This window comes from Streptomyces sp. NPDC006314 (assembly GCF_040613075.1).
In the GTDB taxonomy this organism is placed as follows: domain Bacteria; phylum Actinomycetota; class Actinomycetes; order Streptomycetales; family Streptomycetaceae; genus Streptomyces.
On sequence record NZ_JBEXRL010000028.1, the window covers coordinates 1 to 55,805 of the forward strand.

Genomic DNA, 55,805 nt, shown 5'->3' on the forward strand with positions numbered 1-55,805 from the left:
ATCAACCACAACCCACAACTGCCGTGGTCCTTCCTCGCCCACACCGGACTCACCATCCACCCACCCCACCCACCGAACTTACGAAAAGATCAGTAGGGCGTGTATCGAAAGCGGATCTCGAGCTGTGGATGATCACGGTTCATGGGGCGGGGTGATCTCACGGATGAGCAGTGGGCGGTGTTGGAGCCGTTGTTGCCGAAGGGAGTGAAGGCGGGGCGGCCGCCCGTCTGGTCCCGACGGCTGCTGATCGACGGCATACGGTTTCAGGTCCGGACCGGTGTGCCGTGGCGGGACGTGCCCGTCGAGTACGGTCCGTGGGGCCGAATCTACGACCTGTTCCGCCGATGGCAGCGCGACGGCACTTGGCAGCGGATCCTCACCCGACTCCAGTCCCTGGCCGACGCGAAGGGTTTGATCGCGTGGGATCTGAGCGTCGACTCAACCGTGTGCCGCGCCCATCAGCATGCGGCCGGGGCTCGCAAGCAGGGTGACCTGCAGAAGGAACCACCGGGCGGTGTCTTCGCCGAGCCCGGCGATCACGGACTGGGACGCTCGCGCGGCGGGTTCCCCACCAAGCTGCACCTGGCCGTCGAGCAAGGCCAGAAGCCCATGTCGATCGTGATCACGGCAGGGCAGCGCGGGGACTCGCCGCAGTTCGAACCCGTACTGGAGAAAGTCCGCGTGCCCCGCCTCGGACCGGGCCACGCGTCCGCCCCCATCGGGTCAGTGCGGACAAGGCGTACGCCTCCCGCAGGAACCGCGCCTACCTGCGCCGCCGCGGAATCCGCTGCACTATCCCGGACAAGGCCGACCAGGCACGCAACCGCCAAAAGCTCGGCTCCCGCGGCGGCCGCCCACCGTATTTCCGACCCGGGCGACTACCGCCAGCGTCACGCGGTCGAGTGCGGAATCAATCGCCTCAAGAGGCACCGCGCTGTTGCCCGCGGTATGACAAGCTCGCGGTCCGCTACGAGGCGACTGTCCTCGTCGCTGCCATCAACGAGTGGCTGTGACCCTCGGCCGTCACGCGGTGGGATCCACGTTCCACGCCTCCGGCAGATCGCTGCCGCAGAAGACGCAGACGAAGTCGTCCTCGCGCACGATGTTGCGCTCCTGGCAGTCAGGGCACCGCCGGAACACCACCTCGTGGGTGAAGCCGGAGGGCCGCCCGAGCCCTACACGGTCCAGAGCACGGGCGACTGCTGGCCAGGAGGTCACGTCCGGGCAGTAACCGGTGGACTGGTTGCTGACCTCGCCCACGGCCCACCAGTCCGCCTCCCGCACGAAGCCGATCTCGCCAGCACTCAGAACCATGCCACCGCCCGCACAGGCCACGTGCTCGCTTCGCCGCGGCGCCAGCCGAAGCACACCATCCATACCGACCACGAAGGTAAACGGTTCGGCCAGCTCCGCCGCCGATTGCTCCACGATCCAGCCACCGAAGTCAGCCGCCGAGCCGATCCGACGCCCGCCGTCACCAGGCCGGACCGCAGCCTTCAGCTCGACCGGTCCAACGTATCGATAACTCCGCCCCCGCCCACTCACGTCAGCCAACCTAGAGCACTTCCGACACACGCCCTAGCCCGGGCTGCCCGGCGCTCAGGGACGGCGAGGGAGGGGCGTTCCGTGCGGGGTCGGCTGCCTCGCGGCTCAGTCCTCCGGATGTACGACCTTCACGCCGCGTGCCTGCATCGTCTCGACCACCGGATTGTCCGGCGACGCGTCCGTGACGACCAGTGCGATCTCCTCCAGCGAGCAAATACGGCTGAGCGCCGTCCGGCCCAGCTTCTCGGCGGTGGCCACCAGGATGACGCGCTGCGCGGACTCGACGGCCGCCCGCTTCACCTGGACGTCGTCGAGGTTGTAGGCCGTGGCTCCCCGGGCGGGGTCCACCCCGCAACAGCCCAGCACGAACGTGTCGAAGCACAGGTCTTTGAACGTCTGGACGGGGGTCTGGCCGTAGAAGGAGAGCTCTTCCGGGCGGACTTGGCCGCCGGGCATCAGCAGCTGGACACCGGGGAACGAGGAGAGAACGAAGGCCGCGTGCAGCGACAGCGGGGTGACCGTGAACTGCCGGTTCTGCATGGCCTTGGCGATCGCCACCGACGTCGTACCCGTGTCCAGCGCAATCGTCTCGCCGTCCGTGAGCAGCGTCAGCACCGTCCGGGCGAGCCGCTCCTTGGCCTCCGCACCCGACATGGCGCGGATCGCGTAGGGCGGTTCGACCCCGCCCGGCAGGTTGCTCACCGCGCCACCACGCACCCGGCGCAGCGCGCCGCGCGACTCCAGGACCTCCAGGTCGCGGCGGATCGTCATTTCGGAGGCCCCGGTCGCGCGTGCGAGGTCGGCGACGGTCGCGCGGTTCTCGCGCATGAGCAGCTCGATCACGAAGTTGTGTCTGTCCATCACGTTCATGCCCCTACTGAAGCGCATCTTGCGGGCTGGGAGAACTCCGGGTGGCAAACAAGCCACCTGTTCAAATGAACACAGTACATGAGAATATCCTCGGGACGTCTGTGCGATCCGCGCAGCTTCACGCATGTTCCATGCGCAGTCAGCCATCACCCTGAGGAGTCCGATGTCCGCAACAAGCCGGCCCGAACCATCCAGAGCCCCGGGTCCGCTGTTCACGACCGCGGCGATCGTCGCTTCCTGCGCCGGGTTCGTGGTGATCGGAGCCTTCCAGGCCCTGTACGGGCCCGCGATCCCCGCGCTGCGAGGCAAGTACGACATCAGTCCGGCTGTCGCAGGGCTCAGCCTGAGCGCGCACTTCATCGGCGCCCTGGTCGGTGTGCTCGTCTACCACCTGCTGCGCGAGCGGCTGAGCCAGCGCACTCTGCTAGGCGCCTCCTACCTGCTCATGGCGCTGGGGGCGGTGGCGTTCGCCTTTTCGCCGAACTGGACCCTCGCCCTGGCCGGCTCCTTCATCACCGGTCTCGGCTTCGGCGGTGTCGACTACGGCCTCAACCAGTTGTTCGCCGTCGGCTTCGGCCGACGCAGCACCGCGATGCTCAATCTGCTCAATGGCCACTTCGGTGTCGGCGCGATCGCGGGACCTGCCCTGATCGGCTGGTTCGGCGCCGACAACTACCCGGTGATATTCGTGGGCTCCGGCGTCGTCTGTCTGCTCATCCTGCTGACCCTGGGCGGCGTGGCCGCTCGGGTTCCCGGGCCCGACACCGAGACCGCGGCGGTCGCCGCCAGCCCGCGCGTCCTGCCGATCATCGCCGCGTTCATCGGCGTCTACGTGCTGCACGTGGCCATCGAAACCGGCGTCGGCGGCTGGGAGCCCACCCATCTCGAGACCGTCGGCTTCGCCGCAGCGACCGCCGCCACCGCCACATCGGCGTACTGGGCCGCCATGACCATCGGGCGCTTCGTCGTCGTCCCGCTCAGCCTGCGCTTCTCGGCACCGTCGATCCTCACGGTCTGCTGCGCGGGCATGGCGGGTTTCCTCCTGCTGGCGACCGTGCCCGCGGCGGCTCCGTACGCCTACTTCGGGGTCGGCCTGGCCATCGCGCCGATCTTCCCAACCTGTCTGCCCTGGCTGAACCGGGCAGTCCCGAGCATCAGCGCCGCCGGCGCCTACGTCATCGCCGCGTCGATGATCGGCGGCGTCACCTTCCCGCCGCTACTCGGTGTCGTCATCGACGGTCTGGACGTCAAGGCGCTGCCGACCGTGCTCTTCGGGCTCGCGGTCGCGTGCATGCTGCTGAGCTTCTGGCTGCGCCAGAACGCCCCCGACCACAGTGGGGAACTGCCTTCACTCACCGACGCCGCCCCCAAGACGGCCGCATCCCCGGGAGTCCAGACATGAAAGCTATGCTGCACGTGAGTGCACTCGACATCGCCATTACTCTCTGGGTGATCCAATCGCGTGCTCAGAGGCAGGAACTGGCGCGTTGGGCGCACACTGGGGTGGATCATGAACGCCCGCCGCAGCGCAGGCGGCTACGAGCACCTCCCGCAGCACTCCGAGGCTCACCTCCTCTGAGGTAGTCGTCCACGGCAGCGAGATTCCATCCGAACCCCGCATGGCCCGCATCTACCTGTGCGGTGAGGCAGCAGCGGTGCACTGGGTCCCGCAGGGGGTGTCTTCGCCAGGGGGATTCTCATGGCACGGTGGACCCTGGCGGTCTCCGCTCTGGGGCTGGTGGCACTGCTGGGGACCGCGGCCTGCGGGAACGATCAGGGCCCGTCCGACGCTCGTCCCGCCGCATGCCGAACCTCCCAGCTGGGCTGGAAGATGACGCGTCTGCCCGGCAAGCAGTCAGAACACGCCGGCGGCCACGCTCAGCGCCGAGAACAAGGGATCGAAGTCCTGCGCCTTCGACGGCTACCCGGACATCGACGTGTACATCGGCAAGGGGCCGTCGGCCGGCGGGAAGCCGAAGAAGGGGGCCACACCGGTCCATCTGGAGCTGAACCCCGGCCACACCGTCGAGTTCCCGCTCTTCTACGGGGCGACGGCCGCCCCGGGCGACGGTTGCGAGGTTCCGGCCGAGTACGACCCCAGCATCACCGTGGTGCCCCCGCACACCAAGGACGGTTCCTTCGTCAAGATGACGGATGCGAAGGGGCGTCATGTGCGGGCGCAGGTCTGCGGCGTCGACATCGAGCTGGGCCCGCCCCAACTGCGATGAGGACCATGTGCATTGATGAGGAACACGTGAATCATCGTGTGCACGCGTGCGGCGGCCGTGTGATCACGGCCGCTGCGACCGCTGGCCACTGTTCCGCCAGTGTTGGGCGCAGCGGGGGGCGCAACCTGATCCTCACCGCCGGGCACTGTGTCAGCGTGAAGTCCATGTTCGTGCCCATGTACGACCACACCGGGATCTTTGCGGTCGACAAGTGCTTCCGTGACAGGCGGTACGCCTCGGACAAGAGCAAGAACCCCGACATGGACTACGCCTTCGCGAGCCTGAAGCCCAACGTCCGCAACAACGTCCGGGACGTCATGGCCGCCAAAACGCCCTCGCCCGTACGCCCGGCTATGCCAACAGGGTGACCGTCACCGGCTACCTGGAGGTTGCGCACAACGCGCAGGACCAGGCGGTCCGCTGCCCCAACGTCTCCCCAACCGCGCTGTCCGGCTACTACCAGATGCAGATCGACTGCGCGGGCATATGGGGCGGGGGTCTCCGACGGGCCGTGGTTCTCCAAGCTCGACGCCTCCGGCAACACCGGCACGCTCTTACCGGGTGACGTACCGGATGGTGCGCCGGAGCCGCGGAAGGAGATATCTCCGCGGCCCACCTCGCTGTGCGGTCGCCGACCGCAGGGTCCGGCTACAACGCTGCCGGCTGCGGGGTGCTCGGAAACGGCGCTGAGGCGGGGTGCGCCTCAACCGGAGTCCGGAAGCCTTTGGCGAGCATGAAGAGGGCGAGGCAGATCTCCCAGGCGAACACTGGGATGGCCGCGAGCGCGGCCCAGAGTGAGATCTGGTCGATGAGGCCGAACATCTGGGCAGCGCCCGAGGTGAACACCAGAGGACCACCGATGAGTCCCAGCACGGGGATGAACCGGGGCACGAGCCGGGACCGGTACAACAGGTAGGCCAGGAGCACAGTGTTGGTCCCGCACACCAGGCTCGGGCCCACCAGGAAGGTCCAGTTGTGGAGGGCGACCATCGCCTCTCCGAGAGGGACAGCGCCGGACCGGACGGCCAGATCGTGACGCAGGGTCACCACGGCGAGCAGCGGGACGACTCCGACAGCGATGACGGCGGCTTCCAGGGTACGCAGCCCGACATAGCCCAGCGCCACCGCTTCGTTCGTGCGCTTGACGACGGGGAACAGCGCGACGGACGTGCCGACGATCGACAGCGCCAGGACCACCTCGAGCAAGGCCCCGAGGACCACCTGCGCTTCGGGGCCCGAGCCGGTGATGAAGTGGGCGTCGCTGAGGAGCGGCCGGTACAGGGCCAGCGCGGTCACCGACGTGACGTGTGTGACCAGGTACAGAGCACCGGCTATGACGGCGGTTCTGCGGGTGGATGCCATGGTGACCTCTCGGATCGCAGGGGCGTACGGCGTACACCTTTGAGGGAGCTCGACCGTAGGTGTACTCTGTACACCGTGTCAAGTGCCCGATCTCCACGCCCCACGCCGGTGCAGCCAGACCCCACCGCCGGGACCGGCCGGCCGGCCACCCGAGCGCGGCTCAATCGGAACCGTGTCCTGTGCGCCGCGGTCGCACTTGCCGACAGGTCCGGCATCGACGCGGTGAGCATGCGCCACCTCGCCCAGGAGCTGGGAGTGGTGCCGATGGCGCTTTACAAGCACGTGGCGAACAAGGAAGAGCTGCTCGACGGCATGGTCGACGTCGTCATCGGCGAGATCGAACCGCCTGCTGGAGATCCGAACTGGAAGCAGGCAGTCCGACGACGCGTCCTCTCCGCGCGACAGGCCCTGCTCCGTCACCCGTGGGCGACGCAGGTCATCGAGTCCAGGGCTCAGGCCTCCCCAGTGGTCCTGGACCACATGAACGCCCTGATCGGCACCTTCCGCGCCGGCGGACTCTCGGCCGACCTCACCCACCACGCGATGCACGCCCTCGGCAGCAGGATGTGGGGCTTCACCCAGGAGGTGTTCCCCACCTCCCCGCCTCCCGCCGACCCGGAACTGCGCGAGCGCATGTTCCGCGACGTCGCCCTGCGGTACCCGCATATCGTCGAGGTCGCCACCGCCGGCGCCCACGACCCCGATTCCGCCGTCGGCAGCACCTGCGACGACCAGTTCGAGTTCGAGTTCGCCCTCGACCTCATCCTCGACGGAATCGATCGACTCCACCAGGCGTCCTGGACCTCTGCACCTGCCGGCGGCCGCGACCGCTGATCTATGAGCAGGCGGAGGCCGAGCAGCAGACTCGACCGCCTTCAACCTCAGGCGCCGGCTCCGTTTACGCGTCCTTCCCGAACCGACCGATGGCCGCTGACACACGAGCCCAGTCGGCAAGGTCCCTCGCTTCACAGCTGGCCAACCCCATGCCGAGCAGAGGCGGTACCAGCGCGATGAGATACCACGCCATGTCTGCGCATACTGCTGCTTCACCCATAGGCCCGTGAGACGTACGAGGCGATCGTCGGCGCGGTCACGGATCTCTGCGGGCACCCCGGACGCTGCTGCTGGCCGCCACGACACCGAACGGCGCCTGCAGTACGCCGGCCGCACCACGACGCCGGCTCTAGTCCGCCGCCCGGGAGGTCACCGGCCTGCTGGCACCCGCCCGAGGCGAGCAGCCGTGGAAGGGCTGAACGTTCTCCGTCGGGTGAGGCAGCAAGGTAAGGCTGAACGTCACCTGTGCGCCGCGAAGTGGTCGTGGAAGTCGACACAGACGTCACCCGCGACAGCGCCGGCCGCTGGAGGCACCCCGCACCTTGGCACCGCCCGCGGCCCGGTCTCTCCCCCGGCGACGTACCCCTGTTCACCCGCCCGGGATAGGCCGGGGGGCCGGTGAGCGCCGTCATGAGCTGTCGCCGGACTGGCCTGGCGCCGGGGCCGGCGGTCGGGTTCGGGCACGGTGATCCGGCGGCCGCGGCGCGCCAAGGCCTGGTCGGCGATGTGGGCGTCCAGGCCGGGCGGGAACGCTCGTCCGCGCGGGCGACGGCACCGCCTTCGCCGTCCAAGCGGCGCTCGCTGGGCGACGGTTCCACAGCACGTCGCGTACGGCCTCCCTGCTTCTCAACGCCGAGAGACCGCGAAGCCGCTCGCCCTGACGCAGGCGGAGGTCAGAGTGCAAGCTCACGGACAGGGCGGCAGCCGAGTTCCGGCTGCCGCCCTCCGGTTGAGCGGGTGTCAGTTGACGTTGACCGCGGACCAGGCTGCCGCAACCGCCTTGGATTCGGTGCTGTCGGCGCCGTACAGGTCGGCTGCCGCCTTGAGGGTGCCGGTGCGGGCGCCCGCGTAGTCGGTCGTCGAGGTGAAGTAAGTGGTCAGCGCCTTGTACCAGATCTGCAGCGCCTTGTCCCGGCCGATACCGGTGACCGTGGAACCGTCGGACGTCGGTGAGTCGTAGCTCACCCCGTTGATCGTCTTCGCGCCGCTGCCTTCCGCGAGGAGGTAGAAGAAGTGGTTGGCGACGCCGGACGAGTTGTGCACGTCCAGGTCGCCCACGCTGGAAGACCAGGAGTCGGCGGAGCCGCCGTCCTTGCTGGGCTTGTCCATGTAACGCAGCGGCTTGCCGTCGCCATTGATATTGATCTTCTCGCCGACGAGGTAGTCACCGACGTCGGAGGAGTTGTTGGCGTAGAACTCCACGCCCGTGCCGAAGATGTCCGAGGTCGCCTCGTTCAGCCCACCCGACTCACCGCTGTACTCGAGGCCCGCGGTGTTCGAGGTGACGCCGTGGCTCATCTCGTGGCCGGCCACGTCCAGCGAGGTCAGCGGGTTGGAGTCCCCGGAGCCGTCGCCGTAGGTCATGCAGAAGCACTTGTCGTCCCAGAACGCGTTCACGTAGGAGTTGCCGTAGTGGACGCGCGAGTAGGCGCCGACACTGTCGTTCTTGATGCCACTGCGGTCGAAGGCCTTCTTGTAGAAGTCCCAGGTCTCCTGCGCGCCGTAGGCGGCATCGGCCGCGGCGGTCGCCGCGTTCGACACGGCTCCGTCGCCCCAGGTGTCGCTGGGCTGCGAGAACAGGGCGCCGGTGCCGGACGACCCGTGGTCAAGGTTGTACGTCTTGTGGCCGCCACGCGAACCGTCGGTGAGGTCGTACGACGAGCCCGACTGCGTCGTCGTCAGGTCCACTTTCCCGCTGTAGTGCGTGTTGCCGACACCGGTCTCGATGCCCTGGTACTCAAAGAGTTTCTTACCGGAGGCCGCGTCGGTGATGACATGCAGCTGGTTCGGGGTGCCGTCGTCCTGCAGGCCGCCGACGATCGTCTCGTAGGCGAGGACGGCCTTGCCGGAGCCGGCCCAGATCACCTTGCGGGCACCGTCCGCGGTGGTCTTGGCGGAGCCGAGGGTTCTGGCGGCGGACACCGCCTGCCTCTCGGCCTTGGCCGCGCTGATCTGCGGCGTGAGCGAGGCCACCTTGATGGCCGACTTGGCCGCCTTGGTGACACCCTCGGTCCTGCCCGACGTGGCGGTGTGGACGACGAGGTCGCCGCCGAGCACCGGCAGGCCCGCGTAGGTGCGCTCGTAGCGGGTGTGCACGGTCCCGTCGACGTCCCTCACGACGTCCTTGACGACCAGCTTCTCCTTGGCGCCGAGGCCTATCCTCTGCGCGGTCGCGGCCGCGTCGGCCTGCGCCTTCTGGATCAGGGTGGTACGGGCAGCGGCAGACAGACCGGCCGGCGCGGCGGCGAGGTGGATCTTGCCGGTGGGCTGGGCCGTGGCCGTGGTGGTCAGTGCGGTGCTCAGCAGGGCTCCGGCGGCCACGGCAGTGGCAACGGCCAAAGTGGTGCGCTGGTGACGCGCGTAGCGGGGGGTCACACAAACTCCTTCTGTGGGGGGAAAGTCCGGTCGGTATGGGGCCGGCCAGATCGGTTGCGGAGGTTGCGGTGCTCGTGCGGCGGGTGAATAGAGACTGACATTTACGTCATGTACATGTCACTACTCGGAAGTGATGTCGGCTGAAACTTGGCTGTTCGCAGACAGTGCCGGAAGGGGCACGAACGCCGTCCCGTGAGGCGGCTATTCCTGGCGGCAGTCGGCTTTACGGGGTCAAGCAGGGTGTCCGGTTCGGCGGTTGAGGCAACCGCATCAAGGGCAGCGGACCGGCCGCATCGCGCCGTCTGTGGACGCCTCGCCTGGGCTGGGATCGGACGCGGCGTGCCATCGGCTCTCTTGGATCAGTGACCGTGGTGTCGTCGTAAGCGGAGTACCACGAGCCGCTGATGGGCTGGCAGCCATCGGGTTTGCCCTGGACGTCCTTGCCGTCATGGGCCAGGACATCCTGGCGGGTCGTGCAGCGGTCCGGCTGGATGGACCAGATGTCGAACTCGCCTCGAGAGCGAGAGCGGGAGCGGCCGACAGGCCGACAGGCCGACCATGACCAGTCCAGGAGCAGACCGGCGGCGGGCAGGCCGAAGAAGGCGCGGCGCATGAAGTCTCCATAGGATGTGGGGGGTTGGAGATGCTCACACGAGAAAACCGCAGCCGTGACCGCGTCCGCTACGCGCGTGGATCAGATACGACAACTCCCCCACGCCACCTTCACCAGCACAGCACGATCAAAGACGAGCGGGCCGAACCGATATGTCTGGACATCGAAGGAAGCGGTGGAAGGTGGCGGCGGTACGAGGACAGCGCGAAGGCGGCTGAGCATCGCCCGCCACTGCTTCCAGTCCTCCGGGTCGACCCGATTCGAGGCGGGCCCGGCCTCGTCGCCGGCAATGCGGGCGAGGGCTTCGTCAGCGAGTGTCCGAAGGTCGCCGGGCCGCTGGGCGAGCCAGGCGGCCAGACTCGTCGCCTCCCTGTCTGGGAGCAGGTCGATCGGACGGCGGGTTTCGACGTCCATGAGGACGGTGCCGCAGTGGCGACCCTTGCGGGTGGCGTGCTCCTCGACACCGACCACCCGCGGCGCGGGCACTTCCGGCTCGGACAGCACGTCGACCAGGCGCGGGACCGTGCGGCTGACGGACATGCCTGGGGCTTCGCGCCATGTACTTCGGCGGGCGCGACGTCATCGTCCAGCACGACACCGGCTACGGCGACTGGGTGATCACCGCCTACGGCCGCACCGAGGAAGCCCTGCACCGGCTCGCCGACAGCCTCGGCCTGGACTGGTCGAAGGAGATCGGGGAGCCGGAGGGCCACGGGTGTAGACGCCGGCCGCAGTGCCGTGGTCATGCCGTCGCCGAGGTAGAAACTCGACGGAGCGGCCGGTTGTAGGCCGGGTTCTGTCAGGCGAGGGGCGTGCGGTGCGGAAGCCGTGCAGTAGATGGGACGGTTCACACCCGCCGGGGCCGGGCACAGGCCGAAGGCCGGACCGGCCGGGAGGGGGGACAGGCAAGGTCGTGTGGGTGCCGTCTCGGCGGGCGGCCTCGGGCGGTCGAACCGGGGTCGACGCCCGAGGCGTCGACCAGGGCATGAAGCCAAACGGTTGGGCTTGCTCGGTCATACCGAACAGACCAGGTGGGTTTTCTCGACGCGCCGCGTTGTCGATGATCCGGCCGCGTCCGGGTTCTAGTCGAGGAGGGTGTCGCCGATCCCAGAGCCGCGGGCGACGCCGTACTCCTTGGGGCCGAAGACGGTGACGTCGCCGGTGCTCAGGCCGTTGCTGGTGCCGCGCAGCTGCCAGACGGCCCCGCTGCCCTGATTGTGGTAGACGTCTTCGCCCGGCGCGGCGACGGCGAGGTCTGCCTTGCCGTCGCGGTTGAAGTCGGCGAGGCGGACCTGGGAACCCAGGACGTCGTTGTTCTCGGTGCCGCCGGGGATGCCGGGGCTGTCCTGCGAGTAGCGGGCCGCGCCGGTGGTGGTCAGCCCGCCGGCACCGCCGCGCAGCACCAGCACCTCACCGGCCCGGGTGACCCGGCCCAGGGACTCGTAGGGAATGCCGATGGCGAGTTCGGCGCGGTGGTCGCCGGTGATGTCGGCGATGGACAGTGCCGCGCCGAAGTTGTCGTCGCGCTCGTTGGCGCCGGGGACGCCGGCGGTGTTCTGGTGGTAGACGTGACGCGTAGGGCTCAGACCCGCGTTGTGGTGGGGGTCGCCGTAGTGCACCGTGACGTAGCCCGCGTCACTGCTGGGATCGGCCAGGCCGTTGGGGTAGAGACGGGAGTCGGACAGACCGATGGCGAGGTCGTCGCGGCCGTCGCCGTTGAGGTCGCCGGTCGCCACGGCGTTCCCGCCGGCGAGACGGGTCAGCTCGGAGAAGTAGCCGATGTCCGTGCCGCCCGCCTGGCCGAAGATCAGGGTGGCTTTCTGTTGGACGACGGCCAGTTCGTCCTTGCCGTCGCCGTCGAAGTCACCGGCCGCGATGTGCCAACTGCCGGCGATGGGGCCTTGCGCGGGCACGTCACGGCCGGCCGGTGCCTTGGTGTGGGTGAAGGTCCCGGAGTACAGCCACAAAGCCGTCTGTCCGGTGACGGCGACGTCCGGGGCGGAGTCTCCGGTGAAGTCACCGACGGCGATGTCGGCACCGAACAGGCGGGAGGAAAACCCCCTCCCCGCCGGCAGGGTGAGGGCATTTCGGAAGGGAGAAGCTCCGCCCCACAGCACGGTCACCGAGCCGCTCAGCGACGTGCTGCCCACACTCTCTCCTTCGCTGCCGACCAGCAGGTCGGCGTACCCGTCGCGGTCCACATCACCGCTGGCGATGCTGCTGCCGAAGTTGTCATCGTTCTCGGCCCCGCCGGGTATCCCGGCGGAGTTCTGTGTGAGGTAGACCCGCTTGCTGGTCAGGCCGCGGGCGGAGCCGAAGGCGAGGAGAACGGCGCCGGCGTGCTTCTTGCCGTTGACCGTCTTCGCGGGCATACCGATGGCCAGGTCACCGTATCCATCGCCGTTGAAGTCGTCCGTCAGCTTGGACGGAGCGGCTACGGCACGGTCGGCCGAGACGGCCAGCAGGCTGCCGGTGAGCGAAGCAGCGATGGCCGCCGCCACGGCGAGACGGACTGAGTGACGCAACGAAACCCCCTATACGACAGGGACACACGGCGGCGTCCCCGAACTGAACCGACGGCCTGCACCTCGTGGGCTCAGCGGACTATCCCTGATCACGAGCTGCACAACGAAGAAGAGACCTGCGAACGCCCCCGATGGTTGTGCCACGACTCCACGGATGATGTTTCGCGCGAAGGATCCATCGGATGCGGGAGGTTGGAGATGCGCACACGAGCCAACCGCGACCGCGCACGGTCCGCTACGCGCGTCGCCGAGCTACGACAACTCCCCCACTCCGCCTCAAGCCCGCGGTAACGGCCCATAAGGATCCGTGCCGCGGCAGAGGTTCCCGACGAGTGTGTTCGCCGCATAGCTCCCGTGCAGAGGACCGGCGTCCCCCTGCCCCGCTTCCGCCCGGCGGACCGGTGAGCACTGGTCGGTCGATGTCTGTCGGGGCCTGGCCCTCACCGTCCGGCTCGCCGACCGCTTCGCCTCACCCACCGGACCCCGCCCGAGCCGGCCAGCCACTCCCCCGCGCTGGGGCATACCGCACACGGCGTCTACCCGCCGCTCCACCTTCAGCGCCCCGGAGTCGCGGGACGCCGCCGCTCAGGCAGCCCAGCGCTGCCCTGGGCTGCCTGGACAACCACCGACCCGGCCTTCCCCTCGTCCTCCGTGAGCGAGAGGGGGCGCCATGACGGCGGGCTGGCAGCGGGTTGTGGTCTTCGGTGTATGTGGTGGAGTGCTGAGTTGCGGGGGCCTGGCGCGGCCGGCCGCGGCCGCCGAAGACCCTCCGACGATCAGCCAGGCGTCCGCGGGCCCACGCCCCGGAGAGGCCATCGGTATCGATCTGCTCAACTACGAACGGAAGCCGGGCGTGGACCTGGTGGCCGAATCGCCGGTCTTCGCGGCCCCGATCCGGATGGACGACCCTGCCGGGGACACCGATGGGGAAGGCGTCAAGGCGCCCATCCCGGCGTCGGCCAAGCCCGGATCGTATCCGCTCACCGCCAGGGCCCGAGGCAAGGTCGTGGCGCGTGACACCATCGATGTCCAGCCGCCGAAGCGTCCGTCCATCGAAGTGGACGGAGACGGCGCGAGGCGGCCAGGCACCACGGTGGATCTGTTCTTCGACGACCTGTACCCCGGAGAGACCGGCAAGACCTTCACGGTCCATTCCACGGCGTTCACTTCGCCGGTCCGCCTCGCACACGACAAGGACTCCTGGAACAACGCCCGCACTTTCAACGCCTTCGACGTGCCGTTGCCGCACACCCTCCGCGACGGGACATACGCGGTATGGGTGACGGATGCGGACGGGGAGCGGAAGGCCGCAACCCGGCTGAACGTCCGCTCGGCCCGCCCCGGCGACGACGACTATCTGGGCAAAGCCACGAGCCCCGCGTTCTTCAGGAAAGAGGGCCATCTGTTCAACGCCCGGGTTGAGGGCTTCACTATCGCGGCGGGCAGGACGGTGTATGTCAGATGGCAGGACGCGAACCCGGACCCCGGGGAGGAGGGGCGGATGACCGCGACCTCCCCGGCGTTCCAGGCCCCGGCCAGGCTGAAGTCCGATCTCGTCAAGGGGCATGAGGGAGATGACCCGATCTTCTGGGGTCCGGCGCGGGTCAAGCCCGGCCTGAAGCCGGGCTCGTATCCCGTCACCGTCGTCAGCCACCGCGGGCGGGTGAAGAAGACCGGCTACCTCACCGTCACCCAGGGCACCGCTCGGGACGACGGTGAGGACGGACTGCCCACCGCCCTAGGGGTGGGTGCGGGCACCGGAGCTTTCGCTCTGGTCGCCGCCGTCGCGGTGCTGCTGGTCCGGCGGCGCAGGAGGCCGTCCCTCTCCTGACCCGGCGGCCCCGAAGCGGACCCGGCTACCCGATTCAGCGTCCACCACGAGCTCGGTTCCCAGCGCGGTCCGTGCCGCGGCTTTGCCCGTGCCGTCGATGCTCGTGCGGCGGCCATGCGGCTCGCTGAGGCCGCCGACTGGCGCATACCCGTGGAGGACTTGGGAGCAGAGCACGACGCAGCCGGGTACGCCGAGGAAACCGGCACGGGTCGTCAGGTGCGCGCGCTGCAACCGCTGCCCTCCCCGCTGGGGCCGTATACCCATGCCAGTTGAGTACAAGTGCTCAGGCGAGCTGTCCGGATCCGCTCGTAGCGTCCACCTCATGCACATAGACCACGCTGCTCACGGGCCGGTGCTCCGGGCAGGCATCACGGCGGTGGCCTCCTGCCTGCCGAAGCGCGAAGTGACGTCTCAGCAGCTGCAGAAGCGAATCACCACAGCGTCCGGGCTTTCCCTGCCGGCGCGGATGATCGAACGGGTCACCGGCATCGCCTCACGCCGGGCGGTGACGGAGGGAGAGTACGCCTCGACGCTCGCGGTGCGGGCGGCCCGCACGGCGCTGGCCCGGGCCGGGCTCGCCCCGTACGACGTGGACCTACTGGTGTTCGCCTCCGCCACGCGGGACGTGGTCGAACCGGCGACCGCGCACATCGTGCAGGCCGAACTGGGTTCGCGAGCGCACGCGCTGGACGTGACGAACGCGTGCAACAGCTTCGTCAACGGCATCGACACGGCGCGGGCGATGATCCTCGCCGGCCGCGCCCGCCGTGCTCTGGTCGTCACCGGGGAGACCCCGAGCCGGGCGGTGCGGCACGACCCGTCCGGTCTCGGCCAGCTCAGGGACGGGTTCGCGGGCTACACGTTCGGCGACGCGGGAGCCGCGGTCGTCGTGGAGGCGGTGGACCGGGGCGGCATCCTCGACGTGGACACCGAGACCCACTCCGAGCACTGGTCGGTCGGGGGCCTCTTCGGTGGCGGCTCACGGCATCCACGTGGGGACGAGCACACGTACTTCCACGGTGACGGCGGCGAGCTGCGCGAGGTGTTCGAGAAGGTCGGGACGTCGGTGCTCGACCGGATGCGGCAGCGCACCGGACTGGCATGGAGCGACTTCCGGCACATCCTGGTGCACCAGGTCACCGTGCCGTACCTGGAGCGGTTCGTGGAACTCACCGGCGTCCCCCGGGAGCGGCTCGTCGTCACCGTCCCGGAGCTGGGAAACATGGCCAGCGCCACGCTCGGCGTGCAGCTCGACCTTGTCCACGAGCGGCTGCGTCCCGGTGATCGGGTCCTGTTCGTGGGCCTGGGCGGTGGCGTGAGCATCATGACGATGGTCTGGGAGAAGGCATGAGGTCCCTGTGGGTGGTGGTACCGGCGCACCAGGAGGCGGCGCGCATCGGCTCCACGCTGGACGCGCTCGCGGCTCAGCGCGACCGTGACTTCACCCTCGTCGTCGTGGACAACGCCTCGACCGACGGCACTGCGGCGATCGCGTACGACTTCGCCCGTTGGGCGCCCTTCCCCGTCCACGTCCTCAGCGAGCCGGAGAAGGGTGTGGGCTGCGCGGTGGACACCGGCTTCCGGTACGCGATCGGCAACGGCGCGGCGCTGCTGGCCCGCACCGACGCCGACTGCCTGCCGCGCCCCGGCTGGACGGCCGGCGCCCGCGAGGCCCTGCAGCGCGGCGCGGGCCTCGTCTGCGGACGTATCGACGCGCGTCGTGATGAGCACGGACCGCTCGGGCGGGCCATCTTCCGCGCGCTGGTTCGCGTGGCCGCGTTCTTCGGCCGGGTACGCCCCGCCCACCACCGCCGCCACGGCTACCTCGCCCCCTACCGGATGCACGCCGGCAACAACATGGCCATCACCGCGGCGCTGTACGAGGCCGTCGGCGGGATGCCGCGCCGTCCCTCGCCCACCGACCGGCTCTTCCTGAACCGGGTACGCCGCCACACCACCGCGATCGTTCACGCCCGTGACATGGTCGTGGAGAACTCCACCCGCCGGCTGCGGTCCTACGGCCTCGTCGGCACCGCACGCTGGTACCTGGACAAGGGACCGGGCCGCCATGGGGAGGACCCGCGCTGATGCTCGACGCCCTCGCCCACACCCTGCGGCGCCACCCGGACCGGCCCGCCGTCCTCGGCACCACCCACACCGGCGCCGTACGCACCAAGGCCACCCACGGGGACCTGGCCGACCTCGCCGACCGCTGCACCGCCGCCCTCCACGGGAGGGGCATCGGACGGGGCAGCACCATCGGCGTCGCCGTACGGCCCGGGCCCCGGGCCCTGGCCGTGATGCTCGCCGTGCACCGGCTGGGCGCACGGGCTGCGGTACTCGATCCGGGTGCCGGGCCGGACGTGCTGCGCGCCCGGCTCGCCCTGGCCCTTCCCGACCTCGTCCTCGCCGACGCCACCGCCCAGGCGGTCGCGGGCTGGGCCCGGCCGCTCGCCCGCCGGGCCCGTCTGGCTCTGCCGGACCTCACGGAGCTGGGGCCGGTGGTCACGGTCGGGCCGCGGCTGCCCGGCTGCGCCCCCGCCCTGGACACCGGCGTCCGGACCGCGGGACTGCCCCGCCCGGTGGACGAGGACGGCGACGCGGTCATCGTCTTCACCTCGGGCACCACGTCGCGGCCCCGCGCGGTGGTCCACACCCGCTCCTCGCTCGCCGCCGGCATGGCGACGGTGGCCGGCCTGGTCCGGCCCGAGGCCGGACGGCCCGTCCTCGGCGGCACCTTCTTCGTCCTCGTACCGTCCCTCGCGAGCGGAGCGCCGGTCGCACTGCCCGCCCGCTCCGCGCGCGTGCTGCCCCGGCAGCTGCGACGGCTCGCCCCGCAGGCCACCTATCTGACGCCGCCGCAGCTCCGGCGGCTGCTGGCCCAGGGCGGCCGGTTCACCGGGCGCGTGTGGACGGGATCGGCTCCCGCGAGCGCCGAGCTACTCACCCGCGTCAAGCGCGCGGGCGCCGACGAGGCGTGGGGCGTCTACGCGCTGACCGAGCTGTTCCCCGCCGCAGCGGTCGAGCAGGCCGACAAGGCCGCCTTCACGGGCGAGGGAGACCTGGCCGGCACCCCTCTTCCGGGGGTGGTGGCCAAGACGGACGCGTCCGGTGAGCTGCTGCTGTCCGGCCCCGCCGCCCGGAACCGCTACCTGGGCGAGGAACCGGACCCCTGGGTCGCCACCGGCGACCAGGCACGCCTCGACGGTGGCCGGATCGTGCTGGAAGGCCGCCGCAAGGACATGGTTCTGCGGCGCGCGGAGAACATCTACCCGGGACTGTACGAGCCCGCGCTTCACGTACCCGGCGTCGAACTGGCCCTGCTCGTGGGCGTACCGGCTGGTGACGGCGACGAGCGCCTGATCGCCGTCGTACAGCCGGGCCGGGGGGCCGACCGCGACACGCTGCGGGCAGCCCTGGCCGAGCCGCTGGAGCGCATGGGTTCCGCCCGGCCGGACGCGGTTCTGCTGGCCGACATCCCGCTGTCCGGCCGCTCCTTGAAGCCCGACCGCGCTGCCACCGCCCGCCTCGCCGCCCGGCGCCTCGCTGAGCGGAGCCGGGGATGACCTCGCCGGGCAACGCACCGCTGTGGGCCGTGGTGCCCGCCTACAACGAGGAGGCCGGGATAGGAGCCACGCTCACCGCGCTCGCCTCCCAGACCGACACCGGCTTCGCCCTGGTCGTCGTCGACAACGCCTCCACCGACGCGACCGCCGGTATCGTGCGCCGCTTCGCCGCCACCGCGCCCTTCCCCGTGCACCTCGTCCACGAGGGGGAGCGGGGCACGGGTACCGCCGTCGACACCGGATTCCAGTACGCCGTCGAACACGGCGCCGAACTGCTCGTGCGCACGGACGCCGACTGCCTGCCCGCCGCCGACTGGATCGCTGCGGCGCGGAGGGAGTTCTCCCGCGGCACGGAGATGGCCTGCGGCCGAAGCCTTCCGCGCCGGGACGAGGACCCCTCACTCGCCGAGCGGTACCTGCTCCCGGCGGTGGTCAGGGCGACCGCACTGTACGGGCGCTACCGCACCCGGCACCGTCACCCACGCTACCGAGCGCCCTACGTGCTGTGCCACGGCCACAACCTCGGCATCACGGCCGCGCTGTACCTGCGCTGCGGAGGCACGCCCCGCACCCCTCTGGAAGGACCGCCGGAGGACGTCGTGCTCCTCAACCGGGCGCGCGAGTACAGCGACCGGATCGCGCGGGCCGAGCGGATGGTGGTGTACACCAGCTTGCGCCGTCTGAGGGCATGGGGTGCTCGACAGACCCTTCTGTGGTGCTGGGACCGCCGCTACCGCCCCGCCGACCCACAGGAAGTGCACGTCCGGTGACTACCGCCCCCGCATCCGCCTTGCCCAGCAGCCCCTCCGCTGTCCGCGCGGCCCGCCGCCGGGACCGGCGCGTGTACACCCGGTCCCACCCCCTGCTGTTCGCCCTCCTCGCCGCCACCCGCCGCCGGGCGGTGACCCGCATCGGCGGCGCGGTGCTGGTGCACGGCACGGAGACGTACCGGCAGGCCCTCACCCGCGTCCCGCTGGACCGCACCGCGGCCGGCACCACCGGCGGCGCCGCCCGGGAACTGTCCGTGGGCGGGACGCTGTTCGACCAGGAGGGCACCGGTCACCGTGCCACCCGGCGTGCGGTCGCCGACGACCTCGGCGCGGCCGCAGTGGAGCGGCTGCGCCCGGTGTGGCGCGACGTCCTGACCCGCCGCCTCGCTCCGCTCGGCGCGGGCCGCGACGTCGACCTCGTACCGCTGGCCCGAGAACTGGCCGGGGCCACCGTCTGCGCGCTCCTGCACACCACCGGGGACCCGGTAGGCATCGCCGAAGCGGCCGCCGAGGCGGCGGCCACCGCCGTACGCGACCACCTGCCCGGCCCACGGCCGGGCACCGCGCGGGCGGCGGCCGCGGCGACGGCGCGGCTGGAGGCGCTGCTCGCCCCGGCCACGTCCGACGAGAAGTCGGAGTCGGCCCTGCGGGCCATGCTCGCGGTCGCCGCAGTCAACACCACCGTCGCGGCCCTCCCGCGCGCCGCCGCCTGGTGTGCCGACGCGCGGCTCTGGGACCAGGCGGCAGACGACCGGCTGCGGCCGGCCCTGGTGGGCGAACTACTGCGGGTGATCGCCCCTTCCCCGCTGCTGCCCCGCGTTTCAGCGGCCGACGCCGACCTCGGTGGCTGCCCGGTAGGGGCGGGGGACCGCCTGATCCTGGTGGCACGGCACGCCGCGCGGGCCCACAGTGATCCGCCGGACGCCCGTCACCCGGCTCCGCCGGCCGTGGCCCAGCTCGTCTTCGGCGTCGGCACCCACGCCTGTCCCGGCGCACGCCTGGCTCGCGCACAGCTCGACGCCACCCTCGCCGCGCTCGCCCCCTACCGCCCCACCGTCCTGCGCGCCCGCGTCGACCGGAGCGCCGCCCTGCCCGGCTGGCGGTCCCTCACCCTCCGGGCGGCTGACGACCACGAACACCCGGAGGACCGATGACCACGATCGCCGTCACGGGGGCGAGCGGCTTCTGCGGCTCCCACGTCGCAACCACGGCCGCCGCTCGCGGCGCCGACGTCCTGTGCGTCGGACGGCGTCCCGGGCCGGTCGGCCGGCACATCCCCTGGGACGCCGCACGCGACATCCCGGACCTGTCCGGCGCCGACCTCGTCGTGCACTGCGCTGCGGCGGTCGGCGACCCGGTGCCCGGCTCCCCCGCCGAGGCCGCGATGCGTGCCGTCAACGTCGACGGCACGGCCCGGCTCCTTCAGGCGGCCACCGGCCGGCCGGTGGTGTGGGTGAGCAGCGCCAGCGTCTACGCGCCCGGGAGGGGCCGGTCCAGGATCACCGAGGACCATCCGGTGCGCGGGCACCTGAACGCGTACGGCCGTACCAAGGCCGCTGGAGAGGCGCTGGCGCTCGCCGCCGGTGCCGTGGTGCTGCGACCGCGGGCGGTCTACGGCGCCGGGGACCCGCATCTGGTGCCCCGGCTGCTGTCCCGCGTCCGTCGCGGACTGCTCATGCTGCCGGGGCCCAGTGTCCGCCTCAGCCTGACGGCCGTCGAGAACCTCACCGACGCCTGCCTCCTGGCCGCCGGCTGGCAGCCCGGCGCGTACAACATCGCCGACCCGACGCCGTACCAACGGGACGAGGCGATCCGGACAGTTTTGCGTGCCCACGGGGTACGGGCGCGCATCGGCCACATCCCGCTGCCGGTGGCCCGTACCGCGGCGGGGGCCGCCCAAACGCTGGCCCTGCTGCGCCCGCACACGGAACCGCTGCTCACCCGCTACTCCGTCGACCAGCTGGCGCATTCCGTCGTCCTGGACGTGTCCAAGGCCGAGTCCCAGGGGTGGTCAGCCGGTCGCACCCTCACGGACTACACGGCTGCCGTGCTGACTACCGCGAGTGTGCGCGGCGCCCGCCGGCCCCGCGGTGGTTCTGGCCAGCCGGGTCACCAGCACGAGCGGGGGGCGCGTACTCGGTGAGGCGTGGTGGCCGAGACAATCCGCAAGTGCCTCCCACGTGGCGGCATCGAGCCCACACGGCTGGTCGGCGCGGACGGCGCGTTCACCGACGGCGGCGCCCAGTGCGGGTGCCCACATCGAACAGCTCATGCCCGGCATCCTCGACGGCACGATCGATCCGGGCCGCGTCTTCGACCGCACCGTCGTTGTGGACGACATCGCCGACGGCTGCCGGGCCAAGAACGACCGAGACGCCCTCAAGGTCCTCATCCGCCTCTGACCCTCACCGTCCCGGCCATCCCACCGCGCCGCACCGGTAGGGGTTCAGGTCAGTGACCTGGTCGGGGTCAGGCGGATTCAGGGAATCGGACAGGCCTTGAGAGCAGCCGGCTGGCCTTGGCGTGAGATACCGCGCGGAGCGCCGACGATGCAACCTGGCTCACACCAGTTCGGGCTGCGGTTCCGGTTGCCGCGCTGGTGCGGCCTTCGGTTCCCACACTGCGGTGGTCCGTACGTAGCCGTGGACCACTGAGCTCATCGCCATAATGACAAGTGGTCCACATACCCACGGATGCCTGGCCATTTCCATCGGCAGGTAGCGATACGACACCAAAAGCGCAGCGAAGACCGCTGTGCCGTAAGCGACCAGCTGGATTCCTGATCGATCCCAGCCACGGTCGAGCGAGCGCATAGCTGCCTCGATCGTCAGCGCAAACACCACGCCGGCAACGAGATCCACGCCGTAGTGGTAGCCGAAGCCCAGCGTTGCGCTGAGCGTGGCGATCAGCCAGAACGTCCCCGCGAATCGCAGAATCCGCGGGCCCTTGCGGGAGTGGATGAAGATCGCGGTAGCCCACGCGGTGTGCAGACTGGGCATGCAGTTGCGCGGGGTGATCTCGTCGTATGGCACCGGGTGCGGGGTATGGATCGGCGGTGGCGTGTCCGGCCACAGGTTGGCCACCGCCCAGTGCACGCCGCCGGTGCCGGACGCACCCGGGCCGTAGGCGAAGACCGGACCGACCACCGGGAAGAGCATGTAGATGCCCGGCCCGAGGAGGCCGATCACCAGAAAGGTGCGCACCAGATGATGGCTCGGGAAACGGCGCTCGACCCTCACGTTACGCAGCTGGTACAACGCCACGACGACCGCGGCCACCGCAAGCTGGGCGTAGACCCAGTCCAGCAGATGGGTGCCGATCGGGCCGGCGGCCTTGACCATCCGGCCTACCAGCCACGACGGGTTGCCCAGCGCGTGATCGGCGGTTGCCACATACTGGTCGCGCACCGCCGGGCGGGTCTTCGCCGTGATGAGCAGCCAGGTGTCGCCGGTCTTGCGGCCGGCCACCAGCAGCAGGCCCAGCCCGACACCCTTCAGCAGCAGGACACGTTCCCGGCCGGTGCGGCGCGTGACAGCGATGACCGCATAGCCCAGAATCACCCACAACGCGCCGTTGCCGAAGTAATGGCCGTCGGTCATCTTCGCCCCGACCGCCCACCGCACCAGCACGAAGACGACGTCGATACCGATCGCGACACCGGCCGCGATGAACCGTTGCCGCCAGGTGAGCACCACCATCATCAACGCCATACCGGCGTACAGCGGCCCCGGTTTGGGCGCGAACACCACCTCTTTCACCTGGTTGGTCATCGGCCCCGGTACGCCGGCGTAGCGACGCGTGGCGATCTCCAGCGTGATGAGGAATCCGAGGGTCACCACACCCGCCGTGGCCCACAGCATCGTCCGCGGTTGACGCCACGCGACGCATGCCATCCTGCCGTTTATTCGCGAAGACATCCGCGAGAAGATAGGTATCAATTGTTTGGCCGATTTGTTAGAAGTTGGTCAAAAGGTCACTTTCCGTGCCGAATAGCGTGGTTCTCCGTTCGAGGGCGTGCGACGGCTTCAGCGACGCGGCGAGGACCGGCTGATACCACTGCGGCATGGCCGGCCCGCTTCGTCGCCTCGGTCAAATTTAGCGTGTGGGTCACGTAGCCCTGGCCGCGGACCATGGGCAAGTAACTTGGGCCGGCTACACGGTCAACCTGTGAACCTCCGCCGCCGGAGATGCCACTGCCGTAGCGGCCGCAGCAGCCCGCCCCTTTGCGCGGGATGCGGACCAGTAGCCGGAACCGGGGATTCCGGTCCCGCGCGCCGCAGCGGCTCCATTCGTCGCGCCTCGAGTTCAGGGCTGCTGGGCATCCATCCCCACTTCCGGAGCGCCAACCGTCACATAGTCGCGTCCGCGGTCGGGGTCGAGGTTTCGTATCTGGTAGTCCGCGAGAATCCGTCACGAAGTCCGCCTCGACCAGGCCCGACCGATGCGGGCGATGGCCTCCATTTTGGTTACGGACCGAACAGGTTCATCGGCTCCGTACACAGTTCGTCGGCACTGCTGCGACCTTCGCGGCCAGCCGCCATCGGGGAGAGCTGCGCCCGGACGACAAACTGCAACTCACCGCGTCCAGCGCAGGTCGTGGTGGGGTACGACTCGGTGGTCTCTCGTACGTGCGAAGGCGGCTGCTCCCGCCCGCGTCCTGGCCGCCGTAGGTGGTCGCCTCGCAGATCGGGTAGGTCCTCTGCTCTGCGACCGCACCTCTCCGCATGCCCCCTCCCGTAATCAGCGGTGCCACGAGCCCTGCCGGACCGTGCCGGTCCGCAGGCGGTGGCCCGTCCTGGGCGGGGTGTCGGGGCGGGCCCGCATCGACGGCGTTCGCCCGGTGGGTCAGCGCTGGTGGTTGCCGTGCTCCTCGCCGTCTGCCGGTTTCGGTGTGCCGGCGGTCTTGTCGGCCTGGACGGTGAAGGCCGCGGTGCGGACGGTGTCGTTGTGCTGGAAGTCGAGGAAGAGGCGGTAGGTGCCCGCGCCGAGCTTGCCGCACCGACGTCCGGGGCCCGGCCGCCCCCCGTTATCTTCGGTCGGCGACGCCACCCTGTGGGGCGTCAACCGCCGCAAAAAGGGTGCCGCGAACACCCTGGCCGCGCTCAGGTCGATTCGCGCGGCCCGCCCGGACGGCGCCCCGATCTACGTCATTTTGGACAACCTGTCCGCCCACAAGGGCGAGACGATCCGCCGCTGGGCGAGGAAGAACCGGGTCGAGCTGTGCTTCACGCCGACCTACGCGTCCTGGGCGAACCCGATCGAGGCCCACTTCGGGCCGCTGCGGCAGTTCACCGTCGCGAACTCGAACCACCGCAACCATGCCGTCCAGACCCGTGCCCTGCACGCCTACCTGCGCTGGCGCAACAAGAACGCACACCACCCCGACGTGCTCGCCGCCCAACGGAAGGAGCGCGCTCGCATCCGCAGCGAGAAGGGTATCCGCTGGGGCGGACGCCCTCTTGCTGCCGCAGCCTGATCTACCGCGCGGCCCGCAGCGCTGCCGCGATCTGAACCACATCCAGGTCGACGACGACCTCCTCGGCGTCCCACACGCCGCGCGAGGAGATCGCCAGGCCGATGAAGGCCAGCTCGGCAGCATCGTCTCGCAGTTCATACTCTTCGCGGCTCTCCTCGCCGACCTTGCCCAGTTCCTCGCGATCCCAGGCAGCAACCGCCGACTCAGCCACGGACCGGGGCAACCGCACCTTGAGCCGACTGATCTGGGGATCGAGGTGAGCTCCGACCGCCGCTAGCACGGCCCGGTCCTGCTGATACCTCACGTATTGCTCGCGATCTTCCACGAGCCGAGAGTACTCAGGCCATACCGAGGCACCGCATCCAAAGCCGGTGAACCTATGCGGTCACGGCACTAGAGATCACGATCTACGGCTGCGTGCTAGGCACTGCGCGGCCGTCGGCCCGCCGTCTTCTTCGCGGTCGTCTTCTTCGCCGTGGCCTTCTTGGCCGCCTGCTTCTTCGCGGCCGCCGCCTTTTTCTTCGGCTTCGGCAACTCGTGCACGTCGGCGTCGCCCGCCGGCTCACCCCGCGAGGCCTTCGCCTTCGACACCGACTCCTGCAGCGCGGACATCAGATCGAGCACCTGGGCCGGCTGCTCCGGCTCAGGCGCCTCCGGCAGGGGCTTCTCCCCCCGCTTCGCCTCGATGATCTGCGCCATGGCCTCGGTATAGCGGTCCTGGAACTCCTCACCCTCCAGATCCTCGCGGGTCATGGTGTCCATCAGCGCGAGCGCGCCCTCGATCTCCTCCTCGGATACCTCAACCGGCGGCGGCAGCAACTCGGAGGGGTCACGGATTTCGTCCGGCCAGCGCATCGCGTGCAGCACCAGAACGTCGTCGCGAACCCGCAGCAGGCCGAGGCGCTCACGACCCGACCAGGCGTACTTCGCCACGGCCACCTTGGCCGAGCGGCCGAGCGCCTGCACGAGCAGCTTGTACGGCTTCGCGGCGACCTGGCCGGCGGGCTGCAGGTAATAGCCCTCGCCGATCCGGATCGGGTCGACCGACTCCAACGGCACGAACGCATCGATCTCGATCGCCTTCGCCGTCGGCAACGGCAGGTTGCTCAGGTCCTCGTCCGTGATCGGGATGACCTGCGTCTTGGTCAGCTCATAGCCCTTGCCGATCTCCTCCTGGGAGACCTCGCGGTCCTCCAGTTCGCAGATCTTGCGGTAACGGACCCGCCCGCCGTCCTCCAGGTGGTACTGGTGGAAATGGATCGAGTGGTCCTCGGTCGCACCGACCACATTGATCGGCACCGTGACCAGACCAAACGAGATAGCACCGGACCAGATCGTTCGGGGCATGGCACACCTTCCGTATTCGCCCCCGCGCACCGCCAGGCTACGAACACCACACCAGGATTGCACGCAGAAGTGGCTAATGGGACGAATGGGACGAACCAAGATGGTTACTCCGGATGCGACCCGACAGAACGGAGACCACCAAATGGTCATCAAGAAGATGCACGACATGGGCATCCGCAGCGAGCACGCCTATCTCGCCGGCCTCGCCTCCATCGGCCTCACCGTCGCCACCTGGGCGGGCTCCCTCAGAATGGAGCCCGGTACCGGTCTGGCCCGTGCCGATCGCTGGGGCATCTTCATCGGCGAATGGGCACCCACCTTCTTCGGCCTCGGTCTCGCCCTATCCCACTACGAGCAGCAAGACGGCACCCTCCTCGCCGGCACCGTTCATCCGCTGCGCGAGGCCGGCTGACCCGAAACCATGACGAGAGTCGCGTCAGCCGCACTCTGCTGATGGAGTGGACGAACGAGTGCCTGCCCGCCCACGACTGGTACCGGCAGGACGTCCACGGGATGAGCGGGTGGGGCGCATTGCCCCTGGTGCGGCTGGCGTGGGTCGGCCACCTGACCGGGCAGCCCCCGGACGAAACTTCACACCCTCGGCACTGGCGGGTTGCAACATAAAAATGCCACGAGGGTAAGATTGCGTCATGGCTATCCAGACACCCGCCCCCGGCGGTGGACTTCGTGAGACGAAGAAGCAGGAGACCCGGCAGCTCATCTCCGACCACGCGACCCGGCTGTTCATCGCGCAGGGCTTCGAGCAGACGACCATCGCCGAGATCGCCGCCGCCGCCCGCGTGGCCAAGAAGACCGTCACCAACTATTTCTCCCGCAAGGAAGACCTGGCCCTGGACCACCAGGAGGAGTTCGCCGCCTCCCTGGCCCGCGGCGTCACCGCGCGACACCCCGGGGAATCAGCGCTGACCGCACTGCGCCGCGCGTTCGCCGACGCCGTCGCCGCCCAGGACCCGGTCGCCGGGTTCTCCGGCCAGGAGTTCGCCCGCATGATCGCCGACAGCCCCACCCTGAGCACCTGCCTGCGCGGCCTGCATGACCAGCGCGAACACCACCTCGCCCAGGCGCTCGCCAAGGCCACCGGCGCTCAGCCCGACGACATCGGCGTCCGGACCGCCGCCGGACTGCTGGGCGCCGTCCACCGTGTGCTGTTCCAGCGCATCCAGGAGCTCACTCTCGCCGGACACCCCAACGACCAGATCGCCCAGACCATCACCGCCGAATCGACCCAAGCCTTCGACCTGCTGGAACCCTCCCTGTCCGACTACGCCACCGCCTGAAGGTAGTGATAGCGGGCCCGCGAGGCCGGGACGGACAGGGAAGGTGCTGCTGGGTCGTCATCCGCGCGGTGCGGCAGGCCTGCACCTTCGTGGCCGCTGCTCCACTCGGCGAGCTGGGGCGTCCACTCACGTTCGTCATCGCACCAGGCCAGTGGGGCGACGCCCCACAGGTGGTCCCCGTCCTCGGCAGCGGCCACCCCCGCTCACGGCCCGATCCTGGACGCTGACAAGGCGTACGGTTCACGTCGCGATCGGCCTTACCTGTGACACAGGCAGATCAGGCACACGCCATTCCCGAACGCAGAGACCAGCGGGCCAGCCGCCAGCGCCGAGACAGCGCGGGGGCCCGCAGGCTTCAACCGCGCGATGTACGAGCGCCGGATGCAGCCGAGCGAACGATCAACGCTCTCAAGGGCGTTCGGGCCGTAGCCCCCCGCTTCGACAAGCGAGCGTAGGTCTTCCACGGGACCGTGACCGTTGCCGCCGTACGCCTCTGGCTCCGCTCATGACTCGCCGGACAGTCCCTGGGTCACAATGCCCCCATGACCGATCATCAGGCCCCCACACCCAACCGTCCGCTGCTGCGCCGCCCCCGGGACGGTGAACTCATAGACGTCGCCGGTGTCGCGCACTTCTTCCGGCTCACCAGCGAGCACACGGGCGGGCTCTTCGCCTTCGAGGAGTTCAGCCTCTCCCCTGGCACCATTGGCGCCAGGCCACACGTGCACGACGGACATGACGAGTACTTCTACGTTCTCGAGGGCGAGTTGACGCTGCACACGGGAGACGGCGAGGTGACGGTCGGCCCGGGACATCTGCTCGCCGCCACCCGCGGCACCCCGCACGGCTTCCGCAACGCGGGGCCGGCCCCCGCACGCGCCCTGTGTCTCTACACCCCCGCCGGCTACGAAGACTACTTCCGCGACGTCCACGCCGCTGTGAGCGCCGGGGCCGAGGTGACCGACGAGTTGCTGGCCGAATTCCGCAGTCGCCACCGGACCAGTTCTTACCAGGTTCCCTCGGACAGGAGGTCCTAGTTGTGCCGTCCGGGACGGCTCTGGTCCGCTGCCGAGTGACTGCATGCCTTTCGCCACACCGTCGGGGGGCATGGAAGACATCACCGCATGACATGGCGTCCTGGCCCCAGTCGATGCCCAGCATGGCCGTCGAAAGCCCCGCTCCGCCCAGCGCCTCAGGCTGACTACCGACGGCCGGCGGCGAGGCTTTTGATCTTTCACCGTTGACCAGGACAACCAGGCAGCCGCAACCGCCGATGCAGTACTCGGCCCCGCCTTCGGATGTGCGGTGGTGGGACTTCAGCGCCCACCACCGTGTAGCCCTGGAAGAAGACTCGTGACAGACGGGGCAGCAGTCGTCCGGAAGCGTGACCACGGAAGGGGATGTCATGCCGACCAACATGACGTCATTGCCTAAGTCACTTCAACCATTACTCACGGCGCCTTGTTGACGCGGGACGCGCGTCGGGCTGATCGGCGGGGCCGTCACGCCGGGCGGTGCGCCGCACCGACCAAGCGCCAGCGAGAGCTACCAGCGTCATGGCAACCAGTTGACGTGCCGTGAGCTGCTCATGGAGCAGGACGAACCCGACGCCCGCCGCCGCAGCGGGGCTCAGCGCGAGCAGCACTCCAAAGACGCGTGTCTCGATGCGCCGCAAGACCGTCATATCCAGCGCGTAGGGGATCAGTGAGGACAGGAGGGCCACCAGGAACCCGGTGCCGAGGACGGCAGGGTGGGCCGCCACGCCGGCACCATCGGTAGCGGCAGTGACCGGAGTCAGCGCGCAGGCGCCGACGGCAAGCGCCAAGGCCAAGCCCGTCCAGTCGGGGAACAGGCGCCCCACCCGCTGACTCAGGACCACATACCCGGCCCGACACAGCGCGGCTACGCCTCCCAGCACGATCCCGGCGGCGGAGAGTGCCGCTCCCGGGCTCACCAGCAGTGTGCAGTCCGCCTGGCAGCTGCGCCCCCATGACGGGTCCATCAAAGTGGACGAGGCAGGCGAGCGACGGGAGGCAGTGGGGCGGCGGGACTCCGTGGCCCGCCGCGTGGCATGGATACGACGCGGCCCGGGCTACAACCCCCAGCCCTACGAGCAGTTGGCAAGCTGGTACCGGAAGGCTGGCCACGACGACGACGCCCGCCGCGTACTCCTGGCCAAACAGCGCCATCGGCGTCAAACTCTGTCCCCGGCCGCGCGTGTGTGGGGATACCTGCTCGACCTGACCGTCGGCTATGGCTACCGTCCCTGGCTGGCCGGCGTCTGGCTCCTCGCACTGACCTTGCTGGGCATGCTGTCCTTCGGCACTCACTCCCCCACCCCGGTCAAACAAGGCGAAGGCGCCCCGTTCCAGCCCCTCGTCTACACACTCGACCTCTTGATACCCATCGGTGGTCTGGGTCAGCGCACGGCCTGGTACTGGTCGAATCACAGCCTCCAGTGGCTGGCCTACCTGCTGATCGCCTTCGGTTGGGTGCTGACGACCGCCGTCGTCGCGGGTGTCACCCGCACCTTGCAGAAAAGCAAGCAGTCGACGGCTGACTGCAGGCGTCGCCTGCAGAGCAGTGCGCACCCGAGAGTGAGGAATGCTTCGTGCATGTCGTCGCGGGATCTTCCAGCGGATCCGCAGGCGGCGGAACCAGTGCAGGTGAGCGGACGCGCGCTCGAACCAGCGTTGGGTGCCAAGTCCGGAGCCGTGCTCGGTGCCCCGGCGGGCGACCAACGGCTTTACGCCGGGATCCCAGACCAGACGGCGGTACTTGTCGTGGTCGTAGCCGCGGTCGGCCAGGACCACGTTGGGGCGGCGCCGGGGCCGGCCGCGCTTGCCCCGTACCGGCGGGATTGCCTCCAGTAGTGGGATCAGCTGGGTGACGGCGTTGCGGTTGCCGCCGGTCAGGGTGGCGGCGAGCGGGATGCAGCACGAACAGGATGCCCCGGAACACCGCCCACAGCTCGTCGTCGACTTCCCACGGCTTCGGCCGCGCCACCCCGCACCCCGGAATCATGTGCGAGAGACGCTGGTGCGCTGATCGCGACGGCATTCGTCGTCGCAAGGCGTCGGTGTTGCGCTCGCGGATCGGGTCGGCCTCGCGAACAGCAGGCCGAACACCAAGATCGCCGACGAGCTCGGCTGTGACGGGGGCACGGTCGGCACGTGGCGCCACGCCACCGCGACGCTCGCCGCGGCGTTGCCGACTGCCCGGTCGCTGGGCATCCCGCAGGCACTCTTGTCCCAACGGCGCCCGCGTCACGTCCGGGCGCCCGCCTCCCGAGCATCCGCGAGGCCTGCCGGGTGAGGAGGTCCGCGAGGTCCGCGACTTACCGACCTCTCGTCGCAGTGTCGAACTCCCCCGACTCGTCCGGCACCAGCCCGCGACGTGATTTACCGCCTCAGCCCGGGTCCCGGCGTCCGTGGGTCTCCCGGTTCGCCGTCGCCGCGGCCGCTCGGTCAGCCACGGCCCGCAAAGCACTGCGGGCGCGTGACGAGACCGCTTGTTACAGTCCGGCCGGGCAGAGTCGTTGGGCTTTTCCTCCGTGGACCACCGCGTCGATGCAGCCGCCCGGCAGCCCGTTGTGAGCCGTGGTGGAGAAGTTGGCGGTGACGGTCAGCGCGTGGTCGCCGAAGGTCGTCCGCTGCACCAGACCGTCGGACGTCAGGCGACGGAAGCCGGTCATCGGCTCGGTCGCCGCCGTCTTGTGCAGCGGCTCGAAGTACCGCTGCAACTGGGCGACCCGGCTGCCGTGTTGATCGAGTTCGGACTGGCTGAGTACGAGATTGAGGGGCACGTTGTAGAGCATCGCCAGCAGGGCGCGGGTGCGGCTCTGGTCCGGCAGCTTCGACCAGGACAGCTCCCAGCGTTCGGTGCTGATGACAGAGTCGTGCAGCACCGTCTGGTAAAGCGGCACCCGGTAGCTCGGGTCGTACATCGCCTTCGCGACGTCGGCCGGGAGGCGGACCGGCTTGAAGAAGACCGCGGGCGCGGTGCCCGGCGCGTATCCGCCCCAGTTCTGCCGGTCCTTCTCCAGCGCCCACAGCCGGTCGTCGACGGGGGTGCCGGAGCCGTGGCTGAAGGACAGCACCCCGTTCGCCCAGGAGCCGGCGCTTTCCGAGCCCAGCACCAGCTTGCGGTCGCCCGACAGCCACGCCATGCGCCGCAGCCGGTTCCGGCGGTCCTGTGCCGGTGTCATCGGATGCGCGGGAGAGTGGTCGGTGAACAGCTCACCGGCCGCGTCGACGTCCAGGAAGTAACTGTCGGCGCCCGACGCGGTCATCTGCCGGGTGCGGTCGGCCAGATAGTGCCGGGACGGCTCGGCGCGCCGGAGCGCCTCGGAGCTGACATAGCAGCCTCGGCCGCCGAAACCGGTGACGATCCTGCCGTCGGGTCGGTGGACACAGGCGTCCTGCCACACCGGGGCGGGCCACTTCGACACCGGGGTGTCGGCCGTGGCGGGATTCTGCGCGTTGGCCCAGGAGTCGTACGGTCCGACCAGGTAGCCGGCCCGTTCGGCGAGGGTCGTCGCCTCACGGCTCAGGGGGGAGCCGTCGGCATCGTAACCGAGCCACATCCGGCCGATGCCGAGCTCCCGCAGCCGCCGTACGCCCTCGGCGGTGCGCGCCTGGCCCCAGGCGTAGGCGTGGAAGGCGCCCACCAGCTTGCCGACCTCGGGATTCCGGGCGATCTTGGTACGCAGCGTCGTGATGCCGCCATGGCGGAGCAGCCATGCGCGGTAGTCCTGCGCCGCGGCCACCGGCGAGCCGTCGGTGAGCGCGAACGTCACCGAGTACTTCCCCGTGCCCTGCCGCGACGAGAACGCGTGCTCGGTCTCGGCGTGCAGACGACCGCGGGTGGAGACGAACTTCAGCGTGGTCCCGATGTCGGACTCGGCGATATAACTCGCACCGTGCCGTCCGGACAGGCTGGTTCCCCAGAACGGCATGGTCAGGCCGTCGGCCATGCCCGCCTCGGATCCGGCCAGCCCCGCCGAGTCGCTGTTCCACCACCGGTCGGCGACCGGCACGGACAAGCCCTCTCCGCGCGGGATCTGCAACTCCTTCGTGGCCGGGTCGGTTGCCGTGACCGGCCAGCTCAGGGTGGCCTCCCGGGTGGAGCGCACGGTCACCGCTAGCCTGCCGTCCCGCGCGGACGCGGTGACCGTGAGACCCTTCGCCGGGTAACGCCAGGATGCCGTCGCGCCGTGCACCGAAACCTTCCCGGCGGGGCCCAGGGCGCCCGCCGCGGGTGCGGAGAGCTGCCAGGCGGAGCCGTCGTCGGCCTGCGCGCGGACGGCCAGCGAGCTGACGTCCAGCAGCGCTCGTCCCCCGGCGACCCGTACGGCGACCTGGTCCCCTTGCACGTCGACCCGTGCGCGATCCGTGCCCGTCCCGAACGCGGTGGCAGCGCCGACCACACCGATCACCGTGAGCGCACCGCTCAGCGCGATTACCTTGTTCTTGGTCCTCTTCAGCTTCCTCGTCTTCACGGTCGGCCAGTGTGCTGACGGGGACTAAGAACTTTGTGAGAACGCTAAGCCTGTCGGTGACGTGCGGCCGGAGAACGCGGCCCGTCGGACGGGACCCGGAGGCGGAAGAGGGCGCCCCGGCCGGGGGCGTGTTCGACGGTGAGGTCGGCGTGGTGCGCGCGGGCTATCTGGCGGGCCATGGCCAGCCCGAGGCCGGAACCAGGCAGGGCGCGGGCCGAGCGGGCGCGGTAGAAGCGGTCGAAGACGTACGGCAGGTCCTCCTCGGCGATGCCCGGTCCGTGGTCGCGGACGACAAGGTCCAGCCGGCCGGCGGGACGGGTGAGCGTCACCTCGACGGGGCGGCCGGGCGGACTGAACTTCGCCGCGTTGTCGAGGAGACTCGACAGCAGGCGCGAGAGCCGGGCCGGGACGCCCGCGATCGTCGCGGCGTACGCGGCGTGGTCCACACAGAACTCGAAAGGCACGTTCGGCCAGTGGTCACGAGCCGCTCCGACGGCCTGGTCCACGACCGAGGCCAGGCGCACCTCCTCGACGAGCGGATCGGGTTCCTCCTCGCGGGCCAGCTCGATCAGATCGTTGACCAGCAGTGTGACCTCGCGCAGTTGGCGGCCGAGCGCCGCGGCCGCCCGCTCTCGCTGGGCGTCGGTGAGGCGGGCGGAGCGGGCGAGCAGCTCGGCGTTGGTGCGTAGCGCGGTGAGCGGGGTGCGCAGCTCGTGCGAGGCGTCGGCGACCAGGCGGCGCTGGGCGGTGACGGACTTCTCCAGTTCGTCGAGCATGGTGTTGAAGGAGGCCGCGAGCCGGGTGATCTCGTCCTCGCGGCCCGCGCGTTCCGGCGGCAGCTCGATCCGGTGCCGGGCATCGCGGGTGGTGGCGATGCGCTCGGCGGTCGCGGTGAGGCGCCTGACGGGGGCGAGGCCCGTGCGCGATACCCAGGAGCCGAGGACGCCGGCCAGCACCACCCCGACCGCACCGACGGCGGCGAGCAGGCCGGCGGCCTGCCGCACCCCCTCGTCGACGGTGTCGGAGCGCACCGCCACCTGAAGGGCGCGGCCCTCACCCAAGGGTGTGGTGAGCATCCGGGCACGGTGGCCGGCGAGGCGGATCCCGCTGTAGTACGGGCCGTGCGTCCCTGCGGCGACCTGGCGGGTTCCGCCGGTCATGGGCAACAGATAGGGCGTGGCGGGGTCGTCGCCGGGCCGCGCGGGCACCATCTGGGCGCAGGCCGGTGCGGCAAGGTACCGGCATTCGCCCTGCACCACACCGAGAGGTTCACGCCGGTATTGCTGCGCGTCCAGCCGGGCGGACTGGGTCAGGTGCAGGTCGAGCTGGTGGAGCAACTGCTGACGGATCACCAGGAAGGCCGCCGCGCACACACCGACCACCACGGCCGCGACAGCGCAGGACGCCGCGAAAGTCAGCCGGGTGCGCAGCGGCCGGCGGCGCGGCCAGCGGGCGTGCGAGCGCCCGCCCTCCCGCGGTGCGCGCCCGCGCACGCCCCTCACGGCAGATCCAGCCGATAACCGACGCCGTGCACGGTGTGCACGAGCCGTGGCTCGCCCCCGGCCTCCAGCTTGCGCCGCAGATAGCCGATGTACACGGCCAGGGAATTCGATGTGTGGCCGAAGTCGTGGCCCCACACCCGCTCCTGGATCGTCTCCCTCGGCAGTACCTGTCCGGGGTGCTGGAGCAGTAGTTCCAGCAGCGAGAACTCGGTCCGGCTGAACTCGACGGTGCGTGGTCCGCGCCGCCCGGTCCGGGTGGCCGGATCCACCACGAGATCGGCGAAGGCCAGCTGCTCGGATCCGGTTGCCGGCCCGGTGGGCGCGCTGCGGCGCAGCAGCGCCCTGACGCGTGCCGCCAGTTCGTCCAGGGCGAAGGGCTTGACGAGATAGTCGTCCGCACCCGCGTCCAGGCCGTCCACCCGCTCGCTCACCGAGTCCAGGGCCGTCAGCACCAGTACGGGGGTACGGTCCCCCAGGGCCCGGAGCCGACGGCAGGCCGCGAGGCCGTCGAGGCCCGGCATCATCACGTCGAGCACCAGGGCGTCGGGCTCCCAGTCGCCGACCGCCGCCAGCGCCGCCGAACCGTCCCCGGCCGCGCGTACGTCGTAGCCCTCGACGGCAAGTCCGTCCAGCACGGCGTCGCGCACCTCGGGCTCGTCGTCCACCACCAGGATTTTCGGCGCTCTCATGGGGCCGCCAGCAGTACTCATGGAGAACAGCCTGCCAAACCCCGTCTCACCAACCGCTTTCCAGGCCCGTCTCGCGGCGCCGGCCGCGCAGAACGAGGCAGGGCGAGGTGGCGGCGGGCTCCGGCGAACAGGTGACGGTGGTGGAAGGGGCCGCTGCTGTTCATCACCGACACCGGGACGGTGACGGCTACGCCGGACCTCTCAGCGTCGAGAGACCGCGACTCCCGGTCGATGCCGCCTGAACGGCCCGCTCCCTCATCCCTCCTGGGGGAACCCCACGGGACCAATCCCACCGACGAACACTCACGGACCGGCCGCGCAGGGCCCCGGCCGGAACTCGCCACCGGTTCTCACCACCGCCGACACCCAACCGAGAGAGCGGAACTCGGGCAGTCGCCGGAGGCGGGGCGTGCAGTCGCCCTCAACCACGGTGTTTCAGAAGGCGAACACCGAAGCCCCTTGAGCTTCCTTGATGCAAGCGTTGCCGAAGGTGCGCGCGTAGTTCACGCGCTTGCCACGCCACACGCCTTGCGCGGTGACGACGACCGGACGGTACTCCTTCGTGCAGTACCGTTGTCCGCCTTCTCCACCGAGCGTGGCCAGGCGGTCGAAGTCTCCGCCCACCTGCGCCAGTTCAGCACAGGCCTTGCGTGTATCGGGGTGGGTTCCCGAGGCGGTGGGTGCGCAGCTGACCGTCACCACACGCTCCGGCACCGTCTCGGCGGCGTTCTCGCCGTGGCCGACGGTCAGGACCAGAGCGGCGGGAGCGTACAGCGAAGCGGGGGCGCCGTGTGCGGGTGTACTCAGAGGGGCCGACAGGGCCGTGGCGAGGAGAGCGCCCGCCGTCGCCCAGCGTGTTGTCGAGTGCATGGTGTGGCTCCTTCCGTTGATGTGCTCGGTTGCGCTGAAGTACCCCTCCCGCCTCTCTCCTCCCGGGAGAGCGGGGTCAAATGCGCTGAAGCGATACGATTGAGACTAATTGCGCATTGCACCAGTGGCTTGATCGAGTCATTACCATGCTCATGACATGCGCGTCCTGGTCATCGACGGAAAGCCATGACCGAAGTCCATCGGTGCGAAATGGCGCGAACCGCTCTCTCGGTGTGCGGGTTCTCCCGAAGGCGCCCGCGAAAGCAGCAGCCTCACTGATCAGGCATCACCTCAGTGACGTCAGGGCGGCTTCCGGTGGCTGGCGAGACGGCGAGCGGGTTCCGCGCCGGTCGATGCGCGGGCGCTTGCCATGCGGGGGGGCAGGGGACATCGCCCGGTGCGGGCAACCGCGGGTCATTCAGCAGGCCCCGGTCTCGCCGTCGCCAGCTGGTGGGGTACGCCGCCGTCAGCCGGTGGGATCTCCAGGGGGGATTCCACTGCGCTGCAGGCCCGCCCTGACCAGCGCGGCGTCGTCATCCAGGGCGGCACGCGACCGCTCCTGCCACCGGACCTCCAAGCGGAACCGGTCGTCCGAGGTACGGGGAAAGACGTGCACGTGGAGGTGGAAGACCGTCTGATCGGCGGCCTCTCCGTCGGCGAGGAACACGTTCACTCCCTCACAGGGCAGCCCCGAGCGCCGCAGGGCCCGCGCCATCAGGTGGACGACTCGGAAGAGGTGGGCCATCAGAGCCTCGTCGACGTCCTCCAGACCCGCGGCATGCATCTTGGGGATGACGAGGAGGTCTCCCGGCGCCGCCGGGTGGATATCCATGAAGGACAGGACGCGCGCGTCCTCGTACACGCGGCTGGCCGGCACCCGGCCGAAGACGATGCCGCAGAAGGCACAAGCAGGATCACCGGAGAACAACTCCATGGACCCAGCATGCGGCAACAGCTTGTCCGAGCAGTGCCCGACCCCGGCGGACCTGAGCGCGGGGAGTGCCGTGTCCGCGGCGGTGGAGCAAGGCGTCGCGGACTTGCCCGGGCCTGCTGTCGAAGCGTCGACCGCGCACGTCCAGTTCCTTCCCGCGCTGCCGACGGCTTGCGATGTTGTCGCCCACGTGGTCTGCCGCTACCGGGGTGCGATCGCAGTGAGCCAGTCGTCGACGGTGACGACATCCGCCCACTGCGGGAACAGTCGCTCGATAAGGACCCGGTGCACCTCCGGGTCGGTGTCCAGACAGGCGTCGGAGAGGACGGTGAGGCCGAAGTCCAGGTCGTTCGCCTGGCACAGGGTGTACAGCACCACAGCGCTGGTGGCGATGCCGGTGAGCACGAGGCCGTCGATACCGCGCGCCCTCAGCACCACGTCGAGATCGCTGCCCGAGAACGCGCTCGCCCGTCTCTTGGAGACCACCACGTCCCCCGGCCGGGGCGCGACCTCGGGGTGGATCTCGGTGCCTGGGTCGCCCTCGACGTACAAACCGGCCCGCGCGATGGCGGTGAGAGCCCTGTTGCGCTGGCCGACTTCCGGAAAGCCGGGACGTAACGCGATGACCACGTAGATCACGGGGATGTCCGCCGCCCGGGCCCCGTTGATCGCCCTGCGCAAGCGTGGCAGGTATCCGGAGCCGTCGTCAGCGATGTCCACGATGGCCCGTTGGACGTCCATCACGAGGAGGGCGCTGCTCATGCCGCCTCCAGGAACGAGGTCAGTTCGGCGTTGAAGCGGGCCGGGTTCTCCATGTTCGGGTAGTGCGCGGCCTCGGGCACGGTGGTGGCGCGCCCGTCAGGGACGAGCCGTGTCAGGCGGTCGGCCATGGCGAGGTGGTCCGGGGCGTCCAGGGCGCCGTTGATCGCGCGCACGGGGACGGCGATCCCGGGCACGCGCTCCCAGGTGGCCGGGACCGGCACTCGGTGGTCGGGCTCCCCCGGCACGTGCTTGCCGAGCGTGCCGAGTGCCATATCCCGCACCCGGCGCACCACGTCGGGATCGACGTCGACCAGGTCGCGGTGCGGGCCGGCGGTGAACCGCTGGAACGCGTCGGCCCAGCCGGCCACGTCCCCCGTGGACAGCGCCCGCCCCTGGGCCGCAAGGACATCCAGCGCCCAGGGGTCCTCGAAGACGGGCTCGCTGGTGCCGACGCCGCTGACGACGACCGCCCGGACCAGTTCCGGGTGTTCCAGCGCGCAGTCGACGGCGGTGGCGCCGCCCATCGACACCCCGACCAGCACGGCCGGCGTCGCGTCCAGGCCCCGCAGCAGCGCGGCGACGTCGTCGGCGGGCCGGAAGGGGCCGGTCGCGTTGTCCGAGCCACCATGTCCGCGGGCGTCGAGCGCGATGACCCGGTGGCTCGGGGCGAAGACCCGGAGCTGCTCCTGCCACATGCGGTGATCGAGAAAGCCGCCGTGCAGGAACACCAGGGGTGGCCCGGACCCGGCCTCACGGTAGGTGAGTCGGCCGCCGGCGGTCTGCAGGAAACGGATCGGGACGGATACGAGATCGACGCTCATGACAACCAAGATGTCATCCTCCCCACAGCTTGGCAACCGAGGTGTCATGTTGCGACCTGGCGGACGAACGCACAGCGACCCTCGCCGCGCCCTCCCTGGACGAGTCGGCCGAACGCCTCACACGGGTCTTCGACCTGGTCGGCCGCCGGCCGGGCGGGTGGGCGCGTAAAGAAGCTGGGACCGGGTACCCGCAGCGCATGATCAGGCGAGCCCTGTGGCAGGGGCTGGTCGCCGGTACCGTCGGTGGCGTGGTGATGACCCTCGGCGAGAAGATCGAGCAGGCCGTCACCGGTCGGCCCGACTCCCACGTGCCCGCGCGGGTTCTCCAACGCCTGGCCGGCCTGCCCGAGCGCCCGGGAGCACAGCAGCCGCCGGTCAACTGGGCCATGCACTATGGCCAGGCCGCCCTGCTCGGCGTACTGCGCTCGATCATGGCCCAGGCCGGCCTGCGCGGGCCGCTGGCCTCCGCCAAGTTCACCGTCGTCCGCCTCACCAACGACCAGATTCTCGAGAACGCGACCGGCGTGGGTGCCCCGCCGTCCACCTGGCCGCGCGGGGAAATCGTCCTGGATGTCCTGCACAAGGCGGTGTACGCCTTCACCACCGGCGCCGTCGCCGACGCCCTTGCCGACCGCGGCGGACCCGGCCCCGGACAGGAGCACGCCGCCCTGCGCCCCGGCCGCCGTCCCGATGTCGGACCGCTTCCCCGCAGGGACGCCCACGGCCGGTGAAACCTCGGCCGTCGGACATCCGCACGGCCTGGCCGGGGATCACGCGACGTCGGCCACCGCGCCCTCAGCGGCGACCGGCTCAGGTGCCCCGGTAGGCGGCGCGACGCATCGCGGCCGGTGCGGGGCCCGGCGTGAACTCCCGCGCGTCGTGCGCGTGGACGCAGGTGTCGAATTCAGCGCTCTCCTGCGGCCGTGTGGGCAGAGCGGTGCGCACTGTGAGCAGGGCGAGCGCGCACGCACCAGGACCGGTCGGACGTCTCGGCGCACAGGTCGAAGACAAGCGGTCCGGCGGCCGGCGCCCGGCCCAGGCCGACCGGGTCACCGTGCATCGGCCCCCGTCCTGAACATCGGGGGAAAGCGGCCAGGACGCGGAACGACCACTTACCCGGCACTCACGGCCAGGGGCATGGTCTTCCTGGCGCGGGCTCTGGCAGTCCGCGTGACTGACACTGGTTCGTACCGCATGTGCCCGGCAGCCGCTACGTGGCAGCTCCTTCCGCACGGGCTGCGGACGACGGCCGACGGTAAGGCGCCGTCTCCTGCTGAGCGGCCAGGGCTTCCATGAGGCTGGCGTGGATGGAGAAGACGGTGTGTGCGCCGGTGATGGCCAGCAGCCGCTGCGTCTGGGCGGGGACGGCGGCCAGCGCCAGGGTGGCGTCGTTGGTCTGCGCGTGCCGGAGCAGGCGTAGGAGGGTGCTGAGGCCGGAGGAGTCACAGAAGGTGACCTGGGACATGTCCAGCACCACGTGACGACGGGTGGTCAGCACGGCGGTGGCCTGCTCATGGAAGCCGTCGGCGGTGCGGAAGTCCAGGGCACCGGTCAGCGTCAGCACGGCGAGGCGATCGCCGGCTTCGCGGACGGTCAGCCGCAGGTCGGCGCTCACTGAGAACCACTCCTGCCTTCACGGTCCAGTCCGGTGGCGGCGTGGGATGGCAGACCGGCCAGGGCCGCTGCCTGATCGGTGAGGTTCGCGGCAGGTCCGAGCCATTCGCAGAACAGCACGGTCGCGTCGTCTTGCAAATGCCCGTCGTGATAGTCGAGCACCGCGTGGATGAGGCGGCGCAAGGTTTCGGGCACGGGCATGCCGTCCGCGTGGTGGCGGATGAGGAAGTCGGTGAAGCGGTCCAGGCCGAACTCTTCGTCGCCGGCGCCGCGGGCTTCGGTGATGCCGTCGGTGTACAGCACGAGCCGGTCTCCGGGCTCCAGCTGGTCGCGGCAGAGCGTGATCGGCAGGCCCAGGCCGGTGCCCATCGGATGTGCGGGCCGGCAGCTCAGGTGGGTGCTCCAGCGGCCACCGCGAATGATCACCGGGGGGTGGTGGCCCCGGTTGACCCACGTCAGCACGCCGGTACGGGTGTCCAGGTCGGCCAGGATGCCGGTGGCATAGCGCTTCAGACCGTACTGCTCCATCAACGCCGCCTCGATCCGCTCGGTGATCTCGACGAGGCCGGACCCCTGGCGGCGGGAATTGCGGCAGGCGCCCATGGCCAGATGGGCGGCCAGGCCGGCGGCGGTGTCGTGGCCCATCGCGTCGAAGAGCGACAGATGCACCACATGACCGGCGGTAGCGTAGTCATAGGCGTCCCCGCTGATGCCGTAGGCGGGCTCCATCGCGGCGGAGATCACCACCCGTCCATCGGCGTAGGTAGGCGGGGGCATCAGGTGCCACTGCATCTCGGCCGCGATGTTCAACGGCTGCGTCCGCGTCAGCCGCGCATGCGAATCACTGCTACGCCGCTTGCTGTCGATGATCAGGGCGAGCAGGGCAGCCAGCAGGATCATGTCTTCCCGTGTCCGCGCGTCGTCGTCAGCGGTGGTGATCCGCAGCACGCCAAGGCGTTCGGTGCCGTCCAGCAGAGGAACCCACCAGTGACTTCCCTCCGGGCCCGCCGCTGCTCCGGGAAGAATCTGCCCCTGCTGGAAGACGCGTCCCGGCACCGTGCCCTCGATCTTCAGCTCGCTTTCCTCGCCGACTGCTCCTTGTCCGGCGTCCAGGCCCTCGCCGGTCAGCAGCCGCAGCACGTCACGCTGAAGATCCCCCAAGTAGATCAGTACCTGGCTGAAGCCGACCGCAGCCGCGTGCTCGGCCGTCTTTGAAGGCAACAGCTCCAGCGGCATCAGGTGGCTCGCGGTCAGCAGACCCGCGAGCATCCGCCGCCCCTGCTCATCCCGGCACTGATCATTCATCAGCAGCGTCCCACCGTCGCTGAGGCCAGCACGCTGCTCTCGCACAGAGTGCCCTCGATTCCAGTCTCCCCCGCCCCCGCCTCAACGGCGAGTGGATCCACGTCTGGTACCAGCGCATACCGGAATCTCAGCGTGATCCACGACCATGTCCTTGTGCTCCCATGGGAGGCCACCCCCTGCTCCGCGGCTTCGGCGACTCCGCCGTCTCCTGGGGTGCGGCGGTCCATCCGACGCGGTAGTGGGATTCAGCGCCGCGTTCGTCGACCGAGGCCGGGAAGGTGGGGTCGCTGGCGCGAGACGAGGCGGTCCAGCGGCGGGGCGGTTCAGGGGCAGGTAGTGGTCGGCCATTCGTCTCGCGCAGGCGTGCTGAGCTGGACCGACGGGTGGTTCTCGTGTCGGCCACCCCCGCCGGGCAGGCGCTGCGTACTCAGGCGGAGGCCGCATGGCAGGGGCTCGAGGCGCTCACCGTCGGTGATGGCTCTGGAGCGATTCGAGCAGAACCTGGCCTCCGCGCAGTCCGGTGCTCCCCGGTCGTCGACCACCCGATGATCATGTCCGAAAGGTGGCGTTCGGCCGTGCCACCGCTTCGTGGGCGGTGCCAGATCGAGACCAAACGGATGATGCCCACCTGGGATCCCTCCCGGCCTCAACGGACCAGGGACGCCGGGGACATCGCCGGCTGGAGGCGGCCCTCCGCGCACGGGAAAGCGGCCTGAGTGAGGCTCTTGGGCGTCGACCGTCCGTTACCGTCGGGCAGTGGCAGAACGAGTACGTGTCCGTAAGATCGACGACGATGAGGGGCGGCGACTGCTGCGGATCATCCGCAGGGGCACTGGGTCGGTGGTGATCTGGCGGCGGGCCCAGATGGTGCTGCTGTCCGCGCAGGGCATGCCGGTGGTGAAGATCGCCGAGGTGTCGTTCATCAGTGACAACCGGGTTCGGGATGTGATCCACAACTGCAACGCCGACGGCTTTCAGCCGCTGTATCCGAAGTACTCCGGTGGCCGGCCCACGTTCACGCTGCCGGAGCGGCGCGAGATCCTGGAGCCTGACCAAGCCGGCGGGAAGACGAACCCGACATCGTCTTCCGCATGGACGAGTTCGGCCCGCTCAACCTGATGCCCCACCCAGGTCGGCAGTGGGCTGAGCGCGGCGGCAAGCACAAGGGCCCCGAACGCGAGTCACGCCGCGGGCGGCGGGCGACCGCTACGGCGGAGTTCGTCACCTGTTCGCCGCACTTGACCTATCTGGCTGCATAGGTCATCTCCAAGAACAGTTGATTGCGGCTTTCAGAAACGCCCACGATCGCCGACGTCCGGAATACCGGCGAGAGACAGGAACACCCACCCCTGGAACGTACGAGTGCTGCTGGCGTATGGGACCGGCGGCCAGGACGCCAGGAGTGTCCCACTCGGTCAGCGGTTGTTGGGGCTCAGCAGCGTGGCGGCAGCGGAGACGAAGGCTACGGACGCTTCCTTGGCCGCATGCCGCCGGGCGTCCAGCTCGGCGCGACTGGTGGCCTTGCGCAGTGCGTATGTGGCATCTGCGGCCTGCTGGGCGGGGCCGGCCAGTTCGGGGACCAGGACCTGAAGGCGGATGTGGGGCGCGGTGATCGCCGCCCGGGTGTCGTGGGACCTTGTCTGGGCCTCTAGCTGATGCTCGGTGCCTGTCTCGGTCAGGGCCAGGCGCTCCCGGTGGAACATCGCCGAGCGGTGCGCGTCCAGGGCGGCCGCGAAGTCGGTGACGGCCCCGAGCTGGTCCTGGCGGTGGCTGTCGGCGCGCTGCTCAGCGCGTGCGGTACGTGCCGAACGATGTTGGAGGAGTCCGGCGGTCAGGGCGCCGGCGAGGGTGCCGAGTACGGCAACGATCGAAGGCCATATGGACATCAGTGTTGGGTCCCGTCGGGTAGTTGGTGGTCAGGTCAGCGGACAGCAAGGTACGCGGCGGCGACTTCGGCGGCCGGGTTACTCCCGCGGCGTTCCGGACCTACCCGGCGGTCAGTCTTTCGCGGCTTGGGGCAGAGATAAGAGTCCGGGCCCATGATCACGTGCACCGAGCCGACCTGCACACGAAACGGCCAGAAGCAAGTACCGGCACGCTTCCAGAACTCATCAACACTGACTTGTCGCTGGCGGACCGTTCCCAGCGGTGACCAACAAACGTTGCTGGCTCCCGCCGACAAACCCAAACCTGTCCAGGGACAAGCTCTACCGGAAACATCAAACCGATCAAGCAGCGCACCCAGTTTCTGAGTTCTGCCGCTAACTGCCCACCCTCTACCCGCCAAAGTGCGGATCGCGCTCGTCGCCGACAACTTCTCACCGCACTGACCACGAAGAAGTGCCAGCGGGTCGGCACACCTGGGCGGCGGCGAACAATGCGAGATCGCCTACACACTGATCAACAGCTCCTGGCTCAGCCGGATCGAAGCCCAGTTCACGGCCCTGCGTTACTTGTCCTTGCGCGGGGACCTGCTGACTCTCCAGGCAGACCCGCTGCCACCCCTCGGGCGGCCCCGGCCGCTGCGTCGGCTGCCTCACACCCGCGTGGCCGTAGCCGCTGTCGTCGTTGTCATCGCGGACAGCGACCAGCTGGGCCACCGACGAGCTCGGCCTGGGCTACGGCATCCTCCTCGCCCTGTGGCAGGCGGGCGCGTCAGGGACGCGCCTCCATCGGTTCGAGGTGCGGCTCCAGGGCGCCGGCGACCTTGTGGCACAACTCGACGAACATCGCCCGCTCGCCCGGGCTCAGTGCGGCCCCCACGATCCGGGCGTTGTCACGCCGCTGGTCGGCGACCCGGGTCAGGAAGGCCTCGCCGGTCGGGGTGAGCGAGGTGGTCAGTTCACGCCGATCCTCGCCGAGCGTCTGCTGGCCGACGAGCCCGAGGTCCTTCAGGACCCGCAGCGCCTTGGACGTGGTCGCACGTGACACCCCGAGCGAGGTACTCAGGACCGAGGGGGTCATGGGACCGCGGATACGCAGCAGTTCGAGCACGTCGTACTGCTGCCAGGTGACGCCTTCCGGATTCGAGCGAGTGCGGCGGGCGACCAGGATGCACTGCAGGTGGGAAAGCGCGTCCTCGAGTTCACCTGGCACCGCCGAGGCCCCGGACGCGCGTCGTGGACTGTCGGTTCGGGTCATCAGCGCCCTCGGATGATGCGATCGGGAAAGAGGTGCCGCGCCCCACTCGGGACGGGAGCGGCCGAGCGTCCTCAGATTGGTTACCCATTATCAACGATCGAGGGGTGCGGCGTGCACCGCTCCCCACCACGAGGGCTTCGCCCCACACAAGTGGTTGCGATCGGGATATCGGTTTCGGACGGTCATCGTTCGCACGGTGCGGACCGCCGGCCACGAGGTGACCCTTGCCTCCGGCGCGGAGACCGCGCCCTACCGGCGACCGAACGAGCGGGGCGAGTGCGTAGCACGCGGACCGGTCGCCCGGAAGGCGGCATCCGGCGACCGGGCCGGCGTGTATCTGCGCCGTCCTCCCGACCTTTACGGACGAACCGCTTGCCGACAGGTGCTCACACCCCGGCCTGCACGACCGCCTCGCCACCGCGCGCCTCCCACCGTCTCCGCCGCCGTGGTGACCGCGCGGAGCTGACGGTCGGCGCCACCAGCACCTGACCAACCCGGCCGCCCTCATGGGCGCTTTCCTGCGGCACACCGAGCACGGCAGGGGTGGCCCCAGGAGGCCGTCGAGGCGCGGACCTTCCGCACCGGCCACGTGCCGACGTGCTTCACCCCAGGTGTTTCCCTCCCGGGGCACTACTTCTCGAGCAGGGGACGCTGCGGAAACCATCGATGAACTCCGACGCGCGCGGCCACCAGGTGCGCGCGGTCGCCTACTACAGGGTGGGCACGTGTGCACAACCGGTGTGAGCAGTGTTGATACGGATTTCGCAGCTGTCATCCGCGCGGCGCCCAGGTCTGCGCCGTCGCCGATTGAGGAAGGAACACCGATCGGATAGATTTCCTTAGAGAAACCAATTGGGCCGAGGGAAGAGGAACGGCATGGTGTCCCACCCGTCACCGGCACCGGGTGACTACATCGTTCTGGGGGAAGCACGGCAGAACAACCTCAAAGGCGTCAGCCTGCGCATCCCCAAGGGACGGCTGACCGTCTTCACCGGCGTATCGGGTTCCGGCAAGTCCTCGCTGGTGTTCGGGACGATCGCCGTCGAGGCGCAGCGACAACTGAATGAGACCCACCCCGCGTTCATCCGCAACCGGCTGCCCAAGTTCGAGCGACCCGACGCGGAGGTCATCGAGAACCTGTCCACCGCGATCGTGATCGACCAGCGCCCGGTCGGCGGCAACGCACGCTCCACGGTCGGCACCATGACCGAGATCCACTCCATGCTGCGGGTGCTGTTCTCCCGGCACGGTACGCCCAGCGCGGGCCCCTCGCACATGTACTCCTTCAACGATCCACGGGGCATGTGCCCGGAGTGCGAGGGGCTCGGATCCACGGTGCGGCTGGACCTGAACCGGCTGCTGGACGAGGACAAGAGCCTCAACCAGGGCGCCATCCGCTTCCCGCCCTTCGCCGTGGGCACCTTCCAGTGGCAGCTGTACGCGGAGTCCGGGCTGTTCGATCCCGACCTCCCGGTGCGGAGGTTCTCCGCGGACCACCGTGAACTGCTGCTGCACGGTTCGGGGTTCAAAGTCGATCGGGCCGGCCGGCACGGCGTCTACAGGAACGAGTACGAAGGGATCGTGCTGCGCTTCACCCGCCGTTACCTCAGACCGGGCCTGGATGCCCTCAAGCCGAAGGAACGGGCGGCGGTGGAGCGGGTCGTGACGGAGGGACCCTGCGAGGCCTGCGGCGGCGCCCGGCTGGGACCGGCCGCACTCGACTCGCGCATCGCCGGGGACAACATCGCCGACTACGCCGCACTGGAAGTCACCGATCTGATCGGCCGCCTGGAGCGGATCGACACCCCGTCGGTCAAACCGGTGGTGCAGGCGGCGCTGTCCGCGCTGCGCAGGATCGAGGCCGTCGGGCTCGGCTACCTCGGCCTCGACCGCCGGACCACCACGCTCTCCGGCGGCGAGGCCCAGCGCCTGAAGACGGTACGCCACCTGGGCAGCAGCCTGACCGGACTGACGTACATCTTCGACGAGCCGAGCGTGGGCCTGCACCCGCGTGACGTGCGGCGCCTGAACGAGCTGCTGCTCGCGCTGCGCGACAAGGGCAACACGGTGCTCGTCGTGGAGCACGACCGGGACGTGATCACCATCGCCGACCATGTCGTCGACATGGGCCCGGGCGCGGGCGGCCAGGGTGGCGAGGTGGTCTACGAGGGGACCCTGGCCGGACTACGGGGCGCCGACACCCCGACCGGACGGGGCCTGGGCTCGGTGCCCGGACTGAAGCCTCGACTTCGCACGCCGCGGGGTGGCCTGACGGTCCGTGGCGCCCGGCTGCACAACCTCAAGGACGTCACGGTCGACGTGCCCACCGGTGTACTGGTGGCGCTGAGCGGCGTCGCCGGCTCGGGCAAGAGCTCGCTCGCCCGGGAGCTGGTCGCCCGGCACCCGCAGGAAGCGGTCGTGGTCGACCAGTCCTCGATCGGGATCTCCTCCCGTTCCACCCCCGCGACCTACACCGACATCATGGACACCGTCCGGCGGCTGTTCGCCCGCGCCTCCGGGGCCGACCCCGGCCTGTTCAGCTTCAACTCCGCGGGTGCCTGCCCGGAGTGCCAGGGCCGTGGTGTGATCGAGACCGACCTCGCGTTCATGGACCCGGTCACCACGGTCTGCGAGCGCTGCGAGGGGCGCCGCTTCAACGACGAGGCGCTGCGGCACACCCTGTCCGGCCGGACCATCGTCGACGTGCTCGCCATGACGGCCGAGGAGGCGATCGAGTTCTTCGACGAGGTGTCCGTCCGCCGCAAGCTGGCCCTGCTGACCGAGGTCGGCCTCGGCTACCTCACGCTCGGCCGACCCCTGTCCACCCTCTCCGGTGGCGAACGCCAGCGGCTGAAGCTGGCGCACCGGCTGCACACCTCCGGCAGCGTCTACGTCTTCGACGAGCCGTCCACCGGCCTGCACATGACAGACCTGCGCAAGCTGCTCGCCCTGTTCGACCGGCTCGTCGACGGCGGCAACTCGGTGGTGGTGATCGAACACGACCTGGACGTGGTCAAGTACGCGGACTGGATCATCGACCTCGGCCCCGAGGCCGGCCGGCACGGCGGACGGGTGGTCTTCGAGGGCACCCCGGCGGACCTGGTGCGGGCACGCGACTCGCACACCGGCCGGTGCCTGGCCGAGGACCTCGCCGCCCACGGCCACCTCTGACGGCCTGAGACCCGGCCCCGCGCCGAGTGCTCAGGCCGCGTACACCGCACAGCCGAGTTCCCCGGCATCGCGACCTGGGCCAACTCGACCGCCACGGCGCCGAACTCCTCTTCCACACAGTGACCGAAGACCTTCGGCGGCTGGGCGAAGACCGTCACCGACCCCCGCCTGTGCCCGGCGGTCGTCGACCGGCTCGCCTCGGCGGCCCGGGAAACCGGTTCGATGGTTTTGCGGCGTCCTGACACAGTGGCGCACTATGACGAACTTCGAGCTTGTGACCGCCTCGGACGTGCAGCTCATGCAGGGTCTGGCGCAGCGTGTCACGGCCACCCGCCCGGACCTGGTGAACGCCGAAGCGACGTTCGGGGAGCTGGCCTGGAACTGGGGCAAGGGGCACGCCAGCGACCGCGCGAGCTGGCCGCGTCGGCTGTGGTTCTCCGGCGGGGATCTGGTGGCGTGGGGCTGGGCCCGTCTTCCGCACCGGGTGAGGCGGAGCGACGGGTCGGTGAAGGACGTCACCGGTGCCTATCTGACGTATCAGGTCGATCCCGACCACGCCGGGCTGGTCGACGAGGTGATCGACTGGTACGACGGTATAGCGGCGGACATCGAGCGTACGGTGATGCCGAGCGCCGCCGATGAGTTCGCCCTGAAGCGATGGACGGCGCACGGCTATGAGACCGACCCGGCATCGCTCGGCGACGCCGGGTTCTGGACCCAGCTGAACGAGCGGGACCTCACCGACGTGGAACAACCGGTCCTGCCAGACGGATTCCGGTTCCGCACCGCCGACGAGGCCGGGCCGGGGGCCGCGGTCCAGGCCCATCTGGACGCCTGGGCTCCCTCGCCGTACACGGCCGAGGCCTACCAGGGCGTCCGGCAGACGGCGGGGTACCGCGGCGACCTGCACATCTTGGTGGAGGCGCCGGACGGGACGATGGCATCCTCGACGATCATGTGGCTCGATGAAGCGAACAAGACCGCTGAGTTCGAGCCTGTCGGGACGCACCCGGACTACCGGCGTCGGGGGCTGGGAAGGGCGATGCTCCTGCACGGCATGCGTCTGGCGCGGGCGGCCGGGGCCACTCATGTGACGGTGCCCTGCCTGGGTGCGCCGGGGCATCCCCAGGCGCGCGGGCTGTTCTACAGCGTCGGGTTCCGGGAGCTCTCGCGCGACGCACCGCTCATCAAGACCAGGACCGCGGACTGATGACCGGTCGTTCGGGTAGTTCGCTGGCAGGTAGGCGATTTCGTCGAGCAGGGTGCGGATGACGTGTTCGACCTTCCCGTTTGGTCTGCGGCCGGTCGGGCGGGTCCACGTGTGGGTGGTCCCGGCCGCGGTGAGCAAGTCGCGTGAGTTGCGGGAGCGGTAGCAGGATCCGTCGTCGGTCGGCACCCGCTCGACGATGGTCCGGGCCTGCGCGAAGAACGCTTGCGCCCTGACCCAGAACGCGGTGGCGGTCTCCTTCTTCTCGTCGGTGTGGATCTTGTTGTGGACTAGGCGGGAGTGGTCGTCGACGGCGGTGTGCAGGTAGCTGTAGCCGGCGTTCTCGCGGTTCTCGCGGCCCGCTCGGCGGCCCACGGTTCTGTGGCCAACGAAGCCAGGCGCGGCATCGCCACCCGCTACGACCAGTGCCGCGTCCGGGGAGGCGACGGCATAGCGAGTGGTGGAGCCTTTTCAGCGGACGACATCGAAGACGTTCTTCTGCAGACCGTTGGCGTAGACCTCGTGCTCGACGAGCTTCAGCCTCTGGGTGTCCTTGTCCGTGGCGCTGAAGAGCCGCTTGCCCGCCCCGAGCAGGAGCGGGAAGACGAGCAGGTGGTAACGGTCGATCAGGCCGGCGTCCGACAGGGCCTGGTTCAGGGAGGCGCTGCCGTGGACGATGATCGGGCCGCCCTCGGTCTCCTTCAGCGCGGCGACGTCGTCGAGCGAGCGCAGGATCGTCGTTTCGCCCCAGTTCGACACCAGATCGTCCTCGGTGAGGGTGGTGGAGACGACGTACTTGGGCACCACCTTGTAGTCGGCGAAGTCCTCCATATCGGGCCACACCGGACTGAACGCCTCATAGCTGGTCCGGCCCATCAGCATCGCGGTGGCTTCCTTCTGCTCCCGGCCCTTGATGCCGAACGCCTCGGGGAGGAACTCGATGTCCTTGAAGGTCCATCCGGCATTCCGGTAACCGGGCTCGCCGCCCGGGGCCTCCACGACGCCGTCGAGCGAGATGAAAGCGGTGCTGATCAGGGTACGCATCCCAGGTTCCTCGGTATCTCGTGTGCGGTTCTCGACGGATTCGGTCGGTGCGCGCTTCAACCGCACTCACGGCTGCGGCGACCAACATGATCCCTGACTGCGGATCACGGAGAAACTCATCGGTCGTCGCCCGTCCCTCCGCGCGGCCTGCGGTACATCGCCCCCCTTCCACAGCGACGACCTCGACAGAGCCACCCGACGCGGCTTCGGCCCCTCCCCCGCTCAGGCAGTCACCTCGGTGATGGCGTCCGTGATCAGCATGTGGAAGCGCGCAGCTTCTGGTGCGGCAGAGCCTGAGGGCGGTCGAGCGCGGTCTTCCGCGCGTGGGACCGGGACCGGTCGAACCGTGCCGATCCGTACCGGTCCCGGTGCGGCCGGCGTACCCGACCAAGCCTTGGACCGGGCCGGACTTCCGGTCCCGCCCCCGTCACGGCGGCGGGCCGGCGTCGTCGTACACAAGAAGGCCGTCATCGCGAAGGCGCGCGCCCGGCGTCGGATGGTGCGCTGTGAGGCGTCCATCGTGCATCAGGTGCTGGACGAGCGCGCCGCGGGCTAGGACGGCGAAGTCCGCGATCAGACGCCGGTGGCATCGCCACCACACCGCTTCGCTGCACATCACCGCGGTATGCTCCCGGCCCGCCTGGCGCATGAGGGCGTCCATGGCGGTGACGAACTCGGGGCTGCGGGTGTGAGCGGCGTAGCCCCGGAAGGACGCGTTGCGCCAGACCGTGTCGGGGGAGTCCGGGGGCGGTCTGCGGAAGCCGCCCAGGCGCGGCTCCCATCGGTAGTCGATGTGCTCTTCGGGCAGCCATTGGGCCAGTCGCCGCCGTGACAGGTCGGGGTCGCGGCGGCTCCCGGGGGCGGTCCTGACGTCCACGACGGCGGTGACGCCGGCTTGCCGGAGGAGCTGTGCCAGCGAGGTCCGGTCCGCGGTGCTGTGGCCGAAGGTGATCAGTTCGAGCCGGGGCATCGCGACCTCGTCTCCAGCGTCGGTCCGGCCGAGGTCCATGCATCGATTTCAACAGCTTCCGGCCGTTACGGCACTGTCCGACCCGCCCCCTGTCGGCTGTGAGGGTCAGTGGGGCAGGCCGGTCAGGGAGAGGAACTCACTGCGGGATCGCGCATCGTCGCGCAGCAGGCCGAGGAGCGTGGAGGTCACGGTCGTCGTGCCAGTGGCCTGGACGCCACGCAGCGTCATGCAGGTGTGTTCGGCCTGTATGACGACGCCGACGCCTTTGGGTTCCAGGTGCGCTTGGAGCCAGTCGGCGACCTGCTTGGTGAGCCGCTCCTGTACCTGGGGCCGGCAGGCGAAGTGCTCCAGCACGCGGGCGAGTTTGGACAGGCCCAGGATCCGGTGTCCGGGCAGGTAACCGATGTGGGCGGTGCCGACGAACGGCAGCAGATGGTGCTCGCAGACGCTCCGCAGCGGGATGCTGCGGGCCAGGACCAGTTCGTCGTAGCCCTCGTCGTTGGGGAAGGTGGTCAGGTCGAACGGGCGGGGGCTGAACAGTTCGGCGTAGGCGCGGGCCATGCGGCCCGGGGTGCCGCGCAGGCTCTCCGATTCGGTGTCGATCCCCAGGGCCCGGAGGAACTGCCCCGCCGCGAGTTCGGCGGCCGTCAGATCCACCCCATCCGCGTCGTGGACCACGCGCAGGGCAACGGGCGCCGTCGGTATCGGGTCCTGGGACACGGCCGTTGCGGGGGCGACGTGCAGGGCGGAGTGGAGGTGCTGTGTCATGTCACTCACCCATCCCGAGTGCGGTGAGCAGCACCAGCACGAGGGTCACGACGGCGGCGAGCCCGTGTCCCGCGACGACGGGGACGGGGAAGTGGCGTTCGGCCGGTGCGTTCTGGCCCGCGCCGCCCAGTTCGGCAGCGCGATCCCGGTGGACGGGGATCCAGCGGGCCAGCATCACGAACCCGAGGAGGGCGACGGGAAGCAGGAGAGCGAAGGCGGTCCAGGCCAGCGCGTCCTTGTCAGTGATCACGTAGACGATCCACACGACGAGGCCGACGGCGGCCAGTGCGAAGTGGCCGAAGACGACCGGGACGGGCAGGTGGCTGGTGCCGCCACGGGCGCCGCCGTGTGAAAGCCAGACGCCGAGCATGTAGAAGCCGCCGAGGGCGGTGACCACCCAGGCGATCAGTGCGGCGATGTCCATGGGGAACTCCTTGAGCGGTAGGGATGAGGGCGTGGTGCGGAGGCGTCGGGGGCGCTACGGGTCAGTGGCGGGCCGAGTGTCCGCGGGGGGGAACGAAACCCTCGGCCTGGGTCGCCTCGTCGACGACGCGGACGCCGTAGTGGTAGGCGAGTTTGCCGCCCAGGAATCCCGAGACGCCGAGAACGGCCAGCGTCGCCGCGTTCAACGCGAGTTGCCCCGCCCCGACACTGCCGGACGGCCCCTGCCCGGCGTGACGCCACAGGAAGCCGCCTGCGTACGCGACGGTCACGAGCAGGTTCAGCGTCATGTGGATGAGCCCGACACGGAAGGCGCGTGTGCCGGCGGGGATGGCGAACAGATCCAGGAAGCCGACCATCGCGGCGACCAGCGCCCCGATCACCCCCAAGGCGATCAGCCACATCGCCCCGCGGGCCAGGAAGTCGGGATCGTCCACGAGGTGGGAGGCGATGTCGAAGACGAGGCTGCCCACCCACGCGCCGATCGGCACGGTGACCAGGATCGGATGGAACGGGTGCCCGTACGGGCCGGCGAGAGCAGCACTGACCGGCCGTTTCGCCTGCTGGTGCAATTCGCTGGGCATGGCATGGTCCTCTCCGGCGGGGTTTCACTAATGAGTATTGGTCTTATTCGGTGGCATGGTCAAGCTGCCAGGACGAGGAGGCTGGGCTGAGCGGTTACACACACATGGATTGGAGTTACTGTGAATGTATGACCTCTGATCTGACCCCGGCTTCTCGTCAGTCACCGGCCGCTTCGGGGGTGGAAGCGGTCGCGGTGCTCGCGGATGAGGTGCGCCGCAGGCTGTATGCCTTCATACGGCGCGCCCACCGGCCGGTGACCCGGGAGGAGGCGGCCGGCGATGCCGGGATCTCGGCCAAGCTGGCCGCCTTCCACCTGGACAAGCTCGTCGCGGCCGGGCTGCTGACTTCCCGCTACGAAAGCCCGGGCGGAATCCGCAGGGTCGGCCGCAAACCCAAGATCTATGAGCCGGCCGACACCGACATCCGCATCACCATCCCCGAGCGCCGCCCCGACGCCCTGGCCGAGATCCTCATCGAGGCGGTCCTCGACCAGCAGGAGGGCGAGGACGCGCAGTCGGCCGCGCTGCGAACGGCCCGCCGCCGAGGCGAGGAGCTGGGAGCCGCGACACGCGCCAGCAGCCGTCCCGGCCGTCTGGGGCCCGAGCGTTCCCTCACGCTTTCCGAGTCCGTACTGGAAAAGCACGGGTTCGAGCCCGACCGGCACGCCCCGACCGAGGTGCGGCTGCTGAACTGCCCCTTCCACCCGCTGGCCGCCCGATCGCCTGAGCTGGTGTGCGGGATCAACCACGCCTTCCTCGGCGGCTTCCTCACCGGTCTGCAGGCAGCTGGGGTCGCCGCGGTCCTCGCCCCTCATCCGGGACGTTGTTGTGTGGAACTGCGCGCCCCAGCCAGCGGCGGGAGCGTGCCGGACCCAGCCAGGGGGGCTTGCGCCAAGGAGGTCTGCGCCCGGCCCGCAGCGGATCCGGACGACGCGTAGACGGCATCCCGCGAGACGACGCATGGCAGAAGAACACGCATGGGAACCTGAACCGGCCGGCCGCCGAAGGCGCAGCGGTCCGGCTCGATGATTCGAGAGCGGCTCCCCGGCGGCGGGCTGACCGACTCGCCGCGTGAGCAGCAGGTGGCCAAGGCGATCCCCCCGGCTGCCCGCTTCAAGGCACAGGTTGGTGATCCGGCCCGCCGCGATGACGACGATCGCGGAGGGGAGGCTTGTGATGGCCGGTGGACCGACCAAACCTGTCGGCGAAGATACCCGCCACCCAGCACGGTCTGGCGGCGATCAGCACCGCTCGCGGAAGGCATCGGTGATGGGGGTGCACCGCTTCGTCCGCGGCGCACTGGTTCGTTGTGCCGCCACGGCTTCACGCGCCGGCCGCCGAAGGCGAGGGTCGCGGCGGCCACCGCGACGCCGCGGGGCCTTCACCACCCTCGCTCCGGTGCCGGCCTTCGTGCGGGGCGGCAGCTCGCTGCTGTCGGCCAGAGCCTTCGCCCCCGCACATCTGCGGCCCCGGCTCCGCGTCCTCTGCCGTGATCACCTGAGTCATCTGCCGGAGCGCGGCTGCCCGTAAGTTCCCGGGCATCCGCAGCGCGTCAGCCCGGACCTCTCGGCCAGGGCGACGAGGGTGATGCTCCGCTCGCTCGGACCGGGGACGCGCTTTCCTCGTCGGCAGTCCGGGGTTTCAGGTCAGTGGCCTGAGCTGTCGCCGCCGCGCAGTTCTTCGGCGGCCTCGTGGTAGGCCTGGGCGGCCCGGGTGAAGTAGTCGAAGAGGGCGTCGAGTTGCTCCGGTGTGCAGTCGCCGAGGATCGCGCCGATCTTCCGCCGTGCGGGGGCCATGACGGTGTCGAGGTCGGCAGGCTTGCCGACCGGCTCGACGATGACCTTGCGCCGGTCCGCGGTATCGGGGACGCGGCGCACGTAGCCCGACTGCTCCAGCCTGTCGATCAAGCGCGTGGTCGGCCCGGTCGTCAGACCTGTGCGCTCGGCCAGTTCACCGGGAGACATCGCCCCTGACAGCTGCAGGATGTTCAGCGCGTACAGGTCGGAGGCCCCGAGGCCGCACGCTCGGGCGCTTGCGTGGCCGTGCAGCATCACAGCACTCAGATACCGACGGTAGATCTGGCTCGCGTCGGATCGCATGGACGGCGTTGACACGTACTCCTCCACTCCCTAATCTCTTCCTCAAGGAAGAGGAATCTTCGACGCAGAAACTTCTCCATTGAAGTTACCATGAGGGGACCGCTATGAGCACGGCCACCATCACGCCGCCGGAGCCGGCCGGCACCACCACTCCGCCCCGCCGACGTACCGTCAGGCGCGTCCTGGTCGCCACCGCGCTGACCCTGACCGTCGCCGCCGGAGGCGGATACCTGTGGCTGGACGCGACCTCCGACGTCCACAACCTGGGCGAGAGCGACTGCGCCGCGGTGCACCCCGTCGTCACCCGCACCGCCGCCGGCGCACCGACGGCCCGAGACCACCGGGCGGTCTGCGAGACCCTGCGTTCACTGACCGATGCCTGGGGCCGAGGCGATGCCACCGCCTACGGTGAACACTTCACCCCGGACGCCACCTACACCACTTACATCGGCACCCATTACCAGGGGCGCAGCGACATCACCGACGCCCACCGCGCCCTGTTCGACGGCTTCCTCAAGGACACCCGGCTCGCCGACTCCTTCCTCGGCATCCGGTTCTACGGCCCTGACACGGCGATCGTCACCAGCCGCGGCGACACATACACGGGCACCGTCAAGAAGCCGAGCGAACTGTCCAAGACCCAGACCTACACGCTGGTCCGCGAAAGCGACCGCACCTGGCGCATCGCAGCCTTCCACAACACCAAGCGCCAGTCCGTCATGGAGCGCATCTCATTCCTGTGGGACCCGTCCACCAAGCCGAAGGCGGAGAAGTGATGACCGGCGCCGACACCGACCCCGCCCGCCAAACCGACGTCACCGCGATCCGTGCCCTCCTTGAGGAGAGCCGCGCGGCATGGAAACTGGGCGACGGAAACGCCTACGGCCGCTGTTTCACCGATGACGCGACCGACGTGACCTTCGTCGGCACCGTCTACCACGGCGGACCGGAGATCGGCCGCGCCCATCAGGCCCTCTTCGACGGATTTCTCAGGGGCACGGAGCTGACCGTCGAGATCACCGGTATCCGCTTCTACGGCCCCGACGTCGCGGTCGTCCTCACCCGCGGCGACGTCGGCACGCGCAGACCGAAGCGCCTGGGCAAGCTCGCCACCTACACGGTCGTCCGCGAGACCGACGGCCGGTGGCGGATCGCCGCCGTCCAGAAGACCCAGCGCAAGCGCCTGATGGAGGCGGTCTCGTTCCGGCTCCAGCCCGCCACCCGCCCCACCTCGCATTGACACCCGCCCTGGGTTCCACGCACCGGGCGCCGGCTCAAGGAGAACTGCCGCCATGACCGTTCATGTCCCAAACCCGATGGACCGGTCGCCGCACCCGCACCGGACCGCGGTGGTGACCGGAGCGAGTGCCGGGATCGGCCGGGAATTCGCCCGCAGGCTGGCGGCGACCGGCTACCGGGTGATCGCCGTGGCCCGCCACGAGGACAGGCTGCGGGCCCTGACCGACGAGGTCGGCCCGGGCCATGGGTACCTCGCCGCGGACCTGACGACCGCGGCCGGCCGGCAG

49 protein-coding genes and 12 pseudogenes (1 of these 61 running past the window's edge) are annotated in these 55,805 nt (G+C 69.9%); 31 read left to right on the forward strand and 30 right to left on the reverse strand.

What is annotated here, in order from left to right; genetic code table 11:
* Positions 1-141: 141 nt before the first annotated feature.
* A pseudogene (locus ABZ079_RS33305) lies at positions 142-885 on the forward strand (IS5 family transposase); the annotation flags it as partial.
* A gap of 138 nt (positions 886-1,023) precedes the next feature.
* On the opposite strand, the gene ABZ079_RS33310 reads toward ABZ079_RS33305, so the two are convergent.
* Both ABZ079_RS33310 and ABZ079_RS33315 read right to left on the reverse strand, forming a co-directional pair.
* Positions 1,024-1,545 carry a hypothetical protein gene (locus ABZ079_RS33310; protein WP_356943196.1) on the reverse strand — a complete coding sequence of 174 codons (522 nt, stop codon included), beginning with the start codon at positions 1,543-1,545 and terminating at the stop codon, positions 1,024-1,026.
* 105 nt (positions 1,546-1,650) lie between these two features.
* On the reverse strand, positions 1,651-2,415 hold the full coding sequence (locus tag ABZ079_RS33315; protein ID WP_356943197.1) for a DeoR/GlpR family DNA-binding transcription regulator: 765 nt from the start codon (positions 2,413-2,415) through the stop codon (positions 1,651-1,653).
* Between the two features lie 163 nt (positions 2,416-2,578).
* On the opposite strand from ABZ079_RS33315, the gene ABZ079_RS33320 reads away from it, so the two are divergent.
* The 4 genes and pseudogenes from ABZ079_RS33320 (at position 2,579) to ABZ079_RS33335 (ending at position 5,011) form a co-directional block, all read left to right on the forward strand.
* Positions 2,579-3,817, forward strand: a complete 1,239-nt coding sequence (locus tag ABZ079_RS33320; RefSeq protein WP_356943198.1) for an MFS transporter — start codon at positions 2,579-2,581, stop codon at positions 3,815-3,817.
* Positions 3,818-3,877: 60 nt separating this feature from the next.
* A pseudogene (locus ABZ079_RS33325) lies at positions 3,878-3,982 on the forward strand (IS5/IS1182 family transposase); the annotation flags it as partial.
* 301 nt (positions 3,983-4,283) lie between these two features.
* Positions 4,284-4,643, forward strand: a pseudogene (locus tag ABZ079_RS33330) (DUF4232 domain-containing protein); the annotation flags it as partial.
* 164 nt (positions 4,644-4,807) lie between these two features.
* Complete coding sequence (locus ABZ079_RS33335) at positions 4,808-5,011, forward strand: hypothetical protein (protein ID WP_356943199.1); 204 nt, start codon at positions 4,808-4,810, stop codon at positions 5,009-5,011.
* 280 nt (positions 5,012-5,291) lie between these two features.
* On the opposite strand, the gene ABZ079_RS33340 is transcribed toward ABZ079_RS33335, so the two are convergent.
* Positions 5,292-6,005, reverse strand: coding sequence for a DUF4386 domain-containing protein (locus tag ABZ079_RS33340; protein WP_356943200.1), 714 nt, complete (start codon positions 6,003-6,005; stop codon positions 5,292-5,294).
* Positions 6,006-6,182: 177 nt separating this feature from the next.
* On the opposite strand from ABZ079_RS33340, the gene ABZ079_RS33345 reads away from it, so the two are divergent.
* Positions 6,183-6,839: a TetR/AcrR family transcriptional regulator C-terminal domain-containing protein gene (locus tag ABZ079_RS33345; protein ID WP_356943250.1), complete on the forward strand. Its 657-nt coding sequence runs from the start codon at positions 6,183-6,185 to the stop codon at positions 6,837-6,839.
* 960 nt (positions 6,840-7,799) lie between these two features.
* On the opposite strand, the gene ABZ079_RS33350 is transcribed toward ABZ079_RS33345, so the two are convergent.
* Positions 7,800-9,434, reverse strand: a complete 1,635-nt coding sequence (locus ABZ079_RS33350; RefSeq protein WP_356943201.1) for a M4 family metallopeptidase — start codon at positions 9,432-9,434, stop codon at positions 7,800-7,802.
* Positions 9,435-10,128: 694 nt separating this feature from the next.
* The gene (locus ABZ079_RS33355; RefSeq protein ID WP_356943202.1) at positions 10,129-10,587 is read right to left on the reverse strand and encodes a hypothetical protein; all 459 of its coding nucleotides are present in this window, start codon (positions 10,585-10,587) and stop codon (positions 10,129-10,131) included.
* A gap of 17 nt (positions 10,588-10,604) precedes the next feature.
* Here ABZ079_RS33355 and ABZ079_RS33360 point away from each other — a divergent pair, with 17 nt between their 5' ends.
* On the forward strand, positions 10,605-10,835 hold the full coding sequence (locus ABZ079_RS33360; protein ID WP_356943203.1) for a hypothetical protein: 231 nt from the start codon (positions 10,605-10,607) through the stop codon (positions 10,833-10,835).
* 294 nt (positions 10,836-11,129) lie between these two features.
* Here ABZ079_RS33360 and ABZ079_RS33365 read toward each other — a convergent pair whose 3' ends face one another.
* Positions 11,130-12,572, reverse strand: coding sequence for an FG-GAP-like repeat-containing protein (locus tag ABZ079_RS33365; protein WP_356943204.1), 1,443 nt, complete (start codon positions 12,570-12,572; stop codon positions 11,130-11,132).
* A gap of 670 nt (positions 12,573-13,242) precedes the next feature.
* Between ABZ079_RS33365 and ABZ079_RS33370 the strand changes: the two genes are divergently transcribed.
* The 8 genes and pseudogenes from ABZ079_RS33370 to ABZ079_RS33405 form a co-directional block, all read left to right on the forward strand.
* Complete coding sequence (locus tag ABZ079_RS33370; RefSeq protein ID WP_356943205.1) at positions 13,243-14,403, forward strand: hypothetical protein; 1,161 nt, start codon at positions 13,243-13,245, stop codon at positions 14,401-14,403.
* Positions 14,404-14,725: 322 nt separating this feature from the next.
* Positions 14,726-15,754, forward strand: coding sequence for a 3-oxoacyl-[acyl-carrier-protein] synthase III C-terminal domain-containing protein (locus ABZ079_RS33375; RefSeq protein WP_356943206.1), 1,029 nt, complete (start codon positions 14,726-14,728; stop codon positions 15,752-15,754).
* Complete coding sequence (locus ABZ079_RS33380; protein ID WP_356943207.1) at positions 15,751-16,491, forward strand: glycosyltransferase; 741 nt, start codon at positions 15,751-15,753, stop codon at positions 16,489-16,491. The genes ABZ079_RS33375 and ABZ079_RS33380 overlap by 4 nt, the downstream gene beginning before the upstream one ends.
* Complete coding sequence (locus ABZ079_RS33385; RefSeq protein ID WP_356943208.1) at positions 16,491-17,969, forward strand: class I adenylate-forming enzyme family protein; 1,479 nt, start codon at positions 16,491-16,493, stop codon at positions 17,967-17,969. Before ABZ079_RS33380 ends, ABZ079_RS33385 begins: the two co-directional genes overlap by 1 nt.
* Complete coding sequence (locus tag ABZ079_RS33390) at positions 17,966-18,739, forward strand: glycosyltransferase (RefSeq protein WP_356943209.1); 774 nt, start codon at positions 17,966-17,968, stop codon at positions 18,737-18,739. Before ABZ079_RS33385 ends, ABZ079_RS33390 begins: the two co-directional genes overlap by 4 nt.
* Positions 18,736-19,893: a cytochrome P450 gene (locus tag ABZ079_RS33395; protein ID WP_356943210.1), complete on the forward strand. Its 1,158-nt coding sequence runs from the start codon at positions 18,736-18,738 to the stop codon at positions 19,891-19,893. Before ABZ079_RS33390 ends, ABZ079_RS33395 begins: the two co-directional genes overlap by 4 nt.
* A complete protein-coding gene (locus tag ABZ079_RS33400; RefSeq protein ID WP_356943211.1) occupies positions 19,890-20,882 on the forward strand; it encodes an NAD(P)-dependent oxidoreductase in 993 nt (330 codons plus the stop codon). Before ABZ079_RS33395 ends, ABZ079_RS33400 begins: the two co-directional genes overlap by 4 nt.
* A 103-nt stretch (positions 20,883-20,985) precedes the next feature.
* A pseudogene (locus ABZ079_RS33405) lies at positions 20,986-21,141 on the forward strand (IMP dehydrogenase); the annotation flags it as partial.
* A 159-nt stretch (positions 21,142-21,300) separates the two neighbouring features.
* On the opposite strand, the gene ABZ079_RS33410 reads toward ABZ079_RS33405, so the two are convergent.
* Positions 21,301-22,599: a phosphatase PAP2 family protein gene (locus ABZ079_RS33410; protein WP_356943251.1), complete on the reverse strand. Its 1,299-nt coding sequence runs from the start codon at positions 22,597-22,599 to the stop codon at positions 21,301-21,303.
* 985 nt (positions 22,600-23,584) lie between these two features.
* On the reverse strand, positions 23,585-23,788 hold the full coding sequence (locus ABZ079_RS33415; RefSeq protein ID WP_356943257.1) for a hypothetical protein: 204 nt from the start codon (positions 23,786-23,788) through the stop codon (positions 23,585-23,587).
* Between ABZ079_RS33415 and ABZ079_RS33420 the strand changes: the two are divergent.
* Positions 23,772-24,215, forward strand: a pseudogene (locus ABZ079_RS33420) (transposase); the annotation flags it as partial. The gene ABZ079_RS33415 and the pseudogene ABZ079_RS33420 sit on opposite strands and share 17 nt — an antisense overlap.
* Before the next feature lies 1 nt (position 24,216).
* Here ABZ079_RS33420 and ABZ079_RS33425 read toward each other — a convergent pair.
* Positions 24,217-24,540 (reverse strand): hypothetical protein, encoded by a 324-nt coding sequence (locus ABZ079_RS33425; protein ID WP_356943212.1) that lies wholly within the window; start codon positions 24,538-24,540, stop codon positions 24,217-24,219.
* Between the two features lie 95 nt (positions 24,541-24,635).
* Positions 24,636-25,562 carry a Ku protein gene (locus tag ABZ079_RS33430; RefSeq protein WP_356943252.1) on the reverse strand — a complete coding sequence of 309 codons (927 nt, stop codon included), beginning with the start codon at positions 25,560-25,562 and terminating at the stop codon, positions 24,636-24,638.
* A 142-nt stretch (positions 25,563-25,704) separates the two neighbouring features.
* Between ABZ079_RS33430 and ABZ079_RS33435 the strand changes: the two genes are divergently transcribed.
* The 4 genes and pseudogenes from ABZ079_RS33435 (at position 25,705) to ABZ079_RS33450 (ending at position 27,897) form a co-directional block, all read left to right on the forward strand.
* Complete coding sequence (locus ABZ079_RS33435; protein ID WP_356943213.1) at positions 25,705-25,974, forward strand: hypothetical protein; 270 nt, start codon at positions 25,705-25,707, stop codon at positions 25,972-25,974.
* 238 nt (positions 25,975-26,212) lie between these two features.
* Positions 26,213-26,860, forward strand: coding sequence for a TetR/AcrR family transcriptional regulator (locus ABZ079_RS33440; protein ID WP_356943214.1), 648 nt, complete (start codon positions 26,213-26,215; stop codon positions 26,858-26,860).
* Positions 26,861-26,967: 107 nt separating this feature from the next.
* Positions 26,968-27,315 (forward strand): annotated as a pseudogene (locus ABZ079_RS33445) (IS5/IS1182 family transposase); the annotation flags it as partial.
* An 87-nt stretch (positions 27,316-27,402) separates the two neighbouring features.
* On the forward strand, positions 27,403-27,897 hold the full coding sequence (locus ABZ079_RS33450) for a cupin domain-containing protein (protein ID WP_356943215.1): 495 nt from the start codon (positions 27,403-27,405) through the stop codon (positions 27,895-27,897).
* A gap of 410 nt (positions 27,898-28,307) precedes the next feature.
* Here the strand turns inward: ABZ079_RS33450 and ABZ079_RS33455 are convergent, their stop codons facing one another.
* Complete coding sequence (locus ABZ079_RS33455) at positions 28,308-28,814, reverse strand: EamA family transporter (protein WP_356943216.1); 507 nt, start codon at positions 28,812-28,814, stop codon at positions 28,308-28,310.
* Between the two features lie 67 nt (positions 28,815-28,881).
* Here ABZ079_RS33455 and ABZ079_RS33460 point away from each other — a divergent pair.
* Positions 28,882-29,403 (forward strand): annotated as a pseudogene (locus ABZ079_RS33460) (oxidoreductase); the annotation flags it as partial.
* 32 nt (positions 29,404-29,435) lie between these two features.
* Here the strand turns inward: ABZ079_RS33460 and ABZ079_RS33465 are convergent.
* From ABZ079_RS33465 to ABZ079_RS33500, 8 genes and pseudogenes are all read right to left on the reverse strand, one after another.
* Positions 29,436-29,793: pseudogene (locus ABZ079_RS33465) on the reverse strand (transposase); the annotation flags it as partial.
* Positions 29,794-30,374: 581 nt separating this feature from the next.
* Positions 30,375-32,360, reverse strand: coding sequence for a glycoside hydrolase (locus ABZ079_RS33470; RefSeq protein ID WP_356943217.1), 1,986 nt, complete (start codon positions 32,358-32,360; stop codon positions 30,375-30,377).
* A 44-nt stretch (positions 32,361-32,404) separates the two neighbouring features.
* Positions 32,405-33,853: a HAMP domain-containing sensor histidine kinase gene (locus ABZ079_RS33475; protein WP_356943218.1), complete on the reverse strand. Its 1,449-nt coding sequence runs from the start codon at positions 33,851-33,853 to the stop codon at positions 32,405-32,407.
* Positions 33,854-33,858: 5 nt separating this feature from the next.
* A complete protein-coding gene (locus tag ABZ079_RS33480; protein WP_356943253.1) occupies positions 33,859-34,551 on the reverse strand; it encodes a response regulator transcription factor in 693 nt (230 codons plus the stop codon).
* A 435-nt stretch (positions 34,552-34,986) separates the two neighbouring features.
* On the reverse strand, positions 34,987-35,421 hold the full coding sequence (locus ABZ079_RS33485; protein ID WP_356943219.1) for a subtilase-type protease inhibitor: 435 nt from the start codon (positions 35,419-35,421) through the stop codon (positions 34,987-34,989).
* A gap of 466 nt (positions 35,422-35,887) precedes the next feature.
* Positions 35,888-36,355, reverse strand: coding sequence for an HIT family protein (locus ABZ079_RS33490; protein WP_356943220.1), 468 nt, complete (start codon positions 36,353-36,355; stop codon positions 35,888-35,890).
* Between the two features lie 198 nt (positions 36,356-36,553).
* Complete coding sequence (locus ABZ079_RS33495; RefSeq protein ID WP_356943221.1) at positions 36,554-37,114, reverse strand: isochorismatase family cysteine hydrolase; 561 nt, start codon at positions 37,112-37,114, stop codon at positions 36,554-36,556.
* On the reverse strand, positions 37,111-37,935 hold the full coding sequence (locus ABZ079_RS33500) for an alpha/beta hydrolase (RefSeq protein ID WP_356943222.1): 825 nt from the start codon (positions 37,933-37,935) through the stop codon (positions 37,111-37,113). The genes ABZ079_RS33495 and ABZ079_RS33500 overlap by 4 nt, the downstream gene beginning before the upstream one ends.
* A gap of 29 nt (positions 37,936-37,964) precedes the next feature.
* Here ABZ079_RS33500 and ABZ079_RS33505 point away from each other — a divergent pair, with 29 nt between their 5' ends.
* Positions 37,965-38,666 (forward strand): hypothetical protein, encoded by a 702-nt coding sequence (locus ABZ079_RS33505; RefSeq protein ID WP_356943223.1) that lies wholly within the window; start codon positions 37,965-37,967, stop codon positions 38,664-38,666.
* 479 nt (positions 38,667-39,145) lie between these two features.
* Here ABZ079_RS33505 and ABZ079_RS33510 read toward each other — a convergent pair whose 3' ends face one another.
* Positions 39,146-39,550, reverse strand: a complete 405-nt coding sequence (locus ABZ079_RS33510) for an STAS domain-containing protein (protein WP_356943224.1) — start codon at positions 39,548-39,550, stop codon at positions 39,146-39,148.
* Positions 39,547-40,818, reverse strand: coding sequence for a PP2C family protein-serine/threonine phosphatase (locus ABZ079_RS33515; RefSeq protein WP_356943225.1), 1,272 nt, complete (start codon positions 40,816-40,818; stop codon positions 39,547-39,549). Before ABZ079_RS33515 ends, ABZ079_RS33510 begins: the two co-directional genes overlap by 4 nt.
* 792 nt (positions 40,819-41,610) lie before the next feature.
* On the opposite strand from ABZ079_RS33515, the pseudogene ABZ079_RS33520 reads away from it, so the two are divergent.
* Positions 41,611-42,103: pseudogene (locus ABZ079_RS33520) on the forward strand (helix-turn-helix domain-containing protein); the annotation flags it as partial.
* Between the two features lie 166 nt (positions 42,104-42,269).
* Here ABZ079_RS33520 and ABZ079_RS33525 read toward each other — a convergent pair.
* Positions 42,270-42,740, reverse strand: a complete 471-nt coding sequence (locus ABZ079_RS33525) for a hypothetical protein (RefSeq protein ID WP_356943258.1) — start codon at positions 42,738-42,740, stop codon at positions 42,270-42,272.
* Positions 42,741-43,041: 301 nt separating this feature from the next.
* Between ABZ079_RS33525 and ABZ079_RS33530 the strand changes: the two are divergent.
* Positions 43,042-43,322: pseudogene (locus tag ABZ079_RS33530) on the forward strand (IS630 family transposase); the annotation flags it as partial.
* A 187-nt stretch (positions 43,323-43,509) separates the two neighbouring features.
* On the opposite strand, the gene ABZ079_RS33535 reads toward ABZ079_RS33530, so the two are convergent.
* Complete coding sequence (locus tag ABZ079_RS33535; protein ID WP_356943254.1) at positions 43,510-43,950, reverse strand: MarR family winged helix-turn-helix transcriptional regulator; 441 nt, start codon at positions 43,948-43,950, stop codon at positions 43,510-43,512.
* Positions 43,951-44,871: 921 nt separating this feature from the next.
* Here ABZ079_RS33535 and ABZ079_RS33540 point away from each other — a divergent pair.
* From ABZ079_RS33540 to ABZ079_RS33550, 3 genes and pseudogenes are all read left to right on the forward strand, one after another.
* Positions 44,872-47,166, forward strand: coding sequence for an excinuclease ABC subunit UvrA (locus ABZ079_RS33540; RefSeq protein ID WP_356943226.1), 2,295 nt, complete (start codon positions 44,872-44,874; stop codon positions 47,164-47,166).
* Between the two features lie 71 nt (positions 47,167-47,237).
* Positions 47,238-47,361: pseudogene (locus ABZ079_RS33545) on the forward strand (AAA family ATPase); the annotation flags it as partial.
* Between the two features lie 61 nt (positions 47,362-47,422).
* Positions 47,423-48,376 (forward strand): GNAT family N-acetyltransferase, encoded by a 954-nt coding sequence (locus ABZ079_RS33550; protein WP_356943227.1) that lies wholly within the window; start codon positions 47,423-47,425, stop codon positions 48,374-48,376.
* A gap of 30 nt (positions 48,377-48,406) precedes the next feature.
* Here the strand turns inward: ABZ079_RS33550 and ABZ079_RS33555 are convergent.
* The 6 genes and pseudogenes from ABZ079_RS33555 to ABZ079_RS33580 all read right to left on the reverse strand — a co-directional run.
* Positions 48,407-48,760: pseudogene (locus tag ABZ079_RS33555) on the reverse strand (DDE-type integrase/transposase/recombinase); the annotation flags it as partial.
* An 84-nt stretch (positions 48,761-48,844) separates the two neighbouring features.
* Positions 48,845-49,417, reverse strand: coding sequence for a dihydrofolate reductase family protein (locus ABZ079_RS33560; protein ID WP_356943228.1), 573 nt, complete (start codon positions 49,415-49,417; stop codon positions 48,845-48,847).
* Between the two features lie 427 nt (positions 49,418-49,844).
* Positions 49,845-50,426: a DUF488 domain-containing protein gene (locus ABZ079_RS33565; protein ID WP_356943229.1), complete on the reverse strand. Its 582-nt coding sequence runs from the start codon at positions 50,424-50,426 to the stop codon at positions 49,845-49,847.
* Between the two features lie 66 nt (positions 50,427-50,492).
* Positions 50,493-51,092, reverse strand: a complete 600-nt coding sequence (gene folE / locus ABZ079_RS33570) for a GTP cyclohydrolase I FolE (RefSeq protein WP_356943255.1) — start codon at positions 51,090-51,092, stop codon at positions 50,493-50,495.
* A gap of 64 nt (positions 51,093-51,156) precedes the next feature.
* The gene (locus tag ABZ079_RS33575) at positions 51,157-51,579 is read right to left on the reverse strand and encodes a hypothetical protein (RefSeq protein ID WP_356943230.1); all 423 of its coding nucleotides are present in this window, start codon (positions 51,577-51,579) and stop codon (positions 51,157-51,159) included.
* Positions 51,580-51,640: 61 nt separating this feature from the next.
* Positions 51,641-52,180, reverse strand: coding sequence for a DUF2231 domain-containing protein (locus ABZ079_RS33580; RefSeq protein ID WP_356943231.1), 540 nt, complete (start codon positions 52,178-52,180; stop codon positions 51,641-51,643).
* Positions 52,181-52,308: 128 nt separating this feature from the next.
* Between ABZ079_RS33580 and ABZ079_RS33585 the strand changes: the two genes are divergently transcribed.
* A complete protein-coding gene (locus ABZ079_RS33585; protein WP_356943232.1) occupies positions 52,309-53,118 on the forward strand; it encodes a helix-turn-helix domain-containing protein in 810 nt (269 codons plus the stop codon).
* Between the two features lie 708 nt (positions 53,119-53,826).
* On the opposite strand, the gene ABZ079_RS33590 is transcribed toward ABZ079_RS33585, so the two are convergent.
* Positions 53,827-54,279 carry a MarR family transcriptional regulator gene (locus ABZ079_RS33590; protein WP_356943233.1) on the reverse strand — a complete coding sequence of 151 codons (453 nt, stop codon included), beginning with the start codon at positions 54,277-54,279 and terminating at the stop codon, positions 53,827-53,829.
* A gap of 104 nt (positions 54,280-54,383) precedes the next feature.
* On the opposite strand from ABZ079_RS33590, the gene ABZ079_RS33595 reads away from it, so the two are divergent.
* The 3 genes in view from ABZ079_RS33595 to ABZ079_RS33605 are tightly spaced (at most 52 nt apart) and all read left to right on the forward strand, a layout consistent with a single transcriptional unit that may run on beyond the window.
* Positions 54,384-55,055 carry an SgcJ/EcaC family oxidoreductase gene (locus ABZ079_RS33595; RefSeq protein ID WP_356943234.1) on the forward strand — a complete coding sequence of 224 codons (672 nt, stop codon included), beginning with the start codon at positions 54,384-54,386 and terminating at the stop codon, positions 55,053-55,055.
* A complete protein-coding gene (locus tag ABZ079_RS33600) occupies positions 55,055-55,519 on the forward strand; it encodes an SgcJ/EcaC family oxidoreductase (protein ID WP_356943235.1) in 465 nt (154 codons plus the stop codon). The genes ABZ079_RS33595 and ABZ079_RS33600 overlap by 1 nt, the downstream gene beginning before the upstream one ends.
* A 52-nt stretch (positions 55,520-55,571) precedes the next feature.
* Positions 55,572-55,805: the 5' end (the start) of an SDR family NAD(P)-dependent oxidoreductase gene (locus ABZ079_RS33605; protein ID WP_356943236.1), read on the forward strand. 537 nt of this gene lie beyond the right edge of the window; the window shows 234 of its 771 coding nt (coding positions 1-234); it begins with the start codon at positions 55,572-55,574; the stop codon falls past the right edge of the window.

Bases quoted from the DNA above. Each gene is read 5' to 3' on its own strand.
- ABZ079_RS33315 (WP_356943197.1), bottom strand. From the start codon at position 2,415: ATGAACGTGATGGACAGACACAACTTCGTGATCGAGCTGCTCATGCGC.
- ABZ079_RS33320 (WP_356943198.1), top strand. From the start codon at position 2,579: ATGTCCGCAACAAGCCGGCCCGAACCATCCAGAGCCCCGGGTCCGCTG.
- ABZ079_RS33335 (WP_356943199.1), top strand. From the start codon at position 4,808: ATGTTCGTGCCCATGTACGACCACACCGGGATCTTTGCGGTCGACAAG.
- ABZ079_RS33340 (WP_356943200.1), bottom strand. From the start codon at position 6,005: ATGGCATCCACCCGCAGAACCGCCGTCATAGCCGGTGCTCTGTACCTG.
- ABZ079_RS33355 (WP_356943202.1), bottom strand. From the start codon at position 10,587: ATGTCCGTCAGCCGCACGGTCCCGCGCCTGGTCGACGTGCTGTCCGAG.
- ABZ079_RS33360 (WP_356943203.1), top strand. From the start codon at position 10,605: ATGTACTTCGGCGGGCGCGACGTCATCGTCCAGCACGACACCGGCTAC.
- ABZ079_RS33370 (WP_356943205.1), top strand. From the start codon at position 13,243: ATGACGGCGGGCTGGCAGCGGGTTGTGGTCTTCGGTGTATGTGGTGGA.
- ABZ079_RS33375 (WP_356943206.1), top strand. From the start codon at position 14,726: ATGCACATAGACCACGCTGCTCACGGGCCGGTGCTCCGGGCAGGCATC.
- ABZ079_RS33380 (WP_356943207.1), top strand. From the start codon at position 15,751: ATGAGGTCCCTGTGGGTGGTGGTACCGGCGCACCAGGAGGCGGCGCGC.
- ABZ079_RS33385 (WP_356943208.1), top strand. From the start codon at position 16,491: ATGCTCGACGCCCTCGCCCACACCCTGCGGCGCCACCCGGACCGGCCC.
- ABZ079_RS33390 (WP_356943209.1), top strand. From the start codon at position 17,966: ATGACCTCGCCGGGCAACGCACCGCTGTGGGCCGTGGTGCCCGCCTAC.
- ABZ079_RS33400 (WP_356943211.1), top strand. From the start codon at position 19,890: ATGACCACGATCGCCGTCACGGGGGCGAGCGGCTTCTGCGGCTCCCAC.
- ABZ079_RS33410 (WP_356943251.1), bottom strand. From the start codon at position 22,599: ATGCTGTGGGCCACGGCGGGTGTGGTGACCCTCGGATTCCTCATCACG.
- ABZ079_RS33430 (WP_356943252.1), bottom strand. From the start codon at position 25,562: ATGCCCCGAACGATCTGGTCCGGTGCTATCTCGTTTGGTCTGGTCACG.
- ABZ079_RS33435 (WP_356943213.1), top strand. From the start codon at position 25,705: ATGGTCATCAAGAAGATGCACGACATGGGCATCCGCAGCGAGCACGCC.
- ABZ079_RS33440 (WP_356943214.1), top strand. From the start codon at position 26,213: ATGGCTATCCAGACACCCGCCCCCGGCGGTGGACTTCGTGAGACGAAG.
- ABZ079_RS33450 (WP_356943215.1), top strand. From the start codon at position 27,403: ATGACCGATCATCAGGCCCCCACACCCAACCGTCCGCTGCTGCGCCGC.
- ABZ079_RS33480 (WP_356943253.1), bottom strand. From the start codon at position 34,551: ATGAGAGCGCCGAAAATCCTGGTGGTGGACGACGAGCCCGAGGTGCGC.
- ABZ079_RS33485 (WP_356943219.1), bottom strand. From the start codon at position 35,421: ATGCACTCGACAACACGCTGGGCGACGGCGGGCGCTCTCCTCGCCACG.
- ABZ079_RS33490 (WP_356943220.1), bottom strand. From the start codon at position 36,355: ATGGAGTTGTTCTCCGGTGATCCTGCTTGTGCCTTCTGCGGCATCGTC.
- ABZ079_RS33495 (WP_356943221.1), bottom strand. From the start codon at position 37,114: ATGAGCAGCGCCCTCCTCGTGATGGACGTCCAACGGGCCATCGTGGAC.
- ABZ079_RS33500 (WP_356943222.1), bottom strand. From the start codon at position 37,935: ATGAGCGTCGATCTCGTATCCGTCCCGATCCGTTTCCTGCAGACCGCC.
- ABZ079_RS33515 (WP_356943225.1), bottom strand. From the start codon at position 40,818: ATGCTCGCGGGTCTGCTGACCGCGAGCCACCTGATGCCGCTGGAGCTG.
- ABZ079_RS33525 (WP_356943258.1), bottom strand. From the start codon at position 42,740: ATGTCCATATGGCCTTCGATCGTTGCCGTACTCGGCACCCTCGCCGGC.
- ABZ079_RS33540 (WP_356943226.1), top strand. From the start codon at position 44,872: ATGGTGTCCCACCCGTCACCGGCACCGGGTGACTACATCGTTCTGGGG.
- ABZ079_RS33550 (WP_356943227.1), top strand. From the start codon at position 47,423: ATGACGAACTTCGAGCTTGTGACCGCCTCGGACGTGCAGCTCATGCAG.
- ABZ079_RS33560 (WP_356943228.1), bottom strand. From the start codon at position 49,417: ATGCGTACCCTGATCAGCACCGCTTTCATCTCGCTCGACGGCGTCGTG.
- ABZ079_RS33565 (WP_356943229.1), bottom strand. From the start codon at position 50,426: ATGGACCTCGGCCGGACCGACGCTGGAGACGAGGTCGCGATGCCCCGG.
- ABZ079_RS33575 (WP_356943230.1), bottom strand. From the start codon at position 51,579: ATGGACATCGCCGCACTGATCGCCTGGGTGGTCACCGCCCTCGGCGGC.
- ABZ079_RS33580 (WP_356943231.1), bottom strand. From the start codon at position 52,180: ATGCCCAGCGAATTGCACCAGCAGGCGAAACGGCCGGTCAGTGCTGCT.
- ABZ079_RS33585 (WP_356943232.1), top strand. From the start codon at position 52,309: ATGACCTCTGATCTGACCCCGGCTTCTCGTCAGTCACCGGCCGCTTCG.
- ABZ079_RS33590 (WP_356943233.1), bottom strand. From the start codon at position 54,279: ATGCGATCCGACGCGAGCCAGATCTACCGTCGGTATCTGAGTGCTGTG.
- ABZ079_RS33595 (WP_356943234.1), top strand. From the start codon at position 54,384: ATGAGCACGGCCACCATCACGCCGCCGGAGCCGGCCGGCACCACCACT.
- ABZ079_RS33600 (WP_356943235.1), top strand. From the start codon at position 55,055: ATGACCGGCGCCGACACCGACCCCGCCCGCCAAACCGACGTCACCGCG.